Raw genomic sequence first — 56,116 nt, 5'->3', positions numbered from 1 at the left:
ACGACAGCGTGGAAGTGTACGACATCGCGGTGGACAGCGATGTCAAGCGGGAAGGTGCCACGGATGCCGTGGTGCTGACCTGTGGAAAGAATGTGACCGTGATCACGTCCGATGTGACCGACCCGGATGCCCCGGATGCGCCAGAATGGAACAACGACCTGACCGGCGCAAGCGAACTGGTCATCACGCCCACCCTGAAGCCCGTGGACCCCGGCGAAGCAGCGGACGGTGACGGTTCGGCCGTCGTGGCCGTGGTTGCCGGTACGGCCCTCGCGGGGGCCGCCGTGTGGGGCGGCTATGAGGTGACGACCCGCGTCATGCTGAAAAACCTGCTGCCGGAAGGCACCGCCATCCCCGCCACCCGCGGCGAACTGGCCCAGCTGCTGTGGAACGCCGCAGGCCGCCCGGAAGCCGGTGCCGTCGTGACCGTGTACCCGGACATCACGGACGCCGACCAGCAGGCTGCGGCCCGCTGGTGCACCGAGCAGGGCCTGCTCACCGCCCGCAGCGACGGCACCTTTGCCCCCGACGGCCGGGTGCCCAAGTGGCGGGTCATCGAGGTGTGGAACCACGCCTTTGCAAAATAACGCCCCCTCATCAAAGGCCAGCGCTTCTGCGCTGGCCTTTTTGCTGCACTGCACCGCCCTTCTCTCCCCTTTTTCCCCCCGCAGCCCCGCCTTTTTTATTGACAAACCCCCTGCTTGCTATTATAATAATGTAGTCAAAATGGCATCATTGCGCGGCTTTGCACCTGCGCGAAACAAATAGAGACAAGGAGAGATTCTCAAATGGCACAAGAGATCAAGATGTCCGCTGCTGGCCTGAAGGCGATGCAGGAGGAGCTGGAATACCTCAAGACCGTCCGCCGCAAGGAGCTGGCCGAGGAGATCAAGGAAGCCCGCAGCCACGGCGACCTGTCCGAGAACAGCGAGTACGACGAGGCCAAGAACACCCAGGGCCTGGTGGAGAACCGCATCACCGAGCTGGAGCAGATGATCAAGAACGCCGTCGTCATCGACGAGAGCGAGCTGAGCGTGGAGAGCGTGTCCGTGGGCACCCACGTCACCATCCAGATGACCGGCGAGGACGAGACCGAAGAATACGACATCGTGGGCCGCACCGAGGCCGACCCCCTGAACGGCAAGATCAGCGACGAGAGCCCCGTGGGCCACGCCCTGCTGAACAAGGCTGTGGGCGACAAGACCGAAGTGCTGCTGCCCACCGGCCACACCGTGGAGTACACCGTGCTGGCCATCACCCACTCCCAGGGCTGATATAGGATATAATAGGAGAAACCATGGAAGAACAAAAGAGAAACCCCGCACAGGGCCTGTCCGAGAGCGAGCAGGTGCAGGTGCGCCGCCAGAAGCTGGCAGACCTGCAGGCCGCCGGTCATGACCCCTTTACCCTGACCAAGTACCCGCAGGACGCCTACTCGGCCGACCTGAAGGAAGAATTCAAGGACCTGCCCAACGAGACCGACAGCGGCAAGCAGGTTGCCCTGGCTGGCCGCATGATGTCCAAGCGCGTGATGGGCAAGGCCAGCTTTGCCCACCTGCGCGACGACAAGGGCGACATCCAGCTGTATGTCCGCCGCGATGAGCTGGGCGAGGAGGCTTATGCCGCCTTCAAGAAGCTGGACGTGGGCGATATCATCGGCGTGAAGGGCGAGGTGTTCCGCACCAAGACCGGCGAGCTGAGCGTCCGCGCCACCGAGCTGGTGCTGCTGGCCAAGAGCCTGCGCCCCCTGCCCGAGAAGTTCCACGGCCTGACCGACACCGAGATGCGGTATCGCCAGCGCTATGTGGACCTGATCGCAAACCCGGAGGTCAAGGACACCTTCGTCAAGCGCAGCCAGATCCTGAAGGAGATCCGCGCTTATCTGGACGAGAAGGGCTTCCTGGAAGTGGACACCCCCATCCTGACCCCCTTCGAGATCGGCGCATCGGCACGCCCCTTCTACACCCATCACAACAGCCTGAACATGGACATGGTGCTGCGCATCGAGACCGAGCTGTACCTCAAGCGCCTGATCGTGGGCGGCATGGACCGCGTATATGAAGTGGGCCGCATCTTCCGCAACGAGGGCATGGACCCCAAGCACAACCCGGAGTTCACCAGCATCGAGCTGTATCAGGCCTTCACCGATTTCCACGGCATGATGGATCTGGTGGAGGAGCTGTACAAGCGTCTGGCTCAGAAGATCTGCGGCAGCATGGTCATCCCCTATCAGGGCAAGCAGATCGACATGGGCCACTGGGAGCGCCTGACCATGATCGAGGCCGTGAAGAAGTACTCCGGCGTGGACTTCAACGACTGGGCCACCGACGAGGACGCCATTGCCGCCGCCAAGGCCCACAACGTGGAGCTGCCCGAGGTGCCCACCAAGGGTGCCATCCTGGCCGAGTTCTTCGATGCCTTCGTGGAGGACAAACTCATCCAGCCCACCTTCATCTACGACTACCCCGTGGAGATCAGCCCCCTTGCCAAGCGCAAGCCGGACGACCCCGCCTTCACCGAGCGCTTTGAGTATTTCATCGACTGCACCGAGTACGGCAACGCCTTCAGCGAGCTGAACGACCCCATTGACCAGAAGGGCCGCTTCGAGCGTCAGGTGGCCGAGCGCAAGGCCATCGAGCCGGACTGCAAGGCCCAGGTGGACTACGACTACGTCAACGCTCTGGAGTACGGCCTGCCCCCCACGGGCGGCCTGGGCTTCGGCGTGGACCGTCTGGTCATGCTGCTGACGGACAGCGCTTCTATCCGTGACGTGCTGCTGTTCCCCACGATGAAGCCGATTGAGCAGTGAAATGCAAAATTCAGACGAAGATACGATGAAATTTTGAACGGATTTCAAGCGGCATCTGCGGTACTACACCACAACTACACCAATTTTGGGACGTTTTCCCGAAAAGGAGCCTTACAAAGCGGTGTGGTGTAAGAATTGAATAGGCGGATTGGTGTAGTGGCTACACCGAACTCCCAAAACGAAGATACGGCAGCTATGTTGCGAAAAACAACGTAGCTGCCGCTTTTTGTTTCATATAAGGATTTTATGCTACCAATCGGCGTTCCATGCGGTTAAATCAGCTCGTCGCTGGTGATTATAAAATGCACCTTGATTCAGCATACGCCAAAATTTACGCCAATTTAGCGCAGTTCCTCAAGCAATGCCGTGCAGCCTTCCAGCACATCCTGCCATGTGGCTTCAAAGTCTCCTGTGAACCATGGGTCTGCCACTTCACGGGGATGATCCGTATGCGCCATCAGCAGCGAGACTTTATGCTGTGGGTCTCCGCCGACAAGCCGCAGGATGTCGCACAGATTACTTTCGTCCATGCCAATCAGATGATCATACCGTGCATAATCCAGCCGGGTCATCTGCCGGGCGGTCTTGCCGTTGCAGTCGATGCCATGTTCTGCCAGCTTCTGCCGTGCAGGAGGATAGACCGGATTTCCGATTTCCCATGCACTGGTGGCGGCTGATGCGATTTCAAATTGCTCGGATAGTCCGGCCTTGGACGTAAGGTCTTTCATCACATACTCCGCCATCGGACTTCGGCAGATATTTCCGAGACAAATAAATAAGATTCTGGTCATGCCGGGTCGTTCTCCTTTTGGCTTACAAAAGTATAGCCGCCGTGGGTAGTGCGGATAAAGCTGCCGCAGCCGGCCAGCTTCTTTCGCAGATTGGAAACGGTATTTGCCACGACCTTTAAGGTGTCGTCACAGTTTTGTCCCCACACAGCACGGAAAAGCTCTTCTTTTGAGAAGATTTGTCCTTCGTGGGAGGCAAGCATCAGCAGCAAATCGAACTCCAGTCGTGTAAGGGAGACTTTTCTGCCGTTGCACGACACTTCGTGGGTCATTCCGTCCAGTGTAAGCCCCGGAAGAACCAACTTCTCCCATGAATCAATGGATATTTGCTCTGCCTCGATGTGCTCTCGTTCCAGAAGCATCCGGATCTTCTGCTCCAATTCCGGGTCAGGCTGTCGGGTCTTTATAACGATCATGGCAAACTCCTGCGTGTATTTTACTCTGCGGCGGTATCCATTTCCCGGAGCAGGTTTACCATCTCGATGGCACTGACTGCACAGTCATAGCCTTTATTACCTGCTTTGGTGCCTGCCCGCTCGATGGCCTGTTCGATGTTTTCGGTGGTCAGAACACCAAAGAGGACGGGAACCCCGCTTTCCAGCGAGACCGTGGCAATGCCTTTGGAAACCTCATTGCACACATAGTCGTAATGGCTGGTAGAACCGCGAATCACGGCACCAAGGCAGATCACAGCATCATACTTTCCGCTTTTTGCCATTTTAGAGGCAACCAGTGGGATCTCAAAAGCACCTGGAACCCATGCAACATGAATATCAGCGTCCTGCACATCGTGCCGGAACAGACCATCCATTGCTCCGCTCAGAAGTTTGGACGTGATAAATTCGTTGAAGCGGGCAGCTACGATGCCGACCTTGATGTTCTGAGAAACCAGCTTACCTTCAAATGTTTTCATTTTTAAATACCTCTTTCGTTGTTAATATTCCAGAAGATGCCCCATCCGTGCCTGCTTCGTTTTCAGGTAAAACAGGTCATACGGGGTCGCCGTCATCTGAATGGGTACGCGCTCGGAGATCTCCAGCCCAAACTCGGAGAGCTGATATACTTTGTCCGGGTTATTGGTAAGCAGGCGCAGGCTTTTTACGCCAAGTTCCCGGAGAATCTGTGCGCCGAGATAATACTCCCGTTCATCTCCATGGAACCCCAGAGCGAGATTGGCTTCCAGCGTATCCATGCCCTGCTCCTGAAGTTCATAGGCACGCAGTTTGTTGATCAGACCGATGCCCCGGCCTTCCTGCCGCATATAGAGCAGGATACCCCGGTCTTCTTTTTCGATCTGCGTCATGGCAGCGGCCAGCTGCTGGCCGCAGTCACAACGCAAAGAGCCAAATGTATCTCCTGTCAGGCATTCCGAGTGGACGCGGCACAGAATATCCTTTCCATCGCCAATCTCACCTTTTACCAGTGCAATGTGATGCTCTCCGTTCAGGCGGCTCACAAAACCATAAGCTCTGAAGGTGCCATACTTGGTGGGCAGGTTCACTGCTGTCACCTGATCGACCAGTTTATCGTGACACTTGCGGTACTCCTGTAAATCACGGATGGTGATGAATTTGATCTGGAAACGCTCTGCCAGCTTTGCCAGTTCAGCGGTGCGCATCATCGTGCCATCCTCCCGCATGATCTCGCAGCACAGGCCGCATTCTTTCAGCCCTGCCAGACGGCACAGGTCAACGGTTGCTTCCGTGTGACCGTTGCGCTCCAACACACCGTTCTTTTTTGCCAGAAGGGGGAACATATGGCCCGGTCTGCGGAAATCTTCTGCTTTTGCGTGATCGTCCACACAAGCCATCGCCGTAATGGAACGCTCTGCGGCAGAAATGCCCGTAGAAGTAGAAACGTGGTCGATGGACACCGTAAATGCCGTTTCATGGTTGTCGGTGTTATACTGCACCATCTGCGGAAATTGCAGCTTCTGGACGAAAGCCTCGGACATCGGCATACAGATCAGACCTTTGCCGTGGGTCGCCATAAAGTTGATGTTTTCGGTGGTGGCAAATTCGGCAGCACAGATGAAGTCCCCCTCGTTTTCACGGTCGGGGTCATCCGTTACCAGAATGATTTTTCCTTGCTTCAGGTCTTGCAAAGCTTCGGGAATGGTATTGAAGTTCATCGTAAACTCTCCTTAAAAGCCGCAGCGCAGCAGCATTTCTTTTGTGAGCGTGTTTTGCTTCGGTGTTTCTGATGGAAGCAGCCTCTCGATATATTTTCCAACAACATCGGTTTCCAAATTGACAAAATCCCCTTTGTGCCGTTGGTTCAGGTTCGTCTGACGGACGGTGTGCGGTATCGTGGACACGGAAAAGCCCGTAGGTTCCACCGCAGCCACGGTCAGGCTGATACCGTCTATTGTGATAGAGCCTTTTTCAACGACATAGCGAAGGATCGCAGAATCTGCATGAATGGTGTACCAGATAGCCGTATCGTCTTTTCGGATATTAGCAATGCGTCCGACGCCATCCACATGGCCTGCTACGATGTGTCCGCCAAAACGTCCGTTGGCCGGCATGGCACGTTCCAGATTGACAGCACTTCCAATGGTGAGCTGTGCAAGTGCAGAGCGGTTCAAGGTCTCGTGCATGACATCCGCAGCAAAGCTATCCGGGAAGAGCTGCCTGACGGTCAGACAGATGCCGTTGACGGCGATGCTGTCGCCGATCCTGGTTCCTTCCAGAACCGTTTTTGCACGAACAGTCAGTACGGCGGAATGCTGTCCCCGATTGATGGATTTTATTGTTCCGACTTCTTCCACGATTCCGGTAAACACGGGTACTCTACCTCACTTTCGATCAGGAAATCTTTGCCAAGCTGTTCCAATCGGCTGTTCTTCAGGCGGAATGCAGCATCCGGAAGCGGGACACCTGCACCCTCAATGGGTGCTTTGGCATCCCTTCCTCCGAACAGCTTCGGGGCAATGTAAGCCTGTACCTGCTGCACGATGCCGCTTTCCAGTGCAGACCAGTTCAAGGTTCCGCCGCCTTCCAGCAGAATGCTGTCGATCTGCTCCTGCCCCAGCTGTTCCATCAGTTGCAGAAGATTCACATGACCGCAATGCGCTTCCAGACAAAGGACCCGGCACCCGGCCTGTTGATATGCCGCCTGCTTCTCCGGGTCGCCGCAGCAGGTCGCAAGAATGGTCGGAACCTGTTTGGCGGTCATGACCACCTGTGATTGCAGCGGTGTCCGCAAATGTGTATCACAGATGATCCGGACGGGATCACGGCCACCCTCTATCCGGCAGGTCAGCAGCGGGTCATCTGCTAGGATGGTTCCGACTCCCACCATAATGCCGCGGAATCGGTGTCGCTGCCGTTGAACATGATTCCGGGCAATTTCCCCGGTGATCCATTTGGAAGCGCCTGTGTATGTGGCGATTTTTCCGTCCATCGTCATGGCGTATTTCATGGAAACGAAGGGGCGTTTTGTGGTGATATAGTGGAAGAACACCTTGTTCAGCGCATCGCATTCCTCTTGCAGAACATTTTCGGTCACATCTATGCCGTGTGTGCGCAGGATTGCAATTCCTTTTCCAGCCACCAGCGGATTCGGGTCAGCAGAACCCACGACCACCCGGTGAATGCCCGCGTCCAGAATCGCATCCACGCAGGGCGGCTGCTTTCCGTAATGGCAGCACGGTTCCAATGTCACATACAGGGTCGCTCCCTGCGGATCTTCGGTGCAGGATGCCAGCGCATTGCGCTCCGCATGAGCCTGACCGTATCTCTGGTGCCAGCCCTGTCCGATGATCCTGCCCTCTTTTACGACCACGGCACCCACCATCGGGTTGGGAGACGTCCATCCGCAACCCTTTTTTGCAAGCTGCAAAGCCAGACGCATATACTCTTTGTCGTTCATCGTGTCGCCTCCAAAAGAAAAAGCCCTGAACAAAAACGTTCAGGGCAAGCCGAAAAGACACAAGGGACCCTTGTGCAAAAAAGAAAGCTCCAGAATGCAAACGCATCCCAGAGCAGCCTCCACAAGCGCAGAACCGTGCGGGCTCTGCGCTTGGTATCTTCTTTCATCCAGACTGTACTGTCGGCTTCGGAGTTTCACCGAATCATGCCTTACGGCTCGTGGGCTGTACCACCGGTAGGGAATCGCACCCTGCCCTGAAGATTTCTGATTCAATTACAGCGGCATTATAGCACGGCTCCTTTCGGATTGCAAGGGCATTCTGCAAACCGGGACGAAACCGGGATGAAGATGGTTTGAGGGTGGGAATGAAACTTTTTGGCTGTTGTTGCCTTGTCAAGAGGGCTGGCACCGTCCAGCCCTCTCTCTTTTTGCCAAAGTTTTCCTCGCCTTCTCTTGCAAGCTGCCGAAAGTGGCGTGTTTTCAAAAGTGCGCGTTTGCGCAGCGCAGCGGAGCAATGAAAGCCCCAGTGGGGCTTTTAAGCGACAGAACGGTCTTGCGCAGCAAGATGGAGGGGCCTTGCCCCGACAAGTTCACGTTGACACGGCTCGATTTTTGTGGTAATCTATCCCAACAATTGAATATAACATATTTTTACATATTCGTTCAGACCCTGTGGGGATGAACATTTTGGCTTTCAGCCGTTACATAACCGACTAGCATGACCTTCCAGAAAAAAGCGAAGGCAGGGCTGGTCTGTTTTGTAACGGCTTTTTTGTTGCCGTTTTGCCCGTTGCACCTTGAAAACCGCATGACCATCTGCATGGGATACCCGGCGATGACCCCCAAGTGGGAGAGCCGGAAAACACCGCCGGAAGGGGGGCAGGAAAGCCATGCAGGGAGAACGGCAGGACGTTGATTTCCCAGTTGCGGAGTAAAACGATGTGATCAAAATGATCACATCGTTTCTCCGTAACGCCAAGAAAGGACGGAATGCCTATGAGTAATTTTACCCCTGCATGGTTCAAGAAAGGCTTTTTCAACGAATCCCTGTTTTGTGACGATTTTCTGAGCACCCACCAGCTGCTTTACTCGAATGGCGCATTTTTCACCCCGGACGGCAGAATGGTGGACCCCATGCCCCTGCGCTGCGAGATCTTCGAGATGATGCGTGAATACGTCGGGGCGAACCTTGCCAAGAAGGTCACCAATGTGGTGGACGTGCTGAAACTGGCGGCACAGGTAGAGGACTTTCCACCTGTCACCGACCGCATTGCGCTGGCAAACGGCACCCTGTATCTGGGCGGTACCTTTCAGGAGGGCAAGCCGGAGATCGTCCGCAACCGGCTCCCGGTCAAATATGACCCGAAAGCCCCACAGCCTGTCCATTGGCTGCGGTTCCTGTCCAACCTGCTCTACCCGGAGGATATCCCCACCGTGCAGGGGTTTATTGGCTACTGCCTGATCCCCAGCAACAAGGGACAGCGCATGATGGTCATCAAGGGCAACGGCGGCGAGGGAAAGTCGCAGATCGGTGTGGTGCTGTCCCGGCTGTTCGGCTGCAACATGAAGGATGGCAGCATCGGCAAGATCTCGGAGAACCGCTTTGCCCGTGCCGACCTCGAACACACCCTGCTCTGTGTGGACGATGATATGCGGATGGAAGCCCTGCGCCAGACCAACTATGTCAAGTCCATCGTGACCGCACAGGGGCAGATGGATTTGGAGCGCAAGGGCAAGCAGAGCTATCAGGGCTGGATGTACGCCCGCCTGCTGGCGTTCAGCAACGGTGACTTGCAGGCTCTGTATGACCGCTCGGACGGTTTCTACCGCCGTCAGCTCATCCTGACCACCAAGGACAAGCCCCTGTCCCGTGTGGATGACCCGGACATTGCAGAGAAGATGGCGGCAGAGGTCGAGGGCATCCTGCTGTGGGCATTTGAGGGCTTGCAGCGGCTGGTGAATAACGGCTTTCAGTTCACCGAGAGTGACCGTGCCAAGCGCAACCGGGAACTGGTGAAGCGGGATAACAACAATGTGTTCGATTTCCTCGAATCCGAGGGCTACATCCGCCTGAAGGCAGATTCCTGTACCAGCTCGAAAGAGCTGTATGAGGTCTACAAGATGTGGTGCGAGGAGAACAGCTTGAATGCGATCAAGGCACGAGGGTTCAGCGATGTGCTGATCGCCAACCAGCGCAGGTATAAGCTGGAATCCACCAACAACATTGTCAACTCGTCCGGGCGGCGTGTCCGGGGCTTTGTGGGCATCGAAGCCCTTGTGTAGCCCGACCTCACCCCCAATAGCTGGCGGACATGACCCCCCATAAAGGAGAATATGGGCGTTTTGCTGCGTACGTGCGTACGCGGCGGATGCCCTTTCTCTGTACGCACGTACGCAGCGATTGACCGAATACGCACCATATAGGGGGTATTGGCAAAGCGCCAGGTTGACAGTTTGCCAATAGTGATAAGTGCCGGAAAGCGGCACTTATCAGCTTCCACCCAAATTCCCAAAATGGGAATCTGGGCAAGATGGCCGTTATCAGACCGTCTATCTGCCTGTTACTATTTTGGGAACAGGCAAAATCAGTGGGTCAAAATGGCCCACTGAAAAAGCCGGACGAGCTGGCGGGCAGGGATTCGCAAATCTTTGCCTGTCAGCTTGCCCGGAGCAAGAGTGCAGAGGGGTGCGGGTCGCCAGTGGCGACCTCAAAAGGCCACCGGCCTTTTGAAGCACCGACCGAGCCGACAGGCGAGACCAGCTCTTTGCAAGGGTCAAGGGGGAACGCCTTGCCCAGTGATATGATGCTATGCGTCATATCCTACTGGGTATTATCTGGCGCAAAACGGCGGCAGATCCAGCAGCTTCGCTGCTGCGTTCTCCCCGCCAAGCTGTTGAAACGGAGGGATGTCTATCTGAAGCTGACACGACACAACGGACGAGCCGGAGCACACGGCACTTACAACCCCAAGCACAATGACCGCAGTTTCAACCTTGCCAACAGTGAGCACATCGACCCGGAACGAGCCAAGGGCAACATCTACTGGGACTGCTTCCACGGTTTCCGTTCGGCTCTTGACCCACAAGACCCGGATGATCTGGCGACAACCTTCTCAGATGTGGAACATCAATTCTACGAAACCCACTACACGGCTTTTGTGGAAAGCCAGAACGAGCGCAACGCCAAGATTCGGCACACGGAGCGCAACCGCTCCATTCCCGACCTGCTGTCCAGCCGCAAGACCTGCCCGGAAGAAACTATCTACCAGCTTGGAACGCTGGATGAACACGCTTCGGCAGAGGACTTGCTAAACATCGTCACCGAGTTCATCGAGGAGTTCAAAGCAAAGTTTGGCAATCATGTTCACGTTCTGGATTGGGCGTTGCATCTGGACGAAAGCACACCCCACATCCACGAGCGCCATGTGTTCGACTGTGAGAACAAGTACGGCGAGGTTGCTCCCCAGCAGGAAAAGGCATTGGAAACACTGGGCTTCGACCTGCCTGACCCGGACATGCCCCTCAGCCGCCGCAACAACCGCAAGATCACCTTTGATGCCGCCTGCCGGAAGATGCTGTTTGAGGTTGCAAAACGTCATGGGTTGGATTTGGAGGAAGAAGCAGAATACGGCAACCGCAAGTATCTGGAAAAGCAGGACTTCATCCTTGCCAAGCAGAAGGAGCAGCTTGCCGCCCAGCAGAGCAAGCTGGACGAACTGACCCTGAAAGTTTCGGATATGGAGACCCTGCTGGAAGATGTTTCGGCAGCAGCCTACGACAAGGCGGTGGAGGTCGTGACCGATGTGGTGCGCACCGAGACCCGGAAAGAAGATATGCGGATAATCGAGGACACGAAGAAGTGGGTGCTGTCCCCGGAGCGCAAGGCTCCGCAGACTACAAGAGAGTATGCAGCGCACCGTTTGGACACCGTGCTGGACAAGTTCCTCAAGACCATGCAATCCACCGCTACCCGCTTGCAGGAGAAGCTGCTGAAGCCAGAAGTCCGGCAGAAAGGCAAGGAACAGGTCAAGGAGAAAGCACGGGATTCTGTTCTGCAACTGCTGAGCCGCTTGCAGGCAGAACAGGCGCAAAACAAACCAGCGGCACAACCCCGCACACAGGAGGGGCACTCGGAAATCTGAACCTCATCGGGAACGTTTGGGGCAGAAAGCTGGCACTTTCTGCCCCGACACCCGGTTACAAGGAAGTGGAGGTGCAAGTGAAAGAAGTTTGCGTTTGCGAAGCAATGAAGTCCCCAGTGGGGACTTTAAGCAACGGAACGGTCTTGCGTCAGCAAGATGGAGGGACTAAGTCCCGACAAGTTCCGATTTGGCAAAAGAGTAATCTGACCTTGGAGGAAGCAGCGGCTTACTCTGGGATCGGTATCAATAAACTGCGGTCAATGACCGATAGCGATGAATGCAAGTTCGTTCTTTGGAACGGAACCAAACGGCTGATCAAACGCCGTAAGCTGGACGAATATCTGGACAAGGCATTCTCGATCTGATGCGGTTCAAAAATTGACCGTTTGATGTTGCAGGGAGTCTTGCGTCATGGTATACTCATGGCGTAAGGCTCCTTTTCAACATTCTGTGAATGAAAAGGAGAGTTTATATGCAAAGACGTAAAGACAATAAAGGCCGTGTTTTGAAGGATGGCGAGGTTTATCGCAAAAGTGACGGGCTGTATATGTACCGTTGGACTGCGAAAAACGGAAAACGCCATACCATCTATGATGCAACCTTGGAGGGGCTGCGCGAAAAGGAAGAGAAGATCCAGCACGACTTGGCAGATGGCCTCCGCATCCCGGAGTGCAGCCTGACCCTGAATGACCTGTTTGAACTGTGGCGTAAGAACAAGGTGGGCTTGAAAGAGCATACCTTCGCCAACTACGTTTATATGTACAATCGGTTCGTTCGGGATGAGATCGGCATGATGAAGCTCAAGGACATTCGCAAGTCGGATATCCGCAGCTACTACAATGGCATCGTCCGCAACGGCAAGATGGCATTGAACACGCTGGAAACCATCCAGAATGTTCTCCATCAGGTCTTTGCGGTGGCGGTGGACGATGAGTACATCCGTGTGAATCCCACGGATGGTGTCCTGACGGCCATTAAAGCCGCTCACCAGTACGAAACGCCCAAACGTCACGCTCTGACACTGCCCCAGCAGCAGGCGTTCCTGAACTTCATCAAGAAAACGCCGAAGTTCCAGCACTGGCTCCCGATGTTCACCTTCATGCTGGGTACCGGATGCCGCATCTCGGAAACGGTTGGCCTGTGCTGGGGTGACATCGACTTCGAGAGTGGGTTTATCACCATCCAGCACAATCTGGTGTACCATGACCACGAGGTGGGCGGCTGCTATTTCACCATGTCCACCCCCAAGACTGCCGCCGGTAAGCGGACAATTCCGATCTTGCCCGAAGTGCGGAAGGCACTGGAGCAGGAGCGCACCAACCAGCAGGAGCTGGAACTGGTATGCGAATACGAAATCGACGGAATCTCGGACTTCGTATTCCTGAACCGCTTCGGCCAGCTGCAGAACCCGCAGACGGTCAACCGCGCCATCAAGCGCATCAGCGTGGCATACAACGAAGCCGAACTGGAAAAGGCCGAAAAGGAAAAACGAGAGCCGCAGCTGCTGCCGCCTTTCTCCTGCCATAATCTCCGGCACACGTTCTGCACCCGGCTGTGTGAAAATGAAACCAACCTGAAGATCATTCAGGACATCATGGGACACCGGGACATCAGCACCACGATGGAGATTTACGCGGAAGCCACCAAGGAAGCCAAAGCCCATTCCTTTGCAAATCTGAACGGCAAATTGGGCATTTCGGTCTGAAATCTACTACACCAACCACTACACCACTTTTACACCAAATTGCCGGTAAGTTGTGGAGAGTTGCGTAGGGTGATGTACGGGAGCAGGAAAAAGGAAGTCGCATGGATAGGCTTATAAAGGAAAATAAAGCCATTTGTGAGCCTTCCTTGACCTGTCCCCACGATGAAGCCGATTGAGCAGTAAATTCCTGTTCCTCTGAGATAACAAATGAGATAACAAAAAATGCCAGACATCGTCTGGCATTTTTTCTTTGCCCAATTTTCCAGGCACTGTTTGGAAAATCTTCTTTTATAAACAAAACGCCTCCGAGTGTGCATACGCTGCGCGCAGAGGCCCGGGGGAGATGTTGTTTCAATTATAACAAGAGCGCGTGACGCTGTCAATTCCTTGGAAAGGGCACTTTCTCCATCAGATCTTCCACATTACAGTTCAACGTCCTCGCAAGGCGGAGCAGTGTTTCCGCCTGTGCTTTGTTGATATCTTTCTGCCGCTGTTCGTACTGCTGGATGGTACGCACCGGCACATCGGTCTGTTCTGCCAGTTCCGATTGGCTCAAACCTGCCAAGGCACGCAGGGCTTTCAGATTTGTTTCCGGTTTTGCTGCGCGGTACAACTCGTTCATCTTGTCCGCAAACTGCTTCACATCCATCTCATGGTAGGGAGTATACAGCAGCCGCACCTTCGTGATCGGCACTGCCTGCTCGATCTCCGCAAAGCGCAGACCGGTCAGCCACTGGTAATAGGCAAGGGCCCAGCCTGTCCAGTATTCCGGGCTGCGGTCGTAGGCATACGAGGGCTGCTGCATGGGCACGGCTTCGCCCGCCTGCTCCAGTACAGCGCGGGCAAACTCCACACCGGACATACCCACCAACACCGAACAGTCTCCCTGCTCGAACCGGGCAGATAACTCACTGGTCAGAAACCACTGCCACGCGGTTTCCAGCGGGTGATGCAGATCGTTGACGAGGTAATCCAGCATCCGGGCAAGGTTTTTCTGCGCGGCGGCAAGGTAGCTTTTATCGTAAGCGTGGATCATCGGGCTTCATCTCCTCATCAAGAATCGTGGTGATATAAAGGTCTCCCCTCTGGCGGCGGTTGCGCTCCACGTCAAAATACTGGCGGCGGGCTGTCTGGTCACGGAAGGCCTTTTTCTTATACCATTCTTTTGAATCTGCGGTCTCATAGCCGAGAAATTCCAGACGTTCAAAAGCTGCTCTGCTTTTCAATACGAACTGTTGCCCCAGCTTGCCCAAGCGCATGGCATTGCATAACTGACGGTAAGAGATCGCACCGTTGATAAAATCGGATGCAAAGGAAAAATAGCTGTCATCTGCCCGATAGCCAATGATGATGTCGGCAGACTTATAGTCGAGGTGAAAGTTTTTCAGAAGGTATTCTTTGGCTTCTGCGGCCAAAGGGGCGGAAGCATCGAATTCGCGGTTCTCCAACAGGATGGTCAGCCAGTGTAGCATCGTATAGCCGGGAGCATTTAAATCCAGAATGGTCAGGCCATCGCATTCAATCCTGTACTGGTTGGCATAACCGTTGTGGTCTATGCCAACGCCCCACTCTTTGGCCATATTAGGGTTTTCGGTGCAGTAAAAGCCAACACCATAGTCATTGTACGTTTTTCCATAGCCGAACTTTGGCTTTGAAAGAATATGATCCGAACCGTGGTAGATTATTTTTTCCATAGAATCACCTCTTTGCTTTGATTATACTCCCATGGGAGTAGTTGTGCAAGAGCTTTCTATGATAATTCCATTTTTCTGTCTTCTGCGTTTTTTCCGTTCTGCCCGATCAAAAGCCCTTGGTCTGCCTGCCTTTCCCTTAAATCATGGCATATTTTAAGGGAAACGGTACATCGGTAAGGGCATTGCGGGGCATGCCGCTTCCTCCGTAAACGAAAACCGGCCCTTCACCACTGTGAAGGGCCGGTTTATTGAATGGGGAAGATAGCAGTTCAAATCGTTCAGGCCGTTCAGGAGATCGTCAGCGAGGAGATCGCGATCTCCACCGTGCCTTCCACCGAGACCTTGCCGGTGCCGAAGGGAAGGATCAGGCTCTCGCCCTGCCGGATGGGCTCGCCGTTGATGGTGCCGCTGCCGGACAGGACGTTCACGATGGCAAAAGGCTCATCCATCCAGAACTCGTAGTGGTCATACACCCGGACGTGGGAGAGGGTGAAGTAGGGGCTGCGGACCAGTTCTTCCCAGTCGTAGTCTGGTGTGCAGCGGGACTTCTGGGTCAGGGTCGGGGCCTCGTAGGGGCTCTGGATCACGTCCTTGCTCTGCTGGATATGCAGGGCACGGGGTTTGCCGTTCTGCAGGCGGTCGTAGTCGTACAGGCGGTAGGTGTGATATCGCTGCTCTGCTGGACCTCCAGCAGGACGGTGCCTGCGCGGATGGCGTGCACCGTGCCCGGGGCGATGTAGAAGAAATCGCCGGGGTGGATGGGGCGCGGGTGCAGCAGCTTGTTCCACTCGCCGTGGTCGATCTCCTCGCACAGGGCCTCGTCACTGCTGGCCGAGTGGCCCACGATGATGTCGACCCCCGGCTCGCAGTCCAGAATGTACCAGCACTCAGCCTTGCCCAGGCTGCCGTTTTCGTGGCGACGGGCATAGCGGTTGTCCGGGTGCACCTGAATGCTCAGGTCCTGCTTTGCGTGGATCACCTTGACCAGCAGCGGAAAACGGTCGCCGCCGATGCTGCCGAACAGTTCCTGATGCTCGTTCCACAGCCAGCTCAGGGTCTTGCCCTGATATTCCCCTGCGGCGATCTCGCAGTCGCCGTTGGGGTGGGCGCTGGTGACCCAGGCTTCGCCCGTGTGGTCGCCGGGGATATCAAACCCCCGCTGCGCAAGAGCGGAACCGCCCCAGATCGTCTCTTTGAAAACCGGTTTCAACCGAATGAACTGTGCCATGGTAAGGGAGCCTCCTTAGTGAACTTTGTGGGTCTTCTTGCGGAAGAACAGGATCAGGGCTGCGGCCACCGCAGTGCCGACGGCAATGCAGAGCAGGAACAGCGGCATCAGCGCATTCACATCCTGCCGGAGGGTCTGCGGGGCAAGGTCCATTTCCTGACTGAGTGCAGAAAGGGCGGTGTCCGGCATTCTGCTCAGCCGCTGCAGCAGCGCGTACTGTCGGTCGGTCAGCGTCATCGCGCCTGCCCCCTTTCTTTGTCCAAGAAAAGGATAACACACCGCCCCACCGAAGAAAACGCATCTTCTTTGGAGCATTCTGCAGTTTTTTCAGAACAAGACACACACTTTTTTCCGCCGGAGAAAAAATCGTGTGTGAAACCGGAAAACGACCGTTCTCCCCCGCGTTTTGCGGAAAAGAACAGCCGTTTTGGTTCGGTTTTGGATCACAGTTTGCATTATTTTTCAGCGATATCTGTGATATCCGTATCCATCACAGTGTGTCCTTTTGCAATAGCGTATTTCACCGCAGGCAGCCGCACATTGGCAAAATACAGGCTGGTGTTGGGGTCGCACTTGATGAGCACGCCTTCGCCCGTGCCGGACACCCTTGCAGCACAGGGTGTCACAGTGGGCTTCGGCACTGTGGTTTTCCACCGTTTCGTCATAGCCCGGTGCAAAATTCGGCACCGCAAAGCCGGTGTCGTAGGCTTCACAATCAAAGGCACTGTCCACCTCGTGGTGGCGGTGGTGGCCGGTGGCAGTGGGGGTGATGGTGGTGGTCACCTCAATGCCGGGGAAGGGCGACCACCTTGTGACCACGGCCCCCTTTTCGATCTTCCAGCTTTCGGAGGCCCGGCGCACGAACACGTTGCGGTCGATGACAAAGGCCAGCATGCTGTCCGGTGCGGCCTGTTCTATCACCTCCCGGCTGCGGGAAGCGCAGAAGCCGAACCGGGTGTCGTAGGCGAACTTTGCGTACTTTTCCGGGAACTGGCCGTGGCCGGGCACCTGGTTCACACCCGCCGGATAGGCCGTCACCCGGCCCGCCCGGCGCTGCACCAGCATGTTGGCAAAGGGCATGGGCTTGAGGGCATCCAGCGCAGGCAGCGGGGCGGCTTCGGCTGCCCAGAAGGGGTGGTCGTCCGGCAGGGCCAGCAGCAAAAAGCTTTTCATGCTCCAATAGGGGCTGCCCGGGGCGTTGTAGTTTTCGGCCATGTACATCTGCGGGTAGCAGTAGCCGATGGTCAGGATGCCGTCCCGGTCAAAGATGTTCTGGAAAAGCCACCACCGGAAGTTGCGCACGATGATGCCCTTCATCACCGGCAGGGGCAGGGGTTCCAGCCCCGCCCAGATGCAGGCCGACCAGAAGCAGTTCTGAGCAAACCGATAGGTCAGGCTGCGGCCAAAGGGCAGGGCCGCACCGTTGGCGTCGAACCAGTAGACGAACTGCTGTGCAAATAATTCGGCGCGGTGGCGGTAGAGTGCGGCAAGGTGGACACCACCCGGGTCTGGTGGGTGCAGGCCGAAAGCATCCTCGGCTTTGTGAACGAATTTGCCAAGAGCGGCGATGCAAAATACCGCGATGCCGCCGCCGATATTTACCACTACATCTGCAACATGCTGGTGGACAAACGCCCCGGCAGCGAGTGGTTCTGGGATGTGGACGCAGACGGGAAGCCGTCCAGCCGCAAACCGATCCTGGAGCCGTGGAAATGCCCCTACCACAACGGCAGAATGTGTATGGAACTGATGAGGAGGGACCCCGATGTCACAGTCTAAACTCCACCCGAATACCTGCGCCAGAAGGCTTTGCAGGACGCCTACCTCGCCCGCAAAAACAAAAAGACCGATTTCTACAACGGCATCTACGACCGGTGGGAAAACCCGGTGCTGACCCGTGAGAGCATTTCCCTTTCGTGGCGATTCGATCTGAACCCGGAAAACAACCCCCACTTTATGGAGCGTTTGGGCGTGAACGCCGTGTTCAACTCCGGTGCCATCAAGCTGAACGGCAAGTATTACCTTGTGGCCCGCATCGAGGGCAACGACCGCAAGAGCTTTTTCGGCGTGGCCGAGAGCGACAGCCCCGTGGAGGGCTTCCACTTCTGGGAAAAGCCCATCCTGCTGCCGGGCACCTGCCCGGAGGAGACCAACGTCTATGATATGCGCCTGACCCAGCACGAGGACGGCTGGATCTACGGCGTGTTCTGCTCCGAGAGCAAGGACACCACCGTCAACGACCTGTCCGCCGCCGTGGCCGCGGCCGGCATCGTGCGCACCAAGGACCTCAAGACCTGGGAGCGCCTGCCGAACCTTGTCACCAAGCGCAGCCCCCAGCAGCGCAACGTGGACCTGCTGCCCGAGTTCGTGAACGGCAAGTACGCCTTCTACACCCGCCCCATGGATGACTTCATCGACACCGGTTCCGGCGGCGGCGTAGGCTTTGGCCTGTGCGACGACATCACCCATGCCGTCATCGACGAGGAGATCATCACCAGCCCCCGCCGCTACCACACCATCACCGAGGCCAAGAACGGCGAAGGTGCCACCCCCATCAAGACCGAAAAGGGCTGGCTGCACATCGCCCACGGCGTGCGCAACACCGCCGCCGGTCTGCGGTATGTCATTTATGTGTTCGTCACCGCCCTGGACGATCCCGCCAAGGTCATTGCCGAACCCGCCGGGTTCCTGATCGCACCCCGCGACTGGGAGCGCGTGGGTGATGTTTCCAACGTGGTGTTCACCAACGGTGCCATTGCCGACGAGGACGGCAGTGTGTATATTTATTATGCATCCAGCGACACCCGCCTGCATGTGGCTTCCACCACCATCGAGAAGCTGCTGGACTTCGCCTTCAACACTCCGGCCGACCCGCTGCGCAGTGTAGACTGCGTGAAGCAGCGGTGCGAGCTCATCGACAAAAATCTCGAATATCTCAAAAGCATCGGGGAGTAACGCCCCGATGTGAAAGGAACCGCCATGAAAAAGACAAACACCGATGCCCCGTTTTTCCTCCTGATGGGCAAGATCGGCGACCTTGTGTTCGCCAACGTCCTGTGGCTCGTGTGCTGCATCCCTGTGGTGACGGCAGGCGCGTCCACGCTGGGGCTGTTCACCGTGGTGAACAAGCTGGCCGCCAGGGAGGACTACACGGTGCGCACCGACTTTTTCAAGGCGTTCAAACGAGACTTCAAACAAAGCACCGCCCTCTGGCTGGTGGTCCTGCTCGGCGGTCTGGCCGGTTTCCGCGGCCTGCAGATCGCCACGGCGCAGGATACTGCGTCCAACGGCGTCCTTGCGGCCGCGTCCTTCCTGCTTTTGCTGGTGGTGGGCTGCTGCGGCAGCTGGGACTTTGCCCTGCTGGCCCGGTTCAGCTATCCGAAAGCACTCAGCGCCCTGGCCGACGGCGGGCGCATGACGCTGGCAAATCTCTTGTCCAGTGTGGGCATCCTCGCCTTTCTGGCGTGGCTGCCGCTGCTGGCAAAGGCCGCCCCGGCGTGGTTCGTGTATCTGGCCCCGCTCGCGCTGCTCATCGGCGGTTCCGGTTCGGCGCTGGGCATGGCGGCCCTGATGCGCCCCGCCTTCGCCAAGCTGGAAAAAGCAGGCCGCAAAGAAGAAGAAACTGACCCGGAGGAGTTCTGAGCATGATCGTCCGTTCTGAAACCGTTTTACCCTGCACACCGCCCACACCAGCTACCAGCTGGCCGTGGGCCCGGAGGGAGTGCTGCTGCACACCTATTACGGTCCCCGCCTGCCGGATAATGCCCCGGCGCTGGCCGACGGCCGAGTCCCCCACAGTGACCCCGGCTGCTGGCCGGACCTGCTGCCGCAGGAACTTTCCGGCAGCGGCACGGCGGACAACCGCACCCCGGCAGTGGTGCTCGAATATGCCGACGGCACCGAGGCGGCGGCGTTTGTATTCGACCGTGCAGAAGCTCATGTCGGCAAACCCCAGCTGCCCGGCCTGCCCATGTTCCGTGACGGCAATGGCGTCGAAACCCTTTCCGTTTTCCTCAAGGACGCAGGCGGCCTTTCCGCTGAGGTACGCTACACCGTATACGAAACCGAGGACCTCATCACCCGCACGGTGGTCTACACCAACACGGGCGCGGAGCCGCTCACGCTGCACAAAGCCGCTTCCCTTTCCCTCGACTTTACGCCGGACGCGCTGGAGCTTATTACCCTCAACGGCACATGGGCGGCAGAGCGTACCCCGGAGCGTGCACCTCTGCGGTGCGGCATCCAGAGCATCGGCAGCATGCGGGGCATCCCGGGCCATGCCCATAACCCCGCCGTGGCCCTGTGCCATGCCGACACCACCGAGACCACCGGCGAAGCCTGGGGCTTTGCCTTCGTCTACAGCGGCAACTACCTCATTGAGGTAGAACGTGCTGACGCCGGTGAACGGCTGGTCATGGGCATCCACCCGTATCACTTCCACTGGACACTGGCCCCCGGCGAGAGCTTCACCGCACCGGAAGCCGCTATGGTCTACTCCGATCAGGGTCTGGGCGAAATGAGCCGCCGCTTCCACAACGCCATCCGCACCCGGCTGCTGCCGCCGCGCTGGCAGGATATGACGGCCCCCCGCCCAGTGCTCATCAACAGCTGGGAAGCCTGCTACTTTGATTTTGACGAAAAGAAGCTGCTGGAGCTGGCGCAGGCCGCCAAACAGGCAGACATCGACCTGTTTGTGCTGGATGACGGCTGGTTCAAGGGCCGCAACGATACTTCGTCCAGCTTGGGCGACTGGGTGGCCGACACCCGCAAACTGCCGGACGGCCTGCCCGGCCTGTGCAAAAAGCTCAACCTGCTGGGCCTCGAGATGGGCCTGTGGGTGGAGCCGGAAGCCATCAGCCCAAACTCCGACCTCTACCGTGCCCACCCCGACTGGGCCTTTGCCATCCCGGGCCGCACACCGCTGGAGATCCGCCAGCAGTACACGCTGGACTTCAGCCGCCCGGAGGTAGTGGACGGCATCTGGCAGCAGCTGGACACCATTCTGGAAAGCTGCCCGCTCAAGTACCTCAAGTGGGACATGAACCGCTCGCTGGCGCATGTCTATAACGCAAAGCTCCCGGCCAAACGGCAGGGTGAAGTGTACCACCGCTATGTAATGGGCGTATACGAGCTGCAGCGCCGCCTGACCGAAAAGTACCCCGGCCTGCTGCTGGAAAACTGCGCGGGCGGCGGTGCCCGCTTTGACTGCGGCATGCTCTACTACAGCCCCCAAATTTGGTGCAGCGACAACACCGACGCCCGCAGCCGCCTGGTCATCCAGTACGGCACCAGCCTGTTCTACCCCGGCTGCGTGATGGGGGCCCACTTCTCCACGGTGCCGAACCACTGCACCGGCCACATCTCCACCCCGGAAGCCCGCATGGCAGCGGCCCTGACCGGCACCTTCGGCTTTGAGCTGGACCTGACAAAGTACACCGAGGAAGAACTGGCCGCCCTGCGCCCCTATGTGGCGTGGTACCGCAAGCACGGTGCCCTGCTGCGCGGCGGCGAACTGCACCGCTTGGTGGACCCGGAACCCAACGGTCTGGGCGCTGCATGGATGATCGCCGCCAAGGACGGCAGCGAAGCCGCTGTGTTTGCGGTGGGCGATGCCCTGAGCGGGGCCCACGGCATTGCCAGCCCCAACAGCCGCACCCGCACCCTCTGGAAAGCGCTGGTGTGACCGCCGGGGTACCGTTTCTCCCCCGCCAGAGTTGAACGCAGGAACACAAAGCCCCGCTGCTCTGAAAAGATTTTCGCTTTTCTTTTCCCGTATTTCATGGTATTCTATGGTATGGGAAATTTTTAGAGGGGAACATTATCATGAGCGAATTCACCTTTCACACGCTGCGGGAAAGCATCACCTCCGCCATCCGGGAAAAAATATTGACCGGCGGGCTGCAGCCCGGCTGCAAGCTCACCGAACAAAAGCTGGCCGAGGAGTTCGGCTCCAGCCGCGCGCCCATCCGGGAAGCACTGCGCCAGCTGGAACAGGAGGGCCTGATCGAGTATTCCCGCAATGTGGGCTGCTCGGTCAAAAAGATCACCATTGAGGACGCCTACGAAATTTATCTGCTGCGGGCCAATCTGGAAATGACCGCCCTGCGGCAGTTCGACTGCCAGTTCCCGGCGGAAGACCTTGCCGCCATGCGCGGCCTTCTGGACGAGATGCTGCAAGTTCCCTCCGGGGACCTTCTGGCCATCGTGGAGAACGACAACCGCTTCCACCGCATCATCGTGCAGCGGGCCGGACTGCCCCGGCTGCTGAAATTCTGGGATGACCTGAACTACGGCAGTCTCATTGCCGGGGTGAAAAGCGGCCCTTACCACGGCGATCTGGCGGTGCGGCAGAACGTGATCCACACCGAGCTTTACCATGCCCTTGCCTCCCGCGACACCGAGGCCGCCTGTCAGGCCGTCTACGACCACTACATGAAGCCGCTGGAAGCACTCCGTGAAGCGGAAAAGAGCACCGCCGCCCGCTGAGCCCGGCGCGGCACCGGCCCTGAAATTCAGACAACCGCCTAAATACTGGGCGGTTATTTTATTTAAATTGCAGATTGTCTACAATCTACAATTGTGCTATACTATACCGGTAAACGATCGAAATCTGTCGTTCTTTGGCCAGACGCATCGCTTTTGGCGGAGGACTTCCGGCCCGCTTTTGCGGCAGCCGGAAAAGAAAGAGAGGATTATCCGCATGTCAACATCTACCCAAAAAGCAGCCGAAACCACCAAGATCAGCTGGCCGGTCCTTGCGTTCATGGCCTTTTCCACCGTGTGGGGCTTTGGCAACATCACCAACGGCTTTGTCTACTTCAACGGCCCGCAGGTCATCTTCAGCTGGATCCTGATGTTCGCGCTCTACTTCATCCCCTATGCCCTGATGGTGGGTGAGCTGGGCTCTGCCTTCAAAAACGAGGGCGGCGGCGTCAGCTCCTGGCTGCACCAGACCACCAACGCAAAGCTTGCTTACTACGCCGGCTGGACCTACTGGGCCTGCCACATCACCTACATCGCCAGCAAGGGCAGCGGCTTCCTCAAGGCGCTGAGCTGGGCCGTCTTCCGCAACGCGGAGACCTACGACTCCTTCCCCACCCTGTACATCCAGCTGGCCACCTTCGGCATCCTGCTGCTGGGCTGCTACATCGCCAGCCTGGGCCTGAACCCGCTGAAAAAGCTGCTCACCGCCGCCGGCACCTGCACCTTTATCATGTCGCTGCTGTACATCGTGATGATGTTTGCCGCCCCGGCCATCAACCCCACCGCCGAATATGTGCACGCGAACCTGAGCTTCAGCAGCCTCATCCCGAACTTCAACGTCACCTACTTCACCTCGCTGTCCATTCTGGTGTTCGCTGTGGGCGGCTGCGAGAAAATTTCCCCCTACGTCAACAAGGTCGAGAACCCCAGCAAGGGCTTCCCCAAGGGCATGATCGCACTGGCCGGCATGGTGGTGGTCTGCGCCGTTCTGGGCACGCTGGCCATGAGCCGCATGTTCGACCCCGCTGTCATCAATGAAAGCACCGAGAGCTTTAACGCCTACGCCGCCAACAGTTCCTACTGGGCCTTCCAGAAGCTGGGCCAGTATTACCACGTCGGCGACCTGTTCATGATCATCTATGCCCTGTGCAATGTCATCAGCCAGTTCGCCGTGCTGATCCTCAGCATCGACGCCCCGCTGCGTATGCTGTTGGACAACGAGCACACCCAGCAGTTCATCCCGCAGGGCCTGCACAAGGTCAACGCCCACGGCGTGCACAGCAACGGCATCAAGATGGTGGCCGTGCTGTCCGGTTCCATCATTCTGGTGCAGTCCTTCGTGCCCGGCGCTGCCGCTGTGCTGCGCCAGCTGACCAAGCTGAACTCTGTCTGTATGCCCATGCGTTACCTGTGGGTGTTCGTGGCCTACGTTGCCCTGCGCAACGCCTATGACACCATCCCCGCCGAGTACCGCTTCGTGAAGAACCAGAAGGTCGCCAAGTTCTTCGGCGTCTGGTGCTTTGCCGTCACGGCCATCTGCTGCGTGATGGGCATGTACGACAAGGACCCCTTCACCTTTGCGCTGAACGTCATCACCCCCGTGGTGCTGACGGTTCTGGGCTTCATCCTGCCGGCTATTGCAAAGCGCGAGCAGCAGAAGTAAAATAAGATCAATCAAAAGTACTTGAACGGGCCGGTCAAATCTTCTGATTTCGACCGGCCTTTTCTGAGATCACCGATCGGAGGTTCACATTTATGATCGAGACCGAAGTCAGGGAGCTGCTTTCCTTCATCGACGGCAACCCCACCGCCTACCACACCACCGCATCCGTCCGGGAGATCCTGCTGAAGGCGGGCTTCTCCGAGCTGCTGGAAAGCGGCAAGTGGCAGCTGGAGCCCGGCAGGGACTATTTCGTCTGCCGCAACGGCTCCAGCATCATCGCCTTCCGCATGGGCACCCGGCTTGAGCGCTACAGCTTCAACGTGGCCGCTGCCCACACGGATTCCCCCTGCTTCCGCATCAAGGAGAACGCAGAACTTCACATGGGCCAGAAGTACACCCGCCTGAATACCGAGGGCTACGGCGGCATGATCTGCTCCACCTGGCTGGACCGCCCGCTGTCCGTGGCCGGCCGCGTGCTGGTGAAGGACGGCGACGCCATCACCTCCCGTCTGGTGGCACTGGACCGCGACCTGCTGCTCATCCCAAGCGTGGCCATCCATATGAACCGCGAGGTGAACGACAAGGCCTCCTTCAACAAGCAGATCGACATGCTGCCCCTGCTGGGCGGTGCCGCCGAGGAAGGCGTGCTGAAAAAGCTCATCGCCGCCGAGCTGAACGTGGCCGAAGACCAGATCCTGGGCAGCGACCTGTTCCTTTGCATCCGCGAGAAGGCCACCGTCTGGGGCTGCAACGAGGAGTTCATCTCCTCCGGCCGCCTGGACGACCAGCAGTGCGTGTTCGGCATCCTGAAGGGCCTGCTGCAGGGCCGCAGCGCCGAATCCGTCAACGTGGCCGCCTTCTTTGATAACGAGGAAGTGGGCTCCGGCACCAAGCAGGGTGCGGCTTCCACCTTCCTGTACGACGTGCTGCACCGCATCGCGCAGAACGTCTGCCCCAGCGACGAGGACTTCCACCGCGCGGTGGCATCCAGCTTCATGTTCAGCGCCGACAACGCCCACGCCGTGCACCCGAACCACCCGGAGCACACCGACGCCAACAACTGCACCTACATGAACGAGGGCGTTGTGGTCAAGGTCCATGCGGGCCAGAAGTACACCAGCGACGGCATGAGCATGGCCGTTGCCAAGGAGCTGGCCGCCCGCGCCGGGGTGCCCCTGCAGTACTTCGCCAACCGTTCCGATAAGGCGGGCGGCAGCACCCTGGGCAACCTGGCCATGGCGCAGGTGTCCATGAACTGCGTGGACATCGGCCTGCCGCAGCTGGCCATGCACTCCTGTTACGAGACCGCCGGTGCCAAGGACACCATCTCTCTCATCCGGCTGATGAAGGAGTTCTACAGCAGCCACTTCGAGGAGACCGGCTTCGGCACCCTGGCCGTGCACAAGGCCTGACCCCCTATCGACAGCAAAAGACCGGGCACCCTGCGGTGTCCGGTCTTTTTTGCAGTATTGGTTGCGGGAACGCTTATGCCAGCAGCGACATGATGTTTGCAGTGATCAGGCCGCCTGCCGTGCCGATGACGTAGCCCATCAGGGCCATCAGAACGCCAACGGGGACCAGTGCGCCGCTGTAGGCACCGGCCAGAATGGGAGCGGAAGCAGAGCCGCCGATGTTTGCCAGCGAAGCCACGCCGCAGGTGAACATGTCGAGGTGGAAGATCTTAGCCAGCAGCACCAGGATGATGCCGTGGATGGCCAGGATCATGAAGCCGGCCAGGATCCATGCGGGCGCGTCGGTCAGCTCCAGGAAGCTTGCGCGGGAGGCCAGCAGCGCCACGACCGAGTAGAGCAGCAGGTTGGAAAGCTCGGTGCTGCCTGCCATGCGGCCCACGGGAGTGACGGCGCCGATCAGACCGGCCAGCGTGATGAGCAGGACGGTCCAGGTGGCCTTGTCCAGGAAGGGCATTGCGCCGTTCAGCGCTGCGCCGATGTCCTGACCGAAGGCAGAGATCACCAGAGCCAGACCCAGCAGGAAGATCAGGTTGACAAAGCTGGCCTTGTCCTCGTTGGCCTTTGCGTCCTCTTCCAGACGGCGGGACACTTCATCCAGCGTGGTGGTGTCGGCCTTGGCCCACTTGTTGAACTTGGGTGCCAGATTGATGGCCCACAGCAGGAACATGACCCAGATCGAATAGTCGATGGAGTCCACGACCAGCGCGTACGCCATGTCGCCCTCGCCGATGTCCAGAGCAGCCTGCACGGCGATCATGTTGCCGGAACCGCCCATCCAGCTGCCGCACAGCGCACCCAGAGCCTTCCAGGCCTCAGAGCCCAGGAAGCCCTTCATGATGGCGAAGGTGGCAATGAAGCCCACCGCGATGGAGAAGGAAGCGGCAAAGAAGCCGCCCAGCATCTTGGGGCCCAGCTTGATGATCTTGCGGATGTCGCAGCGCAGCAGCATCAGGAAGATCATGGTGTAAAGCAGATTGTTCTTCAGCACCGAATAAGCCGGTTTGGTGGCTTCCATGTCCCATGCACCCAGCGTGCACAGGATCATGGTGATGAGGTAGAGCAGAACGATGGGCGGCGCATAGTCAAAAAACTTCGACTTTGTGTAGCGCTGCAGCCACACCAGCAGTGCGGCAATGAACACCAGCACCGCGATGTAGGTGAAACCGTTTGTGATCATGGACCCGATCCCCTTTCTTTTGTGTGAAATTGCGGACAATTGTCTTTACAAGATTGACAACTTCGTATACAATGTTACCATGGATTTCATAATTTGGCAATATTTTTTATCGAAAGGGGTAGGTTTTCTATGAAAATCACAGAAGTGCGTCTCGGCCTGATCTCGGTGCCGCTGCGTGTGCCGTTCAAAACGGCCCTGCGTTCGGTCAGCAGCGTGGAGGATGTGATCGTTGAGATCCACACCGACACCGGTGCGGTGGGCTACGGTGAGGCACCTCCCACCGGCGTTATCACCGGCGACACCACCGGTGCTATCATCGGTGCCATCCGCGACCACATCGCCAAGACCATCGTCGGCCGCGACGTGGATGAGTTCGAAGACCTGATGATCGCGCTGAACGGCTGCATCCAGAAGAACACCAGCGCCAAGGCTGCCGTGGATATGGCCCTGTGGGACCTGTATGGCCAGCTGTATAAGATCCCGGTCTACAAGCTGATGGGCGGCGCGAAGAAGTCCATCGTCACCGACATCACCATCAGCGTGAACGACCCCGAGGAGATGGTGCGCGACGCCCTGAACGCCATCGACCGCGGCTACGACTGCCTGAAGGTCAAGGTGGGCAAGGAGCCGGAAAAGGACATCGCCCGCCTGAGCGCCATCCGCGCCGCCGTGCCCAAGGAGACCTGCATCCGCATCGACGCGAATCAGGGCTGGACCCCGAAGGAAGCCGTGCGCATCCTGAACGGGATGCAGGAGAAGGGCCTGGACATCGAGTTCGTGGAGCAGCCGGTCAAGGCCCACGACTTCGACGGCCTGAAGTACGTCACCGAGCGCTCCTATGTGCCGGTGCTGGCCGACGAGAGCGTGTTCTCCCCGCAGGACGCCCTGACCATCATGCAGATGGGCGCAGCCGACCTCGTGAACATCAAGCTGATGAAGTGCGGCGGCCTGTACAACGCCCTCAAGATTGCCTCTGCCGCTGAGGTCTATGGCGTGGAATGCATGATCGGCTGCATGCTGGAAGCCAAGATCAGCGTGAACGCGGCCGTGCATCTGGCCTGTGCAAAGCAGATCATCACCCGTGTCGATCTGGACGGCCCCGTGCTGTGCAGCGAGGACCCCATCCTCGGCGGTGCCGTATTCAACGAAAAGGACATCACCGTCTCCGACGAGCCGGGTCTCGGCATCAAGGGCATTGAGCCGGGCAAGATCCGTTATATCTAAGCAACAAAAAGAAGGGCTGCTGCGGCAGCCCTTCTTTTTGTTGCTATTACTCTTTATACGCCAGAATCGCCTTCAGGTACTCCCACACCCGGGCCACCGAAGCGATGTCGGCGCGCTCGTTGGGGGTGTGGACGTTGAGCAGGTTCGGGCCAAAGGAGATGCAGTCCAGCCCGTCGATCTTGCCCGAGAGGATGCCGCACTCAAGGCCTGCGTGCAGCGCCACGATCTGCGGCTTTGCGCCGTACTGCGCTTCATAGACGGCCACGCAGCGGTCCCGCAGGGCGCTCTCGCGGGCGTAGGTCCAGGCCGGGTAGTCGCCGTGGAACCGCACGCTGCCGCCCAGCAGCTCGGTCAGGGTCTGTACCTTGCGGGCCAGCAGTTCCTTGGCCGAGGGCACCGAGCTGCGCACGGAGAAGCGCAGAATGGCTTCGGCGTCGCCCAGCTCCGCCACGCCCAGATTCAGCGAGGTCTCCACAAGGCCCGGCACGTCCATGCTCATGGCCTGCACGCCCCAGGGCATCAGCAGCAGGGCCTTGCGCAGCCGCTGGGTGGAATCGGCATCCAGCGCGCTGTACTCGCTGCAGCCCTGTTCGGTGAGCTGCAGGCGGATGGCGGGGTCTGCCGTGCCGTATTCGGCCTGCATCTGGGCCGCAAAGTCGGCCGCGGCGGCATGCACGGCTTCGGTGATGCCTGCGGGCAGCACCAGCGTGACGCTGCTCTCCTTCGGGATGACGTTCTCCTTCGCACCGCCGGAGAGGGCCAGCACAGCGTACTGCACGCCGTGGTCTTCCAGCAGGGTCAGCCAGCGGCCCAGCAGGGCGATGGCGTTGGCCCGGCCCTTGTGGATCTCGGTGCCGGAGTGGCCGCCCACAAGGCCCACGATATCCGCCTTCACAGCAGTGCCGGTCACGGCCGCCCGGGCAGCGGGCAAGTGGCACTCGATGCGGCGGCCGCCGGCGCAGCCTGCGGTCAGCACGCCCTCCTCCTCCGAGTCGATGTTGATGAGCAGGCGGCCCGCGAGGTCAGAAAAGTCCATGGCGGAAGCGCCCAGCAGGCCCACTTCCTCGCAGACGGTCAGCACCACTTCCAGCGCCGGGTGGGGGATGTCGTCGGCGTCCAGCACAGCCAGCGCATAGGCCACGGCAATGCCGTCATCGCCGCCCAGCGTGGTGCCCTCGGCGTGCACATAGCCGCCGTCCACCACGGGGCGGATGGCGTCCTTTTCGAGGTCCAGCTTGCAGTCGGCGGTCTTGTCGCCCACCATGTCCAGATGGCCCTGCAAGATCAGGGCAGGCTCGTTCTCGTAGCCCGGGGTGGCCGGGGCCTTGATGAGCAGGTTGCCCATCTCGTCCTGGCGGCAGGCAAGGCCGTGCTCCTTCGCGAAATCCGCGCAGTAGTCGCTCAGGGCCTTCTCGTGGTGGGAGGTGTGCGGGATGCCGCAGATCGCCTCAAAATAATGAAAAACCGATGCCGGTTCCAGTCCGGTCAATGCGCTCATAATGTTCCCTCTCCTTTGGTTCAGTGTAAAAATACTTTCCAGTTTCTATTTTAGCAGATGACACCGTCCGGCACAACAGAAAAATCCCTCCGGGAAAAGGCCCGAAGGGATCTTTGTGCGCTTACTGTGCCTGGCTCAGGCAGTCGTCCATGGCGGTAAAGACAGCATCGCTGGTCATGGTGGCCCCTGCCACGGCGTCCACGCCGGTGGTGGTACCAGCCTCCGTCAGCTGCTCTGCCAGCGCTGCCGCCGCGTTGCCGCCCAGCTCCGGCGTCTCGCCGGAAGCGTCGATGTCCACATCCGTCACCTTGCCGCCGGTGATGGTCACGGTGACGGCCACATCGCTCAGGCAGCCATGGGCGCTGGCAGTGTAGGTGCCGTCGGTGTAGCTGGCGGCGTTGTCCGCTGCGGGCACCGTGCCGGTGCTGGCGATATACAAACTCAGGCCGATGCCCATAATGAGGGTCACAATGGCCATCAGGATCGCATTTCTTGTCAGTCTGCGTTTCATGAACTCAACGGCTCCTTTTCAAAAAACTGCTTACTTCGCGGGCTTGAAGCTGTCGCGCAGGGTCACCACACGGTTATACACGCCCGGGTTCTTGGAGTCCGGGGTGAAGAAGCCGGTGCGCACGAACTGGAACTTCTCGCCGGGCTTTGCGTCCTTCAGGCTTTCTTCCAGCTTGCAGCCCTTGCGCACAACGACGCTCTCCGGGTTCAGGTAGTCCTTGTAGTCGCTGCCGTCCGGGATGGCGTTCATGTTGGCCTCGGTGAACAGCTTGTCGTACAGGCGCACCTCGGCGTCTACGGCATGGGCGGCGCTCACCCAGTGGATGGTGCCCTTCACCTTGCGGCCGTCGGCAGGGTTGCCGTTGCCGGTCTCAAGGTCAGCGGTGCAGTGGATGGCGGCAATGCTGCCGTCGGCGTTCTTCTCCACGCCCTCGCACTTGACGATGTAGGCACCCATCAGGCGGACTTCGCCGCCCACGGTCAGGCGCTTGAACTTCGGAGGCGGGACCTCGGCAAAGTCCTCGCTCTCGATCCAGAGCTCTTTGGTAAAGGCCACCTTGCGGGTGGTGGTGTCGTTTGCTTCGCGGTTGGGGTTGTTGGCCACATCAAAGTACTCGGTCTTGTCGGCCGGGTAGTTGTCCACGATCAGCTTCACGGGCTCCAGCACGGCGATGCGGCGCTGGGCGGTCAGGTCCAGCTCGCTGCGGATGCAGGCTTCCAGCTGGCGCATGTCGATGAGGTTATCGGACTTGGAGATACCGGCCTCCCGCACGAAGGTGAAGATGGAGGTGGGGGTGTAGCCGCGGCGGCGCAGGCCGCACAGGGTGGGCATGCGGGGATCATCCCAGCCGTCCACGATGCCCATCTCCACCAGCTCACGCAGGTAGCGCTTGCTCATGACGGTGTTGGTCATGTTCAGGCGGGCGAACTCGCGCTGCTTGGGGAAGGCGGTGCCGAAGATGTTCTCGATGACCCAGTTGTACAGCGGGCGGTGGTTCTCGAACTCCAGGCTGCACATGCTGTGGGTGATGCCCTCGATGGCGTCCTGAATGGGGTGGGCGAAGTCGTACATCGGGTAGATGCACCACTTGTTGCCCTGACGGTGATGCTCGGCGTATTTGATGCGGTAGATGGCCGGGTCGCGCATGTTCATGTTGGGGCTGGCCAGGTCGATCTTGGCGCGCAGGGTCTTTTCACCCTCCTGGAACTCACCGGCACGCATCCGGCGGAACAGGTCGAGGTTCTCCTCCGGGGTGCGGTCGCGCCACGGAGAGGGGCGGCTGGGCTTGCCGGCGTCCGCGCCGCGGTACTCGCGCATCTCGTCACGGGTCAGGTCGTCCACATAAGCCTTGCCCTCTTTGATGAGCTTCTCGGCGTACTCGTAGCACTTGTCGAAGTAGTCGCTGCCGTAGAAGATGCCGCCGTTGGGGTCGGCACCCAGCCAGTGCAGGTCTTCGATGATGCTGTTGACGTACTCCTCGCCTTCGCGGGCGGGGTTGGTGTCGTCCAGACGCAGGTTGAACTTGCCGCCGTACTGGTTGGCAATGGACCAGTTGATGTAGATGGCCTTGGCGCTGCCGATGTGCAGGTAGCCGTTGGGCTCGGGCGGGAAGCGGGTATGGATCTCGCTGATCTTGCCTTCGGCCAGATCGGCGTCGATGATGTCGGTCAGAAAGTTTTTATCTGCCATGAGTTTTCCCCCTGTCAAGGGCACAGCGTGCCCATATATTCCATAATAGTATATAATACACTAATTTTTGTTCTGCTTCAAGATGAACGATTCAAATTGTGGGGCAAATGCGCATTTTTGCGTGGAATTTTGCTGCGAATTGCCCAATTTCTACAACTTTTACCCTATCCCTTGACACAAGGGTGAAAGGAGAGTATATTTTTGCAGGGCATACGGCATGTTTTGCCGTATTTAGAATAGGAGGAAACCCATGAACGGTTTAAAAGAAGCATTCAGCAGGGAAAATCTGCTGAAGAATTTAAATTTTTTCGCCGAGCTGAACCTCGGCCTGATCCTGACGGCGGTCGGCATCGTCTACTTTAAAAATCCCAACCACTTCGCCTTCGGCGGCACCTCGGGCCTGTCCATCCTGCTGGCAGACCTGTTCCCGAAGATCAACGTGGGCGGCTTCATGTGGATCATCAACCTGGCGCTGGTGGTGCTGGGCTTCATCTTTCTGGGCGTCAAGTGCATGGGCTGGACCATCTACTCCTCCTTTGCGCTGTCCTTCTTCGTCTCTGTCTGCGAGTGGCTCTACCCCTCGAACCTGTCCATGAGCGGCGATGCCATGCTGGACCTGGTGTTCGCGGTGTTCCTGCCCGCTTTGGGTGCAGCCATCGTGTTCGACATCGGCGCATCCACCGGCGGCACCGATATTGTGGCCCTCATTCTGGCAAAATATACCTCGATGGAAATCGGCAAGGCCCTGATGGTGAGCGATATCCTCATCGTGCTGGCGGCGGCCTGGCGGTTCGGCATGGGCACCGGCCTTTACTGCATCCTGGGCCTGATGGGCAAGAGCTTCGTGGTGGACGGTGCCATTGAAAACATCCGCCTGCGCAAGGTGTGCACCATCATGACGGCCAACCCCCAGCCCATTCTGGACTTTATCATCCACGATATGAACCGCTCTGCCACCGTGGAAAAGGCCTACGGTGCCTACACCCACCACGAGCTGAGCGTGCTGGTCACGGTGCTGACCCGCCGTCAGGCGCTGCAGCTGCGCAACTTCCTGCGGGAGCACGACCCCAAGAGCTTCATCACCATCGTCAATTCCAGCGAGATCATCGGCAAGGGCTTCCGCTCCTTCAACTAACGCGTCTTCCAGCGAAAGGCAGGCCGATCAGGGCCTGCTCTTTTCTGTTTTCGTCCTGCGGACAGAAGCTCACCGCTATTGACGAACGGCCCAAAAAACGATATACTATACCTCGGCGGTGCAGCCGTGCCGCCGGATGCCGGGGTGTTGCGCAGTTGGTAGCGCGCCTGCTTTGGGAGCAGGAGGCCGCGAGTTCAAGTCTCGCCACTCCGATATTTTTGTGATCCTGTGTTCGGACCGCCGCTGCCCGGATGCAGGATTTTTTCTTGCCCGCCGGGCCGTCAGCGTGCTGTGGAATGCACGCAAAATCGGAAAATTCCTCCGTAAAACGCCATTTTCTTTCTTCCTCATACATGCAAAAGAGGCTGTGCCAATGGCACAGCCTCTTTTGTGTATAGGATTTTCCCTCGGGGGAAGGCTTATACAATGTGTTACTCCCGCACGGCGATGCACTCGATCTCGAGCTTTGCGCCCTTGGGGATAGCGGCCACCTGCACGCAGCTGCGGGCCGGGAACGGTTCCGTGAATGCCTTGGCATACACAGCGTTCACCGCAGCAAAGTCGTTGATGTCGGCCAGGAAGATGACCGTCTTGACCACATTTGCCATGGTCAGGCCCGCTTCGGCCAGAATGGCCTTGAGGTTTGCAAGGCTCTGGGCGGCCTGCTCCTCCACGGTGTCAGCCATGGTGCCGGTGGCGGGGTCCACGGGGATCTGTCCGGAGACAAACACCATGCTGCCCAGGTCCAGTGCCTGGCTGTAGGGGCCGATGGCGGCGGGTGCGTTGGACGTAGAAACGACTTTCATAACAATTCTCCTTTATCGAATGATGCACTTATCTGGGCGGCGGGCTGGAAGTTTCTCCGAGGACCGTCCGCTGGGGTGGGACCCTGTCGCCGTCAGGCGATAGGGCGGGCGATGGAATGGCCCGACTCGTGTCCGAGGGGGAAGCTTCCGGCTCACCGCCCTTGTGTTGACATTACACTCTCTCGCTCACCAGCTGGAAGCCCTCTTTGGTGAGCTCAGTGCGGATCTGCTCGATCTGGGCCGCGTCGCGGGTCTCGAGGGTGAGCTTGAGGAAGCAGCTGGAAATGGGCATGTTGGGGTCGGAGCCGTCGTGCTGCACCGACACCACGTTGCTGCCGCAGCGGGAGACGATCTCGGCCACCTTCTTCAGCTGGCCGGGCTTGTCCTCCAGTGCGATGGTCATGTTCGCCTTGCGGCCGCTCATGACCAGACCACGGGTGATGACGCGGTTCAGGATGTTCACGTCGATGTTGCCGCCGGAGACGACACACACCACCTTCTTGCCTTCGATGGGCAGCTTGTGGAACAGGGCAGCTGCCACCGGCACCGCACCGGCACCCTCGGCCACCAGCTTCTGGTTTTCCATCAGCGAGAGGATGGCGGCGGCCGTCTCGTCCTCGGTGACGGTGACGATGTCGTCCACATACTGCTCACAGATCTGGTAGGTCAGCTCACCGGGGGTCTTGACCTGGATGCCGTCCGCAAAGGTGGAAGCAGCCTTCAGGGTCTGGTATTTGTGCTCGTGCAGGCTGCGGTACATGCTGGGTGCGCCCTCGGCCTGCACGCCGTAGACCTTCACCTCCGGGCGCAGGCTCTTGATGGCAAAGGCCACGCCAGAGATCAGGCCGCCGCCGCCCACCGGCACGATGACCGCATCCAGATCGGGCAGCTGGTCCAGAATTTCCAGGCCGATGGTGCCCTGGCCTGCGATGACCAGCTCATCGTCGTAGGGATGGATGAAGGTCATGCCGGTTTCTTCCTGCAGCTCCACGGCCTTGTCGTGGGCGTCGTCGTAGGTGCCGGGCACGAGACAGACCTCCGCGCCCAGATTCTTGGTGTTCTCCACCTTCATGATGGGCGCACCGTCCGGCATGCAGACGATGCTCTTGATGCCGCGCCGGGTGGCTGCCAGCGCCACGCCCTGCGCGTGGTTGCCCGCCGAGCAGGCAATGACGCCCTTGGCGCTCTCCTCCGGGGAAAGCTGGCTGATCTTATAGTAAGCGCCGCGCACCTTGAAGCTGCCGGTGGCCTGCAGGTTCTCGGTTTTCAGGTAGAGCTGGCAGTCCTTCGAGAGCTTGGGTGCCTCGATGAGGTCAGTCTTGCGGGCAACGTCCTTCAGCACAAAGGCGGCGTGGTAGATCTTATCCAGAGTCAGCATGGTGATACATCCTTTATATTGATTCTTGGCTCTCCCTTTGGGAGAGCTCCGGGGCTGCGCCGCCGTCAGGCGGACGGCACCGGCGAGAGGGTTTCTTGGCTCTCCCTTTGGGAGAGCTCCGGGGCTGCGCCGCCGTCAGGCGGACGGCACCGGCGAGAGGGCTCCTTTCCGGCATATGCCCTCTTGCGGATCGGCTTCATTTTTCATGGCAATTGCATGGTTCTCAGTATAGATTAGCAAAGTTGTTTTGTCAAATGAATTCCTTTCACGATAAAAGGAACAAAAAAGAGGGAGAAGCCCTGTGCACCGTTGCACACAGGTTTCTCCCTCTCAGGTTTTCGGGTCGATCAGCGGCCGCGGCCACCACCGCCGCCATGGCTTCTGCCGCCGCCCATGCCGCCGAAGCCGCCGGAGCGTCCACCCATACCACCGCCGGGTCTGCCGCCCATTCCACCGGGGCGACCACCCATACCGCCGCGCGGAGGACGCGGGCCGCCCATGCCAGGGCCGCCCGGGCCGGGACCAAAGCCGCCGCCATAAGGCGGGCGGCGCGGCGGGCGCGGACGCCGGGGCCTGCCCCAGCCGCCATAAAAGCCGCCGCCGTAGGGGCCGCCGGGCCCGCCGAAGTCATCCGGGCCATGGGGCGGGCGGGGTCCGCGCGGGCCGCGGGGCATCAGAATGAGCACCAGCACCACGACCACAAGGATCACGATCAACGCTTCCATATCCGAACCCTCGCTTTCTGCTCAAGTTATAAAGGACTGCTCAGCGGCCGCGGCCACCGCCGCCGCCATGGCTTCCGCCGCCGCCCATGCCACCGAAGCCGCCGCCAAAGCTGCCGCCGCCGAAACTGCCACCACCGCGGGAACCGCCGAAGCTGCTTCCGCCGAAAGAGCCGCCGCCAAAGCTGCCGCCCTGCGGGGGACGGGGCGGGCGCCGGTTGCTGCTGCCGCCGCGGGGGCGGTCATTGCGCGGCGGGCGCGGGCCGCCCATGCCAGGGCCGGGGCCCGGAGGCGGCGGCGGGGTCGGCCGGTGATAATGCGGTGCACCCCAGGCAAAGAACCCGCGCCGGAAGCCCATTGCATAGCCGATGGGTGCCACGAAGATGCGCAGCACCGCCGTCACGATGATGAGCAGGAGCAGCAGGGTGATGAACAGCATCACGATGCCCAGCACCACATCCCCGAAGGTCGTGGGCTCATCCACAGGCTCTGCGTAACCGCCGTCATAGTAGCCATCGTTGTAGCTGCCGCCGGACAGGCTGACGCCGTAGATCTCCGCGATGGTCTCCGCCACGTTGTTGGCGCAGGTGACCACGGCGCTGTCGTAGTCCTTGCGGACAAAATCGTCCTCCATGGTCTGGGCAATGGCGCTGGCCTGGCTTTCCAGCGTGGTGTTGCGGAAGCCGTCGCCGTAGGTCACATAGTAGTCACCGTCGTCATACAGGGGCGATTCCATCACCAGCAGGATCAGCACGCCGTTGTTCTCCGACGCCGAGTCGATGCCCCAGGTGTTGAACGCCTCCGTTGCATAATCCTCAGTGGAATAATTGCCCGTATAATCTACCGTCAGGACGCCGATCTGGGCACCATTGCAGCTGGATTCCAGCTGGGCGTTCAGGTCCGTGATGGCCTGCACGGTGGAACTGCTCAGCACACCCGCGTCGTCCACGACACACTGGCCGCTGGGCAGGGCGGGCAGGCTGGCGGCAGCGGATGCCGCCGGGGCCAGCGCCGCCAGGCTCAGCACGAAAACGAGCACAAGGGCGCTGATGCGTTTTGCAAACTGTTTCATGCGAAGGGTTCGACCTCCTTCACGCCGACGAGACCGCCCAGCACACTGGCCGGGAAGCCGCCGACTTCATTCTGGTAGTCATAGACTGCCGTGTTGTACTGCAGGCTGCCGATGATGGTGCCTGCACTGTTGAACTGGCCGTACTGGCCCTGCACCGCGCCCATCTTCATGGGGTTCTCGGCCTGCTCCTGCAGCTTGGCATAGAGCTGGTCGATCATAGCCCCCAGGGCTTCGTTGGCCTGGTAGAGCGCGTGCATCGTGCTGCCCTGATAGTAGGGCAGTGAGGTAAGGTTCTGGCTCCTGCCGCCGTTCTGCACGGCTTCAAGGCAGGCGGTAAAATCGCTCAGGGCGGTCTGTGCATCCTGCACCTCGGTGCTGTCCGCACCCAGCGTGTTGCCGGCGGTCGTGATCACGTTGGCCGCCGTGTTCATGCGGGTGGTCAGTTCTTCACTCAGGTTGTAGCCGTTGTCGGCGGCCACGCCCACGGTGAACCACTGGCTTGCCGCGTTGTATTTGCTACGCAGCTTTGCGCCGCCAAAGCCCACGAAGGCCGCCAGCATCACCACCACGCTCAATGCCAGCGCCGCCGCCCGGGTGGAAAGTGCACCGGGCAGCTTTGCTTCCAGCCCGGCCAGCTTCTGCTGCAAAGGCGTCAGCTGCACGGTCTGCTCCGGCTGGGCCTGTTCGCGGTAGCTGCCGCTGTCAAAGCCGCCGGGGTTCGTCTGGTTTGTGCTGTGAGAAAAATCTGCGTTTGCCATCTCAGCTCCGGATCTCCATCATTTTTGCCTTCAGTTCGTCTTCGATGCGGTTCAGCTCCTGCTCGGCAGCAGCGCGCTTTGCGCGGCCCTCGTTCTGGATCTTGTTCAGCTCGTCCAGCGTCTCGATCAGGCTCTTGTTGGTCTGCTGCAGGGTCTCGATGTCCACCACGCCGCGCTGGCTTTCCTTGGCGGTCTCGATGGTGCCCATCTTGAGGGCCTCAGCGTTCTTCTTGAGCAGGTCGTTGGTCATGTCGGTGACGGCACGCTCGGCCTGCATGGCCTGCTGGCTGTGGGCCAGACCCAGCGCCAGCACCATCTGGTTCTTCCACAGGGGAATGGTGTTCACGATTGTGGACTGGATCTTCTCGGCCATCATGGTGTCGTTGTTCTGCAGCAGGCGGATCTGCGGGCCCATCTGCAGGCTGATGTTGCGGGTGAGCTCCAGATCGTAGAGCTTCTTTTCAAAGCGCTCGCACTGGTCGGCCAGGTCGCGGGCGGCCTGCGCGTCTTCCGGCAGGCCGGAAGCCTTGGCCTTGTCCATGGCCTGCTGCAGCTCGTTGGCACGCACATCGGCCAGCTTTTTCTTGCCGGCCAGGATGTACATGCTCAGCTCCTTGAAGTAGGCCATGTTCAGCTCGTACATCTTATCCAGCATGGCGATGTCCTTCAGCAGCTGGACCTGATGGCCTTCCAGCATGGACTGGATCTTCTCCACATTGGTCTCGGCCTTGTCGTACTTGGTCTTGAGGGCATCCAGCTGGTTCGTCTTCTTTTTGAAGAAGCCCATGATGCCCTTCTGCTGCTCCTCATTGGCATCAAAGCTTTTCAGCTCGCCGATCAGGCCGGTGATCATGTCGCCCACTTCGCCCAGGTCTTTGGTGGCCACCTTGGAAAGGGCCGCTTCGGAGAAATCGCCGATCTTCTTCTGGCAGGCCGAGCCGTACTGCAGCACCTGCTGGCTGTTGGTGATGTCGATCTTCTCGGCGAACTGGTCCACCATGGCCTGTTCCTCCGGGGTCAGGTTCACCTGCTGTTCCGGTGCGGCCTGCTGGGGGGCAGGCGCGGGCTTTGCTTCCTCTGCCGCCGGGGTCGGGTCCAGCGTCAGGGTGGGCACTGCGGGTGCGTCGAGGTCAAAGTTGAAGTTGTTGTCTGCCATAAGTGATTCCTTCCTTTCCAATGCGGTCGTTAGCGTCCCCGCCCTCGCCGCGGCCTTTCTCGGCTCTCCCTCTGGGAGAGCTGGACGCGAAGCGGCCTGAGAGGGCGCATTCTCATTTACTCAGTCCCTGCCCTTTGAGCATGTTCTGCAGCACGGTGATGTCGGCAGAAAGGTCCATGCTCTCGGCGGCATACAGGGCATCCAGCTGGTTTTCAAACGCCGTGGCGATGGAGGCCGCGTTGTGCTCCACCTCGGCGCGGATGGCGGCGGCGTTCTCACCGCGCACCCCCTGCTTTGCCAGCTTGGCGTACTGCTGCAGCACATTCACCGCGTCCGGCAGGTAGTAGTTTGCGAACCGGCGCACCTGCTTTGCCTTTTCGGGGTTTGCTTCCACCGCTTCCACGATGGAGCGGCCCGCCTTTTCCATGCGGGTCATGGCAGCGGACAGCTGCGGCTCCGGCAAAGCTTCGTTCAGCGCGTGCAGGGTGTCCAGCTGCTTTTGCATGTCGGCCAGCATCTGGTCCACATCCTCCACACCGGTGTGGAAGGGCACCTCGTGCTCCACCACCCGGGGCGGGCAGACCTTCTGCGCCGCGCCAAAGGCCACCAGGGCCCCGCCCAGCGCCACCAGCAGCGCCCACAGCTTATACACCGGCAGCACCGCGCACAATACCAGAAAGACCAGCGCCATCGCGTAGAACGGCAGGACGCTTGGCTTCCGGGTGCGGATCGTCTTGCTCATGTTTTTCTCCTTATCCGGGGAAGATACCCCTTATGCTATCCATAATACCGCCCTTTGCCAAAAACGCAAGGGCTTCACGGATAATTTACAGCTTCGCAATCATTTGGAAATCCACGGCCCCAGCGCTTCGGCCCAGACTTCCCGCAGCTTTTCCGGGCGGCAGGCCGCGTTGGCGGGGCTGGTGCTGGGCAGTTTAATGGCAGCGATGCCGGACACCGGCTGCAGATACTTTGTATAGATGCGGTATGCCGTGGCCCCGTTGCAGAACACCGCTTCGATGGGGGCTTTTGCCAGCAGGGCCGCGATGTCGTTGGGCACCACGTCCTTGATGGAAGCATCCGAAGCGCCGGTGATGGTGCAGCTTTCCAGCGTATCCCAGAGCGCCAGCCCGTGGCGCAGGATGATCAGCTTTTTCGCTTCAATGTCTTCCCGGACGGGCACCGGCTCGCCGGTCAGCGCCGCCAGCATAGGCCAGAAGCGGTTCTGCGGGTGGCCGTAGTAAAAGGCCATCTCCCGGCTTTTGGGGCTGGGCCAGGTGCCCAGGATCAGTGCCCGGCTGTGGGCGTTGTACACCGGCTCAAAACTCATTGCCGCTGCCTGCGCTTTCGATCTTGCCCCAGGCCAAGCCCAGGTCGCGGCCGGAGGGCACCGCCTTGGGGCCGCCGAACCAGAGCTCCTCGATGAGGTCTGCCAGGCCGTCCTCCCGCACATCGCCGATGATGCGGTCGGCAGCAGCCTTGGCGTCCTCGGTGCCGTTGGCCATGCAGACACTGAGCCCGGCGGCCTTCAGCATCCCGATGTCGTTGGCGGAGTCACCCGCCGCCACGGCTTCAGCCAGGGTCAGGCCCAGCTGCTCGCACAGGTCGGCAAGGCCCACGCCCTTGTCCATGCCGCCGCGCACGATGTCGTAGTAACAGTAGCCGTCGGCGTTCTGCGCACCCACCATCATCCAGTGCAGGCCCAAGTGGCCGTATTTTGCGTTGAAGTCCGCCACCCGCTCCGGCGGGATGGCCGCAAAGGCCGCGTGGGGCATGTCGATGAGGTGGCGGTCCTGGTCTTCGCCGTCCACACAGTCCAGCCCGGTGCTGTTCATCTGCCGGTAGCCCTCATGCAGGTATTCGTACTCGCAGTAGGCATAGCAGGCATCGCGGAAGTTGAACTGCAGCGGGTAGTTGTAGTCCTCGCAGAAATCCACCAGCGCGTACATCTCCTCGGCGGTGAGCGGGTGCTCGGCCACGATGCGGCCCTCGCGGTCCACCACGCAGGCACCGTTGCAGGTGATGGCGTAGTCGAACCGGATGCCGCCCAGCTGGCCCTTGAGGTTCACGCTGGGGAAGGCGCGGCCGGTGCTCAGCACGAACTTGCCGCCTGCCGCCTGCAGCTTTTTCACGGCCTTTACCACCTTCTGCCGCGGCTTGCCCTCGCCAAAAGGCACCAGCGTGTTGTCATAATCGCTTGCCAGAATCTTGTATTGCATTCTTTTCTCCTATGGAACTGGTTTTGTACCAGTATACCATACTTTTTAAAAATTGGGGTGCATTTGGACATAAAAATAAGGCCATTGCACAGAATTTTATGCAACAGCCTTGTTTGGGACCATGAAGCCGCTTTCCGCTGCGGCCCTTTCGTGTGAAAACGCAAAAACAGAGCAGACCGCAGTCTGCTCTATTTTTGCAAGAATAAAAATATTATTTCCGCTGAATATGCCCAGAGTGCAACGGCGACGACCGCCGCCTGCGGCGGGTACAGGGAGGAGCTGTTGGGGCAGCGGCCAGCAAGACGCGAGTGCCGCTCAAGGCACGAAGCGGATGCTGGGAGCCGCAACCCGTAAGCGGCGGTTCTTCCAATCGTCAGGCTGCCACTGCCACAACGATCTGCATCGCCACGCCGAGGAACGCGCCCGCACCCCAGGTCAGGCCGGTGATGAACAGGTTCTGCTTCCAGGAAGGGTTCGTGCGCCACAGCACCGCCAGACCCACGCCTGCGCCGGTGCACAGGCCTGCCACCAGACTGGAAAAGCGCAGAGCACCTTCCACATACAGCTGGGTCAGCAGCACGCTGGCGGCACAGTTGGGGATCAGGCCCACCAGCGCGGCCACCACCGGCTGGAAAAAGCCCATGCGGCCCAGCAGATCGGCGAACACATCCTCGCCCACGCCCTCGACGATCAGGCCGAACACCAGGCTGAACGCAAAGATGAACACGAAAATTTCCAGCGTGTGGCGCAGGGCGGCCTTCCAGATGGGAGCAGGCTTGCCTTCCTCGTCGCTGTGCTCCTCGTGGCAGTCCACTTCGTCGGCGTGGCCGGTGTAGCCGCCGCGCAGACTTTTGGGCAGCACGCCCCGCAGGACGAAATCCAGCACAAAGCCCACCGCAATGGCGTACACCACCTTGATGACCATCAGCAGCACCAACTTGTCCCAGTAGGCCGGCATAGACACCAGCAGCGGGATGGCCTCGTCGCTGGTAGCAAGGTAGACCGCCATCAGGGTACCCAGCGTGATGACCCGGGAGGAGTAGAAGTTGGACGCGATGGCCGAGAAGCCGCACTGCGGCACACAGCCCAGCACCGCACCCGGCACAGCACCCCAGCGCCCGCCGCCCGCCAGCAGCGCTTCAATGCGCTCACCGTGGCGGGTCTCGATGTATTCGATCAGCAGATAAGCCAGAAAGAGGAAGGGCAGCATCTTGGCGGTATCCACCAGCGATTCGCCCAGAACATCCAGAAACAGTTCCATATACGCTCCAAAAACGACTGTTTGTCGCTTCATTTCAATAAATTGCAATCAATTTGCATTTTCGAACAGGGATGATTATACACGATATTCTCTCCAATTGCAATACCAAAATGCAAATTAGTTGCAAATTTATTTAGGGCGTAAAAAAGGCCCGCCGTCCGCGGGCCTTTCTGTCCTTATTTATGCAGGCATATTGTTGCTGCGCTCGCTTCGAACGATTCCCATAAAGGGAGGCACTGCCGAACGCTGCAGGCCTTTTTCATGTGCCTTTTTCAGCTGATACTCATGCGTCGCAACCGCATCCATAAATGCACGCTGCTTCGGATCGGCGTGGTAATAATCCGTATTGAACCGCTTGCACACGCTAAACAGAACGTTCAAATATTCCATGGTCTCCTCGTCCATCCGTGCCACCTGCAGTTCCTGTTCTGCCATTGTGCTCCCTCCTGTCATTCAGAATAGATAGGCTCCAAAAATTTCCTGTGCGCCCTCGTCTGCCAGCATCAGCAGCTTCGGCCCGCCGGGAAATGGCTGAAAAATCGGCACTGCATGAAAATCATTGACATAATGTTCGTACAGTTCGTCCGTTTTTGCTGCAAAGGTCACCACGCCACCGTGCCCGCTGTCGATGGAAAGCTGGATGCCATAGGCGATCATCATTCGGCCTACACCGGCATAACGGCGTTTTTTCGTAAGCGTCGGGTTGCTCTCCGGCTGTGCCTCAATGTCTGCGATAAAAACAGAAATGCCATGGTCATCTTCCCGGTAGGCTCCCAGTGCAACGATCTCCCCAGCTTCTGTTTTGGCTGCATACTTTTCAAGCCGCGGGTCAGAGATAAAGTCGCTGGTCCAGTCCGACTGCCAGCCATTTTTCGTTGCTTCCAAATCGTTCTTCATAGCCGGTTCCATTGCAATCAGAACCTGTTCCCCGGAATCCGCTTTGGTTACAAAATACTGAAGCCGCATCCTTTATCTCCTTTTTTATTATTTTAGCACGTCTTTAAAAAATGCACAAGTACGTTTTTTACCCTTTCATCGGTACAAAGCCCACGAGGTCCTTGACCACCTCGCCGCCAATGATCAGGCCCGCCACCGAGGGCACAAAGGCGTTGGAGCCCGGCACCGAGCGGCGCAGGGTGCACTTGCGCTGGGTGCCCGGCGGGCAAATGCAGTGGTACTTGCAGCTGATGGAATCGTCCTCGATGGGAGTCATGGCAGGCTCCTTGGAGTAGACCACCTTCAGGTGCTTGATCTTACGCTTGCGGCACTCGGTGCGCATCACCTTTGCCAGCGGGCAGACTGAGGTCTTGTAGATATCGGTCACCTCAAAGCGGGTGGGGTCCATCTTGTTGCCCGCGCCCATGGCGCAGATGATGGGCACACCGGCTTCCTTGCACTTCATCACAAGGGCCAGCTTGCCGGTAACGGTGTCGATGGCGTCCACCACGTAGTCGAACTGGGTAAAGTCAAAGCTGTCCTGTGTTTCCGGCGTGAAGAAGGTCTTGTAGGTAGTCACCTTGATGTCCGGGTCGATCTCGTGGATGCGCTCCTCAGCCACATCCACCTTGAACTTGCCCACCGTCTTGTGGGTGGCAATGATCTGGCGGTTCAGGTTGGTCAGGCAGACTTTGTCGTCGTCGATGAGGTCCAGCGCACCCACACCGCTGCGTGCCAGCGCTTCGACGGTGTAGCCGCCCACGCCGCCGATGCCGAACACCGCCACGCGGGAATTGTGCAGTTTTTCCATGGCTTCCGCGCCCAGCAGCAGCTGCGTGCGGGAATACTGATTTTGCATGTTGTTCTCCTTACTTTTCCACTCTCGTAATGGTGCCGCCGCCCAGCACCACATCGCCCTGATACAGCACCACAGCCTGCCCGGGTGTGGGCGCACGTTGGGGCTGGTCGAACTCCAGCCGGAAGCCGTCCGGTGCCGGGTAAACCGTCGCGGCCTGTTCGGCCTGATGGTACCGGGTGCGGGCCGTGACCCGCAGCGGGGCTGTCAATTCCGGGATGGCGATCCAGTTTGCTTCGTCCGCATACACGATGCGGTCAAAGAGGTTTTCTTCCGGGCCCACGGTGACCGTGTTTGCCTGCATGTCCTTGCCGCAGACGTACACCGGGGCCCCCAGCGCCAGCCCAAGGCCCTTGCGCTGGCCCAGCGTGTAGCGCACGGCACCGCTGTGGGTGCCCACCACCCTGCCGCTTTCGTCCAGAAAATCGCCAGCCGGGTAGTGCTTGCCGGTAAAATCCTCCATGAAGCGGGCGTAGTCGCCGTCCGGCACAAAGCAGATGTCCTGGCTGTCGTGCTTGCGGGCGTTGACGAACTTGTGCTGTTCGGCGATGTCCCGCACCTCGGTCTTGTGCAGGCCGCCCAACGGCAGCCGGATGTGGGCCAGCTGCTCCTGGGTGAGGTTGTAGAGCACATAGCTCTGGTCCTTGCCCTCATCCAGACCCTTTTTCAGCAGGAAGCGGCCGGTGACCTCGTCCTGCTCCACCCGGGCATAGTGGCCGGTGACCACGTACTCCATGCCGTGGGCCTCGGCCCAGTCCAGCAGGTGGCGGAACTTCATATATTTATTGCAGTCGATGCAGGGGTTGGGCGTGCCGCCCGTCTCGTAGACGCGGACGAACTTTTCAATGATCTGCTCCCGGAAGTCGGCGGTGAAATCCAGCACTTCGTAGGGGATATCCAGCGCAAAGGCCACCTCGGCGGCGTCCTCGATGTCCTTCTCCGAACAGCAGGTGTGAAAGCCGGACTGGCCCAGTGTTTCGTTGCGGGTGAGCCGCATGGTGATGCCGGTGCAGTCGTAGCCCGCCTGCTGCATCAGCCACGCCGCCACCGAGCTGTCCACGCCGCCGCTCATGGCGATGAGGGCGCGGGGCTTGCAATCAGGGGTCTGTGTGGTCATAAATTCTCCTTTGGTGCATTCAACACACTAAGATAGTAGTATAATAGTAACTCTGGAAAAACCGCTTGTCAAGACGCAGAAATTTGCTGTGCCCGGGCCAGCAGGGCGTCCCGCTCGTTGGGGCATTCTTCCCGGATGACGCTGTCCAGCAGCGCTTCCAGCACCCGGCGCAGGCCCGGCCCGGCAGGGATGCCCGCCGCCATCAGGTCGCGGCCGTTCACGGCCAATTGCGAAACCCGGCAGCACACGCCGTCGGCGTCCATTCGTTCGGCCAATTTGGAAAGCCGTTCAAAATCCGCCGCCCGCTTCGGCTGCATGGCCGCCCCCAGCGCCGCCAGCCGCTGCACGGTCTTCAGGCCATATTGGCCCAGCAGGTGGCGGGTATAGATAGTAAGGTCGGGTATAGTGGTCTCTGCTGGCGCTGCCCGACGGCTCTGTGCCCCTGCCCGATACTCCCGCACAAGCACTGCCGTCTCCTCAATGCAGGCGTTGGAACAGCGCAGGCGCTTGAGGGCGCGGCGGGTGCCGTCCTCGCCAAGACTCAGCAATAGCGCCGCCAGCCGGACGGGCAGGTTGTCCGCCCCTGCCGGGCAGGCGTCCACCACCGGCTTTGCCGCAGTCAAGGCTTCCGGCGCAAGCTCCGGCAGAATAACATCGAGTATTTTTTCATCGAGATATGCCGCCGGGGCGGGCGCGGCCAGCAGCTTTGCCAGTTCTTCCTCAATGCGCTCTGCCGAAACGCAGTCCAAGTGCGCACACAATTCTTCCGCCGCCTGCGCCGTGGCCGGGTCGAGGGCAAAGCCGAACCGCGCCGCAAACCGGTACAGCCGCAGGATGCGCAAAGCGTCCTCGGTGAACCGCTGGTGCGGTGCACCCACCGCCCGCAGGATGCCGTTCTTCAAATCATCCTGCCCGCCGAAGGGGTCGATGAGCCCCTCTTTTTCGTTGTAGGCCATGGCGTTGATGGTGAAATCCCGCCGGGCAAGGTCCTCCCGCACGTCCGGCACAAAGTGTACTTCGTCCGGGTGGCGGCCGTCGCTGTAGCTGCCCTCGGTGCGGAAGGTGGTGATCTCGTAAAGGGCACCGCCCTGCTTCACGGTCACGGTGCCGTGCTGCAGGCCGGTGGGGATGCACTGCTGCGCCCCGAACAATCCGATCACCTGCTGGGGCAGGGCGCTGGTGCACAGGTCCCAGTCGTGGGGCACAAGGCCCAGCAGACTGTCCCGCACGCAGCCGCCCACCGCGTAGGCCGCATAGCCCGCTGTGTGCAGCGCGTCCAGCAGCGCCGCCGCGCCCGGATCCATGGAAATGGTCATGGCTGCACCTCCTCGTACTGCAGGGTGATGCACTTGCCGTCAAAGCCGCACTCCGCCGTCGGGAAAATGCTCTGCGCCTCGGCGGCGTATTCCTCCGGGTCGGTGATCATGGGTGAATAGTGGGTGAGCCAGAGCCGTTTTGCCCCCGCCTGTGCAGCAAGCGCCGCGCTCTGCCCGAAGGTGCTGTGGCCCCACTGCTTTGCCTGCGCTTCCTGCTCCGGCAGGGCGTAGGTAGCGTCACACACCAGCAGATCGGCGTCCTGCGCTGCCTGCATCAGCCCTTGGCAGGGTGCCGTGTCGCCGGAAAAGACGAAACTCAATCCCCGGCGCGGCGGGCCAAGCACCTCGGCGGGCTGGATCGTGCGGTCCTCCACCGTGACGGTCTGGCCTTTTTGCAGCAGCTTCCACTGCGGCACCGGTACCCCCAGCGCCCGGGCACGCTCCGGCGAGAACTTGCCCGCCCGGGGCAGCTCCAGCCGGTAGCCGATGCTCTTTACCCGGTGCTTCGTGGCAAAGGGCACGAGCCGTGCCCCGGCAGGCCAGCCTTCTCCGGTCCCGATGGCGTCCAGCGCCAGTGCCTTTCCCGGCTGCAGCACCTGCGGCCTGACTGCATAGGGCAGCGGGCCGGTCAATGCGCGCACAGCCGCCCAGATGTCCGGCAGGCCCTCCGGCCCCAACAGGGCCAGCGGCCGCGTGCGGCCCTGGGCACCCAGCGTCTGCAAAAGGCCCGGCAGGCCGAAGATATGGTCGCCGTGGTAGTGGGTCAGGCAGATGGCGTCCGCGCGCATCAGGTTGACGCCTGCTTTGTGCGCCGCCGCCTGCGTGCCCTCGCCGCAGTCCAGCAGCAGGCCGTGGCCGCCGCAGGCCGCAAAGGCGGCCGAAAGGGCCCGGTCCGGCAGCGGCATGGTGGCCGCCGTGCCCAGCAGTGTGATGGTCAGCATAAAATCGTTCTCCCTGCAGAAAGTTTTCTCTAAGATTTTATTGTACCACACCGCCGCCCGCTGCACAATCTCTGCCTTTGGGGCATAGGATGGGCAAAACGTGAAGGGGGGCGGGCCGATGCGGCGCAGAAAGGGCAGTTCGTTTTCCGGCAGGCATCGTCTGCGCGGGCAGGTGGTGCGCTGGGCCCTGCTGGCAGCGGTGGTGGTGCTGGTGCTGGCGTGCGGCTACGGCTGCGCGGTGCAGAAGCTGGTGTACTCTGCCCGCGGGACGCTGATCTTCCTGCCCAGCAGCCTGCCATAAAAAAGAGAGAACGTGTCAGCACACATTCTCTCTTTTTGCGTTATTTTCCGTCCGAGTACGGCAGCTGGCCGGAGACGGTCAGCACCTCGGTCAGTTCTTCCTCCGAGCGATAGCGCCAGGCCGCTGCCCCCACCGCCACATAGCAGGCATCGGCACGGCCCTCCGGCGTGATGGCCATGATCACGGTCTCGCCGTCGCCCACTGCCGTCACAACGCCGTCGGCGCTCACCCTGGCCACCGCCGGGTTGCTGCTCATCCAGGTCAGCACCGGCGCGGTCTGGCCCGCCGCCTTTGCGGTCAGCCGCTGGCTGGCCCCGATGGACTGCAGCAGCATCGCGCTCTTACTCACGGTCACCCGCCCGATCTCGGACGTCACCGTGACGGTGCACCGCAGCACCTGCCCAGCCGTGGTCAATGCGCTGACCACCGCCTTGCCGGAACCCACCGCTGTCACGGTGCCGCTGCTGCTCACCGTGGCCACCGCCAGGTTGCTGGTGGTCCACTGGCGCACATACACAAAGGCACCGCTCGTCTGCTGCAGGGTCAGCCGCAGGGTCGGGCTGGGCACCTTCTCGGTGATGGTCAGGGCGGCCTCGGTCTGGCTCAGCACCGGGTGACTGGCCGTGCCCTTTTTCACCGTGATGGTGCAGGCTGCCTTTTCGCCCCGCTCATTGCAGGCGGTGATGACGGCCGTGCCCTCGGCCCGGCCGGTCACCTTGCCGGTGCCGTCCACCGTCGCGGCCGCCGGGTTGCTGGAGGTCCAGATGAGGAAAAAGTATTCCTCCGGTGCCTGCACGCTCAGGTAGGCCACCGGGCGCGGGTCGTCGTCGGTCATTTCCAGCGTCAGCTCGGAGACATCCAGCGCCATGCCGCTGTCCGGCAGCGCCTGCACCTGTGCTGCCCGGGCCGCAGGGACAGGCAGAAGCCCTGCCAGCAGGACCCATGCCGCCAGCAGCACTGCACAGCCGTTTTTCCAAACCGTTCTGATCATCCCGCCTGACCTCCCCTGCGTGTTCTGCAGCTGCGTGCAAAAGTTCTTGTCTTCGTACCATTTTACACATCCGGCGGGGGAGGGTCAAGTTTTTTGCCCCGCCGGGCCGCCCCATCGGCCGGATTTTGTGGACAGTCCCAAAAAGTGTTTTTGCTTTTTGTACAAAACGCCGCCACGTCCAGCAGGCTGGCCAGACGCGGCGGCGTTCGTCATCTTGATTTAGAAATCAGTAGTTGATCTTCTTCAGCTCAAAGTAGCTCTGGGGGTGTGCGCACACGGGGCACTTGAGCGGGGCGGACTTGCCGATGTAGGTGTAGCCGCAGTTCCGGCACTGCCACACCTGCTGCTCCTCGCGGGCAAAGACCTTGCTGTTCTTCAGGTTCTCTGCCAAGGCGCGGTAGCGCTCCTCGTGCTCCTTCTCGATCTGTGCCACCATGGTGAACAGCGCTGCGATCTGGGGGAAGCCTTCTTCCTTGGCTTCCTTGGCCATGCGGGGGTACATCTCGGTCCACTCGTCGTGCTCGCCGCCTGCGGCCATATCCAGGCAGGTCAGGGTATCGGGGATGGCACCGCCGCACAGCAGCTTGAACCAGATCTTGGCGTGCTCCTTCTCGTTGCCGGCGGTCTCCTCAAAGATGGCGGCCAGCTGTTCGTAGCCTTCCTTCTTAGCCATGCTGGCAAAATAGGTGTACTTGTTGCGTGCCTGGCTCTCGCCTGCAAATGCTTCCCAGAGGTTCTTTTCGGTTTTGGTGCCCTTCAGTTCCATCATGTATCTCCTTTTCAAGTAAAAAAGTGGTGGTAAGGGGAGTGACCATTCCCCTGCGGTTCTGGTTTTGTTGCACGGTGCGTTCGATGCGTTTGCTCGGCTGCTGTGCGTTTTGTTCTGACCACAGTATACCATATTTCGGCACCATAATCAAGAATAATTCCTATTTATTTTGAAAAACTTTTTGAAAAAAGCCAGCCGGGCCCTCATGGCAGAGAACACGGCTGGCAATTTTGAATTCCTTTTTAATTATGCTGCTTCAGGGCGCACACGGCAATGCTCAAGGCGCTCCATGCGGCCTGATACATCAGTGCCGTCGCCACCGAAAGCTGCCAGATGCTGCCCGCACTGGTCAGCAGCAGGGCAATGACGATGGAGAACCACACCGACACCAGCTGCACCGTGGTGGCGCTGGTCTCGGCGTTCTGGGCCTGGTCGGCTGCCTGCAGGCCGCCGGTCAGGCTGGCAAAGTTCTGCGCATGGATCATGCAGCAGGGGTCCGCCGGGTCGATGGGGGCCGCTGCAATGGCGTTGCACTGTTCCTGATCCAGCAAGGTCACCATGCCCTCCGGCAGATGGTAGGCCTCGCTGATGTGGCGGGCCGTCAGGCTGGGGTCCCGGCAGGTGACCAGCAGACGGATATTCTCCTTCTGCAGTGCGGCCAGGCTGCGGGCGGTGTTGCGCCCGCCCACATACCGCAGCACGAACATGGCGTGCAGGCTGCCGGAAACGGCCAGATACAAAATCTGCAGCTCGCCGTTTTTGGAGTGCTCGGCCTCATATTCTTCGTCCGGCAGGGGCACGCCCTCCTGCTCCAGATATTTGCGGTTGCCGATCAGGATGCGGTTGTTGTCACACCAGCCGACGAAGCCCAGGCCGTTGTGCTCCTCCAGATCCTTCACCGGGAACAGAATGTCGGTGCGGTCCTCAACGATCTGGCGGAACAGGCCCTGCAGGGTGCCGCACCCGGCGTTCAGCACGCTGGCCGCGTACAGGATGGCGCGGTCGATACGGCCGCCCTTGAAGATGCGGATATCCTCCAGCAGTGCGCTGTCGGCGGTGAACAGGTCGTCGGCGTCCACCTGCAGGGTGTCGATGCCGCCCAGCTGCTCAATGGCCTGCCAGCCGGGCACCACAGCGCCCACAGCGGCCGCCGCCCGCTGCAGCCGCAGCGACGCCAGGCCCGCGATGAGGATGGAAGACAGCGGTGCACCCAGGCACAGCACAGCGGCCATGGCGGCCACCGCCTTGTTCCACCCGGCACCGAACAGCACGAACAGCATTCCGCTGAGCACCGCTGCACCCAGCAGGATGCGGGCTGTCTTCTGCGCCCGGCGCTCGCTGGCGCGCTCGCCCAGGCACTGCTCCACAAAGCCATCGGCCGCCTGCAGCGGGCGGCTCAGCAGTACCCAGAGGTCCTTCTGGTCCAGGTCCCGTGTCAGGGCACGCAGCAGGTCTTTATCTTTTGCGCGGTAGGCACCCCGGTGTTCGGGGTCCGCCGCGATCAGCTCATAGCCGCCCTTCACGGCCGCCAGCATCACCCGGCCGCCCAGCAGCGCAAAGAACAGCCCCAGCGCTGCCACACCGGTGAGCAGCGAGATGCCCTCGGTGTTATGATAGGTGTTTGCGTTCAGCATGGCCGTCACGGCCTGCAGCAGCGCCGCAGCCGCAGCCAGTGCGGGCATCGCCTCGGCCGAGGGCCGCTCCCGCAGGCCCTTCAGGCCATCGCGCAGCACAGGCCAGCCCACGCACAGGCTGGCGGCGAACAGCAGCAGGTTCGCGCCGTAGAACGCCGCCGGGGCCGCGTCCGGGTCCAGCACGTTCAGCGCAGGCAGCAGCCGGTCGGATACCAGCCCGAAGTGCAGCAGCACCACGGCCAGAATGCCTGCCAGCGCGCAGCGCAATGTCAGCTCTGCGCCCATGCGGCGCAGCTTTTCCGCCGGGGTCTCCGGCGGGGCGGGCTCCGCTTCCTCAGCCGGGGCGGCGGGCTCTGCGCTCTCCTCCTGCGGCTGGGCTTCCGCGCGTTCTGTATTCTGTGCTTTCTCTGTCGAAGCCGTTTCTTCCACGTTTTCTGCCCCCGCCGTTTCTTCGTCCAGCGGCAGCAGCGGCAGACTCATGGTATCTTCCTTGCCCGGGGCAGACTGCTTTTCTGCCTGGGCCGCAGGGGCCTCGGGCTTCTGCTCGTCCTCGGGCGTGCCGAACATTTCAAAGATGGAGGGTTTCTCCGCCGGTTCCTTCGGCAGGTCCTTTGCCGCCGCAAACACCACGGCGGGCATGGCCGCATCCTTGGGTTCCGCCGCCTTTTCCGGCTGCTTTGCCGGGGCAGGCTTCGGGGCTGGCGCTTTGCTGCCCAGGCCGATCATCGCCTTCAGCTCGGCCATCTCCTGCTGCTCCTGCTGTTCCTGGGGCAGAAGCACTTCCGGCGCGTTTTTGGCATTCCGGGGCTTCGGCTGCTTTGCGGCTTTTGCAGACTTTTCTGCCCGGGGCTCAGGCTGCTCCTGCGGTTCCGGCTTCTTCTCGGGCTGTGCCGGTGCTTCCGGCTCCGGCATTTTTGCAGGCTCTGCGGGCCGTTCCGGCTCCTTTTCCGGGGCAGACGGCTCGGGCTGCACCGCAGCCACAGGCTGCTGTTCGGCCAGCGGCCGCAGCGAGGTCTCCGGTTCCGGGTCTGCCGTGGGCTTCAGCACCAGCTCCAGGTCCGCTTCTTCTTCCGGCTGGGCATCCGCGCCCAGAAGCACCTCGCCGGTGGGCATTTCCAGCGGGGTGTCCGCCGGTTCCTCTGCCTCGCGCCGGGGTTTATTGTGTTCAAACAGGCCGAACCGCTTTTTCGGCTTCTGCGGCTCATCGTCCCGCCGGGTCATCTCGACCGGAACATTCACCGCCGTGGTGGTGAAAAACGAGCGGAACTTTTCCTCCCGTGCCGCGATTTCTTCCGGGGTCAGGTCCCGGTGGTCGTTGGTATTTTTCGGCATTCTTGTCCCTCCTGTTGTTGTGGTTGGAGTTCCAGTTTGCTCCTGTTACCCCTGCTGCGCCCCGCGCTGCGACTGGATCTCGTACAGGATGATGCCGGCCGCAACCGACACATTATAGCTGTCCACGCCGGTGCCGGGTGCCGCCATATCCAGCCGCACCACGCCGTCGCACAGCTTTTTCACCAGCTGCGACACGCCGCTGCCCTCGCTGCCCAGCACCAGTGCGATGGGGCCGGTGAGGTTGTTTTTGCGCAGGGAAACGCCGTCCATGTCCGCACAATAGACGAAGACGCCCTGCTCTTTCAGGCGGCGGATGGTCTCGCCGATGTTGGCCACACGGGCCACCGGCAGCCGCTCGGCCGCACCGGCGCTGGACTTGATGACGGTGGGCGTCACCGATGCGCCGCCGCGCTTGGGGATCACGATGCCGTGGGCACCGCACAACAGTGCGCTGCGCATCACCGCGCCCAGGTTGTGGGGATCCTCGATGCCGTCGCTCAGCACCAGGAAGGGCGCTTCGCCCTTGGCCTTGGCTGCCGCCATCAGGTCGTCCACCGTCACATATTCGATCTCGCTGGCAAAGGCAGCCACGCCCTGGTGGCTCTCGGTGCCGGTCATCAGGCGCAGCTTGTTGGGGTGCACCCGCTTCACGGTAGCACCGGCCTCCTTGGCCAGCGCGGTGTAATAAGCCGCCACGGCCGGGGCCATACCCTCCGCGATGAGCACCGTGTCCACGCCGGAGCCGCTCTTGAGCAGCTCGGTCACCGGGTTCTTGCCGTAGACGAGGCTCTCGCTTTTCTGCTGCGGTTCCTCCGGGCTGCGGCGCGGGCGGCGCGGCTGATTCTTTTCTTCCATGCTGTTGTTCTCCTTCCGTTGTATGCAGGCGTGTGCAGCACGCCCAAAGCGCAGGACCGTTCCGGCCCCTGCGCAGGATTCCGTTTGTTTATGATGATCCAAAGTAAAGTATAACATAAGCGCGCCCTGTTTGCCAGAGAATTGCCGTTTTTTGTCCTTTCGTGCGCAAAGTTTTCACAGCCCGTCCGCCGCCACCTGACGGTTTTGCCGGGGCAGAAAGTTTTCCACAAAAGTGTGGTATACATTCCGTAAAAGGCCGTCTATTTTTCCACATGTTGAAAACTCTGTGGAGAGTGTGAAAAATTCCAGCTTCAAAGCCCATTTTGGCTGTGGAATTCCACACTTTCCACTGCTTTTTCCACAATCGGTTTCGACGCTCCGGTCCGGCTTGCGTACAATTTGTAAATTTCAAGTCGGAAATCTGACAGTTTTTTGAAGCGGAAACAGGCACCTTTTGCAATTTTCACCAACATCATTTTGACGAATGTGGATTCGTGTTGAAAACCACTGCCCTCTGCCGGGCCGTGTCGAAAGTGCTCATGTTGCCAGCATCATGGATTTTTGTCGCATCACGTCCGTTTTTGGGGTCCCACTGCCGGACCGCTTCGGCCGGTTCGGTAACATATCAGCATTCCTCGCCGCCTGCAGGGCAGAAAATGCGCTTGTTTGGATTGATTTTAGGCGCTGTTTGGGGTATACTAACCCTGTAGGTTCGTTAAGCCATGCACAATGTGGGCGTGGCGCGGCCAAAACCCCAATGATTTTGTGGAGGTAATGAATAATGTTGGTAAATGCAACCGAAATGCTGCTCAAAGCGCGTGATGGCCACTACGGTGTGCCTCAGTTCAACATCAATAACCTGGAGTGGACCAAGTCCGTTCTGACCGCCTGCGAGGAGACCAAGAGCCCCGTCATCCTGGGCGTATCCGAGGGTGCCGGCAAGTACATGACCGGCTTCAAGACCGTCGCTGCCATGGTCAGCGCCATGGTCGATTCCATGGGCATCACCGTCCCCGTTGCCCTGCACCTGGACCACGGCACCTATGAAGGCTGCAAGGCCTGCATTGAGGCCGGCTTCTCCTCCATCATGTTCGATGGCAGCCACTACTCCATCGAGGAGAACGTGGAGAAGACCAAGGAGCTGGTCGCCCTGGCACACGCCAAGGGCCTGAGCATTGAGGCCGAGGTCGGTTCCATCGGCGGCGTCGAGGACGGCGTTGTGGGCGCTGGCGAGATCGCAGACCCCGAGGAGTGCGCAAAGATCACCGCTCTGGGCATCGACTTCCTGGCTGCCGGCATCGGCAACATCCACGGCGTGTACCCGGCAAACTGGAAGGGCCTGGACTTCGAGGCTCTGGACCGCATCCACAAGGCCACCAACAACATTCCTCTGGTCCTGCACGGCGGCACCGGCATCCCCGACGAGATGATCGCAAAGGCCATCAGCCTGGGCGTCTCCAAGATCAACATCAACACTGAGTGCCAGCTGGTCTTTGCTGAGGCCACCCGCAAGTACATTGAGGAAGGCAAGGATCAGCAGGGCAAGGGCTTCGACCCCCGCAAGCTGCTGGCTCCCGGCGCAAAGGCCATCGAGGCCAAGTGCAAGGAGAAGATCGAGCTGTTCGGCTGCGCAGGCAAGGGCTAAGCTGAGGCTTGTATCGTAACCGGTACACCACCCAATAAAGTATGCGGCCCCGCCGCACTGTTATGCACAGTGCAGCGGGGCCGCTTTTTATTTTGAAATCCGGTAATGACCCACGATATCGGTTCGTTTTTCCAGAATGTCCTGCTCGTAAGCCGTCTGCCATGGGTCATTGTGGTGAATGATATAAGGCACTCCGTTTTTGTTTCGCCGGTCGGACACGATGCCGATATGTCTTTCAAAGATCACAATATCGCCGCCCTGCCATTCTTCAATTTTAGATACATCTGTGGTCAGGGCAATTGCTGTGTGCGCAAAAAACACCTTCAGATTGCGTACACGGCGAAAATCTATATTTGCATCCGGCTCTGTCACCGTGTAATCTTCCGGATGTTCCAGAATATCCTGTTGCACCAGCTTTTGCAGATCGTAACCAGCATTTTTCATTGCATAGGCCACCACATCGGTACATACGCCATACCCGTCGTCTGGATACCCCGTCTGATAATAGCGGCTCTTATATTTCGGATTCGTGTTTACGTACTCCAGCGCACCCTGCAGAATGTCGGTCTGATCGTCCATCCCGTCCCCATCTGCATCCACCGTACTGTGAAATTGCTGCATCTGCACGGCATAGCAGTCCTTTGGGCGAGATGAAGAAGTATGCTGGTAATGTGATAAGATCAAGCATATAAAGATGCTCAGCACCGCAATTCCAGCGACTCCCGCCACATATTTTTGTTTCATCGTGTGCACCCCCTCTTTTCTGCATACGTTTCACCGTACCGTTTTCGCGCACATATATAGCAAAAAATCCCTGAGAAAACTCTCAGGGATTTCTGTTCAAGTCGGCGACTACCTATTTTCACGCGCCGTTTCCAGCGAACTATCTTCGGCACAAGTGAGCTTAACTTCTGTGTTCGGAATGGGAACAGGTGGAACCTCACCGTCATCGACACCGAC

Annotated in this window: 55 protein-coding genes, 1 tRNA gene, 1 rRNA gene, 1 pseudogene and 1 riboswitch (1 of these 59 cut by a window edge); of the genes and pseudogenes, 21 read left to right on the top strand and 37 right to left on the bottom strand. The window is 59.8% G+C overall.

Going from position 1 to position 56,116, the window contains the following annotated elements:
* From CGS49_RS07720 to lysS, 3 genes are all read left to right on the top strand, one after another.
* On the top strand, positions 1 to 587 hold the end of the coding sequence (locus tag CGS49_RS07720; RefSeq protein WP_097801281.1) for a hypothetical protein. The gene continues 1,837 nt to the left of window position 1, outside the view; 587 of the gene's 2,424 nt are visible here — the last part of the coding sequence; its start codon lies beyond the left edge, outside the window; the stop codon is at positions 585 to 587.
* Between the two features lie 201 nt (positions 588 to 788).
* The gene (greA, locus tag CGS49_RS07710) at positions 789 to 1,274 is read left to right on the top strand and encodes a transcription elongation factor GreA (RefSeq protein WP_097801279.1); all 486 of its coding nucleotides are present in this window, start codon (positions 789 to 791) and stop codon (positions 1,272 to 1,274) included.
* 23 nt (positions 1,275 to 1,297) lie between these two features.
* On the top strand, positions 1,298 to 2,809 hold the full coding sequence (gene lysS, locus CGS49_RS07705) for a lysine--tRNA ligase (RefSeq protein ID WP_097801278.1): 1,512 nt from the start codon (positions 1,298 to 1,300) through the stop codon (positions 2,807 to 2,809).
* A 341-nt stretch (positions 2,810 to 3,150) separates the two neighbouring features.
* Here lysS and CGS49_RS07700 read toward each other — a convergent pair whose 3' ends face one another.
* Genes CGS49_RS07700 through ribD form a run of 6 tightly spaced genes read right to left on the bottom strand, consistent with a single transcriptional unit; the run spans position 3,151 to position 7,470 of the window.
* On the bottom strand, positions 3,151 to 3,600 hold the full coding sequence (locus CGS49_RS07700) for a low molecular weight protein-tyrosine-phosphatase (protein WP_097801277.1): 450 nt from the start codon (positions 3,598 to 3,600) through the stop codon (positions 3,151 to 3,153).
* Positions 3,597 to 4,013, bottom strand: a complete 417-nt coding sequence (locus CGS49_RS07695) for a winged helix-turn-helix domain-containing protein (RefSeq protein WP_097801276.1) — start codon at positions 4,011 to 4,013, stop codon at positions 3,597 to 3,599. Before CGS49_RS07695 ends, CGS49_RS07700 begins: the two co-directional genes overlap by 4 nt.
* A 20-nt stretch (positions 4,014 to 4,033) precedes the next feature.
* Positions 4,034 to 4,510: a 6,7-dimethyl-8-ribityllumazine synthase gene (gene ribH, locus CGS49_RS07690; protein WP_097801275.1), complete on the bottom strand. Its 477-nt coding sequence runs from the start codon at positions 4,508 to 4,510 to the stop codon at positions 4,034 to 4,036.
* Between the two features lie 21 nt (positions 4,511 to 4,531).
* Positions 4,532 to 5,728, bottom strand: coding sequence for a bifunctional 3,4-dihydroxy-2-butanone-4-phosphate synthase/GTP cyclohydrolase II (locus tag CGS49_RS07685; protein WP_097783204.1), 1,197 nt, complete (start codon positions 5,726 to 5,728; stop codon positions 4,532 to 4,534).
* A 12-nt stretch (positions 5,729 to 5,740) separates the two neighbouring features.
* On the bottom strand, positions 5,741 to 6,382 hold the full coding sequence (locus CGS49_RS07680; RefSeq protein WP_179859053.1) for a riboflavin synthase: 642 nt from the start codon (positions 6,380 to 6,382) through the stop codon (positions 5,741 to 5,743).
* Positions 6,346 to 7,470, bottom strand: a complete 1,125-nt coding sequence (gene ribD / locus CGS49_RS07675) for a bifunctional diaminohydroxyphosphoribosylaminopyrimidine deaminase/5-amino-6-(5-phosphoribosylamino)uracil reductase RibD (RefSeq protein WP_097801274.1) — start codon at positions 7,468 to 7,470, stop codon at positions 6,346 to 6,348. Before ribD ends, CGS49_RS07680 begins: the two co-directional genes overlap by 37 nt.
* A gap of 151 nt (positions 7,471 to 7,621) precedes the next feature.
* Positions 7,622 to 7,736: riboswitch (FMN riboswitch) on the bottom strand.
* A gap of 452 nt (positions 7,737 to 8,188) precedes the next feature.
* Between ribD and CGS49_RS14010 the strand changes: the two genes are divergently transcribed.
* The 6 genes and pseudogenes from CGS49_RS14010 to CGS49_RS07650 all read left to right on the top strand — a co-directional run bounded on the left by CGS49_RS14010 (position 8,189) and on the right by CGS49_RS07650 (position 13,317).
* The gene (locus CGS49_RS14010) at positions 8,189 to 8,386 is read left to right on the top strand and encodes a hypothetical protein (RefSeq protein WP_143405835.1); all 198 of its coding nucleotides are present in this window, start codon (positions 8,189 to 8,191) and stop codon (positions 8,384 to 8,386) included.
* An 80-nt stretch (positions 8,387 to 8,466) separates the two neighbouring features.
* Positions 8,467 to 9,753: a DNA primase family protein gene (locus tag CGS49_RS07665; RefSeq protein WP_097801273.1), complete on the top strand. Its 1,287-nt coding sequence runs from the start codon at positions 8,467 to 8,469 to the stop codon at positions 9,751 to 9,753.
* Positions 9,754 to 10,271: 518 nt separating this feature from the next.
* Entirely contained in the window at positions 10,272 to 11,612 is a 1,341-nt protein-coding gene (locus tag CGS49_RS07660; RefSeq protein ID WP_097801272.1) for a plasmid recombination protein, read from the top strand.
* A 77-nt stretch (positions 11,613 to 11,689) separates the two neighbouring features.
* Positions 11,690 to 11,977 carry an excisionase gene (locus CGS49_RS07655; RefSeq protein ID WP_430407823.1) on the top strand — a complete coding sequence of 96 codons (288 nt, stop codon included), beginning with the start codon at positions 11,690 to 11,692 and terminating at the stop codon, positions 11,975 to 11,977.
* A gap of 89 nt (positions 11,978 to 12,066) precedes the next feature.
* Positions 12,067 to 12,246 (top strand): annotated as a pseudogene (locus CGS49_RS14675) (integrase DNA-binding domain-containing protein); the annotation flags it as partial.
* 9 nt (positions 12,247 to 12,255) lie between these two features.
* On the top strand, positions 12,256 to 13,317 hold the full coding sequence (locus CGS49_RS07650) for a tyrosine-type recombinase/integrase (RefSeq protein ID WP_489752632.1): 1,062 nt from the start codon (positions 12,256 to 12,258) through the stop codon (positions 13,315 to 13,317).
* A gap of 379 nt (positions 13,318 to 13,696) precedes the next feature.
* Here the strand turns inward: CGS49_RS07650 and CGS49_RS07645 are convergent, their stop codons facing one another.
* The 6 genes from CGS49_RS07645 to CGS49_RS07625 all read right to left on the bottom strand — a co-directional run bounded on the left by CGS49_RS07645 (position 13,697) and on the right by CGS49_RS07625 (position 17,844).
* Positions 13,697 to 14,353 (bottom strand): helix-turn-helix domain-containing protein, encoded by a 657-nt coding sequence (locus tag CGS49_RS07645; protein ID WP_097801270.1) that lies wholly within the window; start codon positions 14,351 to 14,353, stop codon positions 13,697 to 13,699.
* A complete protein-coding gene (locus CGS49_RS07640) occupies positions 14,334 to 15,011 on the bottom strand; it encodes a DUF3990 domain-containing protein (RefSeq protein WP_097801269.1) in 678 nt (225 codons plus the stop codon). The genes CGS49_RS07645 and CGS49_RS07640 overlap by 20 nt, the downstream gene beginning before the upstream one ends.
* 287 nt (positions 15,012 to 15,298) lie before the next feature.
* Positions 15,299 to 15,598 carry a hypothetical protein gene (locus CGS49_RS14460; protein WP_242975412.1) on the bottom strand — a complete coding sequence of 100 codons (300 nt, stop codon included), beginning with the start codon at positions 15,596 to 15,598 and terminating at the stop codon, positions 15,299 to 15,301.
* A complete protein-coding gene (locus CGS49_RS07635; RefSeq protein ID WP_242975411.1) occupies positions 15,595 to 16,239 on the bottom strand; it encodes a type I phosphomannose isomerase catalytic subunit in 645 nt (214 codons plus the stop codon). The genes CGS49_RS14460 and CGS49_RS07635 overlap by 4 nt, the downstream gene beginning before the upstream one ends.
* A gap of 15 nt (positions 16,240 to 16,254) precedes the next feature.
* On the bottom strand, positions 16,255 to 16,476 hold the full coding sequence (locus CGS49_RS07630; RefSeq protein WP_097801268.1) for a hypothetical protein: 222 nt from the start codon (positions 16,474 to 16,476) through the stop codon (positions 16,255 to 16,257).
* A gap of 225 nt (positions 16,477 to 16,701) precedes the next feature.
* Positions 16,702 to 17,844 (bottom strand): DUF2264 domain-containing protein, encoded by a 1,143-nt coding sequence (locus CGS49_RS07625; RefSeq protein ID WP_242975410.1) that lies wholly within the window; start codon positions 17,842 to 17,844, stop codon positions 16,702 to 16,704.
* On the opposite strand from CGS49_RS07625, the gene CGS49_RS07620 reads away from it, so the two are divergent.
* From CGS49_RS07620 to CGS49_RS07590, 7 genes are all read left to right on the top strand, one after another.
* A complete protein-coding gene (locus CGS49_RS07620; protein ID WP_242975409.1) occupies positions 17,782 to 18,018 on the top strand; it encodes a hypothetical protein in 237 nt (78 codons plus the stop codon). The genes CGS49_RS07625 and CGS49_RS07620 overlap by 63 nt on opposite strands.
* Positions 18,019 to 18,033: 15 nt before the next feature.
* Positions 18,034 to 19,194, top strand: coding sequence for a glycoside hydrolase family 130 protein (locus CGS49_RS07615; RefSeq protein ID WP_097801267.1), 1,161 nt, complete (start codon positions 18,034 to 18,036; stop codon positions 19,192 to 19,194).
* A 24-nt stretch (positions 19,195 to 19,218) separates the two neighbouring features.
* Positions 19,219 to 19,881 carry a DUF624 domain-containing protein gene (locus CGS49_RS07610; RefSeq protein WP_097801266.1) on the top strand — a complete coding sequence of 221 codons (663 nt, stop codon included), beginning with the start codon at positions 19,219 to 19,221 and terminating at the stop codon, positions 19,879 to 19,881.
* A gap of 79 nt (positions 19,882 to 19,960) precedes the next feature.
* Positions 19,961 to 21,922, top strand: a complete 1,962-nt coding sequence (locus CGS49_RS07605) for an alpha-galactosidase (protein WP_143405834.1) — start codon at positions 19,961 to 19,963, stop codon at positions 21,920 to 21,922.
* Between the two features lie 140 nt (positions 21,923 to 22,062).
* On the top strand, positions 22,063 to 22,725 hold the full coding sequence (locus CGS49_RS07600; protein WP_097801264.1) for a GntR family transcriptional regulator: 663 nt from the start codon (positions 22,063 to 22,065) through the stop codon (positions 22,723 to 22,725).
* A gap of 214 nt (positions 22,726 to 22,939) precedes the next feature.
* Positions 22,940 to 24,385 (top strand): APC family permease, encoded by a 1,446-nt coding sequence (locus tag CGS49_RS07595; protein WP_097801263.1) that lies wholly within the window; start codon positions 22,940 to 22,942, stop codon positions 24,383 to 24,385.
* A gap of 92 nt (positions 24,386 to 24,477) precedes the next feature.
* Positions 24,478 to 25,797: a M18 family aminopeptidase gene (locus CGS49_RS07590; RefSeq protein ID WP_097801262.1), complete on the top strand. Its 1,320-nt coding sequence runs from the start codon at positions 24,478 to 24,480 to the stop codon at positions 25,795 to 25,797.
* 73 nt (positions 25,798 to 25,870) lie between these two features.
* Here CGS49_RS07590 and CGS49_RS07585 read toward each other — a convergent pair whose 3' ends face one another.
* On the bottom strand, positions 25,871 to 27,034 hold the full coding sequence (locus tag CGS49_RS07585; RefSeq protein WP_097801261.1) for a DUF819 family protein: 1,164 nt from the start codon (positions 27,032 to 27,034) through the stop codon (positions 25,871 to 25,873).
* A gap of 129 nt (positions 27,035 to 27,163) precedes the next feature.
* Between CGS49_RS07585 and CGS49_RS07580 the strand changes: the two genes are divergently transcribed.
* Positions 27,164 to 28,258: a dipeptide epimerase gene (locus CGS49_RS07580; RefSeq protein WP_097801260.1), complete on the top strand. Its 1,095-nt coding sequence runs from the start codon at positions 27,164 to 27,166 to the stop codon at positions 28,256 to 28,258.
* Positions 28,259 to 28,304: 46 nt separating this feature from the next.
* On the opposite strand, the gene CGS49_RS07575 is transcribed toward CGS49_RS07580, so the two are convergent.
* From CGS49_RS07575 to CGS49_RS07565, 3 genes are all read right to left on the bottom strand, one after another.
* On the bottom strand, positions 28,305 to 29,756 hold the full coding sequence (locus tag CGS49_RS07575; protein WP_097801259.1) for an aminoacyl-histidine dipeptidase: 1,452 nt from the start codon (positions 29,754 to 29,756) through the stop codon (positions 28,305 to 28,307).
* Between the two features lie 121 nt (positions 29,757 to 29,877).
* Entirely contained in the window at positions 29,878 to 30,267 is a 390-nt protein-coding gene (locus CGS49_RS07570; protein WP_097801258.1) for an FMN-binding protein, read from the bottom strand.
* A gap of 30 nt (positions 30,268 to 30,297) precedes the next feature.
* Positions 30,298 to 31,956 (bottom strand): glutamine--tRNA ligase/YqeY domain fusion protein, encoded by a 1,659-nt coding sequence (locus CGS49_RS07565; RefSeq protein WP_097801257.1) that lies wholly within the window; start codon positions 31,954 to 31,956, stop codon positions 30,298 to 30,300.
* Between the two features lie 250 nt (positions 31,957 to 32,206).
* Here CGS49_RS07565 and CGS49_RS07560 point away from each other — a divergent pair, with 250 nt between their 5' ends.
* A complete protein-coding gene (locus CGS49_RS07560) occupies positions 32,207 to 33,091 on the top strand; it encodes a YitT family protein (protein WP_097801256.1) in 885 nt (294 codons plus the stop codon).
* Positions 33,092 to 33,231: 140 nt separating this feature from the next.
* Positions 33,232 to 33,304 (top strand) — tRNA-Pro (locus CGS49_RS07555).
* 218 nt (positions 33,305 to 33,522) lie between these two features.
* Here CGS49_RS07555 and CGS49_RS07550 read toward each other — a convergent pair.
* The 15 genes from CGS49_RS07550 to CGS49_RS07475 form a co-directional block, all read right to left on the bottom strand.
* Positions 33,523 to 33,897, bottom strand: a complete 375-nt coding sequence (locus CGS49_RS07550; RefSeq protein ID WP_097801255.1) for a RidA family protein — start codon at positions 33,895 to 33,897, stop codon at positions 33,523 to 33,525.
* Positions 33,898 to 34,069: 172 nt separating this feature from the next.
* Positions 34,070 to 35,275, bottom strand: a complete 1,206-nt coding sequence (ilvA, locus tag CGS49_RS07545) for a threonine ammonia-lyase (protein ID WP_097801254.1) — start codon at positions 35,273 to 35,275, stop codon at positions 34,070 to 34,072.
* Positions 35,276 to 36,040: 765 nt separating this feature from the next.
* Positions 36,041 to 37,069 (bottom strand): TPM domain-containing protein, encoded by a 1,029-nt coding sequence (locus tag CGS49_RS07535; RefSeq protein ID WP_097801252.1) that lies wholly within the window; start codon positions 37,067 to 37,069, stop codon positions 36,041 to 36,043.
* Positions 37,066 to 37,827 carry a LemA gene (locus tag CGS49_RS07530; protein WP_097801251.1) on the bottom strand — a complete coding sequence of 254 codons (762 nt, stop codon included), beginning with the start codon at positions 37,825 to 37,827 and terminating at the stop codon, positions 37,066 to 37,068. Before CGS49_RS07530 ends, CGS49_RS07535 begins: the two co-directional genes overlap by 4 nt.
* A 1-nt stretch (position 37,828) precedes the next feature.
* A complete protein-coding gene (locus tag CGS49_RS07525) occupies positions 37,829 to 38,983 on the bottom strand; it encodes a toxic anion resistance protein (protein WP_097801250.1) in 1,155 nt (384 codons plus the stop codon).
* A gap of 112 nt (positions 38,984 to 39,095) precedes the next feature.
* A complete protein-coding gene (locus CGS49_RS07520) occupies positions 39,096 to 39,725 on the bottom strand; it encodes a 5-bromo-4-chloroindolyl phosphate hydrolysis family protein (RefSeq protein ID WP_097801249.1) in 630 nt (209 codons plus the stop codon).
* A 99-nt stretch (positions 39,726 to 39,824) separates the two neighbouring features.
* Entirely contained in the window at positions 39,825 to 40,313 is a 489-nt protein-coding gene (locus CGS49_RS07515) for a DNA-deoxyinosine glycosylase (RefSeq protein WP_097801248.1), read from the bottom strand.
* Positions 40,303 to 41,202, bottom strand: a complete 900-nt coding sequence (locus CGS49_RS07510; protein WP_097801247.1) for an HAD hydrolase family protein — start codon at positions 41,200 to 41,202, stop codon at positions 40,303 to 40,305. Before CGS49_RS07510 ends, CGS49_RS07515 begins: the two co-directional genes overlap by 11 nt.
* 373 nt (positions 41,203 to 41,575) lie before the next feature.
* Positions 41,576 to 42,463: a putative manganese transporter gene (locus CGS49_RS07505; RefSeq protein ID WP_097801246.1), complete on the bottom strand. Its 888-nt coding sequence runs from the start codon at positions 42,461 to 42,463 to the stop codon at positions 41,576 to 41,578.
* A gap of 180 nt (positions 42,464 to 42,643) precedes the next feature.
* Positions 42,644 to 42,898 (bottom strand): hypothetical protein, encoded by a 255-nt coding sequence (locus CGS49_RS07500; RefSeq protein ID WP_097801245.1) that lies wholly within the window; start codon positions 42,896 to 42,898, stop codon positions 42,644 to 42,646.
* A gap of 18 nt (positions 42,899 to 42,916) precedes the next feature.
* Positions 42,917 to 43,429: a hypothetical protein gene (locus CGS49_RS07495; RefSeq protein WP_097801244.1), complete on the bottom strand. Its 513-nt coding sequence runs from the start codon at positions 43,427 to 43,429 to the stop codon at positions 42,917 to 42,919.
* A gap of 58 nt (positions 43,430 to 43,487) precedes the next feature.
* Entirely contained in the window at positions 43,488 to 44,258 is a 771-nt protein-coding gene (locus CGS49_RS07490) for a tRNA threonylcarbamoyladenosine dehydratase (RefSeq protein WP_097801243.1), read from the bottom strand.
* A 10-nt stretch (positions 44,259 to 44,268) separates the two neighbouring features.
* Positions 44,269 to 45,372, bottom strand: coding sequence for a tRNA 2-thiouridine(34) synthase MnmA (gene mnmA, locus CGS49_RS07485; RefSeq protein ID WP_097801242.1), 1,104 nt, complete (start codon positions 45,370 to 45,372; stop codon positions 44,269 to 44,271).
* Between the two features lie 68 nt (positions 45,373 to 45,440).
* Positions 45,441 to 46,688: a CCA tRNA nucleotidyltransferase gene (locus tag CGS49_RS07480; protein ID WP_097801241.1), complete on the bottom strand. Its 1,248-nt coding sequence runs from the start codon at positions 46,686 to 46,688 to the stop codon at positions 45,441 to 45,443.
* Entirely contained in the window at positions 46,685 to 47,629 is a 945-nt protein-coding gene (locus tag CGS49_RS07475) for a ribonuclease Z (RefSeq protein WP_097801240.1), read from the bottom strand. The genes CGS49_RS07480 and CGS49_RS07475 overlap by 4 nt, the downstream gene beginning before the upstream one ends.
* Before the next feature lie 118 nt (positions 47,630 to 47,747).
* Here CGS49_RS07475 and CGS49_RS07470 point away from each other — a divergent pair, with 118 nt between their 5' ends.
* Complete coding sequence (locus CGS49_RS07470; protein ID WP_097801239.1) at positions 47,748 to 47,930, top strand: hypothetical protein; 183 nt, start codon at positions 47,748 to 47,750, stop codon at positions 47,928 to 47,930.
* Between the two features lie 40 nt (positions 47,931 to 47,970).
* Here the strand turns inward: CGS49_RS07470 and CGS49_RS07465 are convergent, their stop codons facing one another.
* The 4 genes from CGS49_RS07465 to rlmB all read right to left on the bottom strand — a co-directional run bounded on the left by CGS49_RS07465 (position 47,971) and on the right by rlmB (position 53,628).
* Complete coding sequence (locus tag CGS49_RS07465; protein WP_097801238.1) at positions 47,971 to 48,921, bottom strand: Ig-like domain-containing protein; 951 nt, start codon at positions 48,919 to 48,921, stop codon at positions 47,971 to 47,973.
* A gap of 226 nt (positions 48,922 to 49,147) precedes the next feature.
* On the bottom strand, positions 49,148 to 49,687 hold the full coding sequence (gene rbr / locus CGS49_RS07460; protein ID WP_179859055.1) for a rubrerythrin: 540 nt from the start codon (positions 49,685 to 49,687) through the stop codon (positions 49,148 to 49,150).
* A 245-nt stretch (positions 49,688 to 49,932) separates the two neighbouring features.
* Entirely contained in the window at positions 49,933 to 52,656 is a 2,724-nt protein-coding gene (locus tag CGS49_RS07455) for a cell envelope biogenesis protein OmpA (protein ID WP_097801236.1), read from the bottom strand.
* Positions 52,657 to 52,701: 45 nt separating this feature from the next.
* Positions 52,702 to 53,628, bottom strand: a complete 927-nt coding sequence (gene rlmB, locus CGS49_RS07450; RefSeq protein WP_097801235.1) for a 23S rRNA (guanosine(2251)-2'-O)-methyltransferase RlmB — start codon at positions 53,626 to 53,628, stop codon at positions 52,702 to 52,704.
* 664 nt (positions 53,629 to 54,292) lie between these two features.
* Here rlmB and fba point away from each other — a divergent pair.
* Complete coding sequence (gene fba, locus CGS49_RS07445; RefSeq protein WP_097801234.1) at positions 54,293 to 55,156, top strand: class II fructose-1,6-bisphosphate aldolase; 864 nt, start codon at positions 54,293 to 54,295, stop codon at positions 55,154 to 55,156.
* A gap of 87 nt (positions 55,157 to 55,243) precedes the next feature.
* On the opposite strand, the gene CGS49_RS07440 is transcribed toward fba, so the two are convergent.
* Positions 55,244 to 55,900 carry a DUF1287 domain-containing protein gene (locus tag CGS49_RS07440; RefSeq protein WP_097801233.1) on the bottom strand — a complete coding sequence of 219 codons (657 nt, stop codon included), beginning with the start codon at positions 55,898 to 55,900 and terminating at the stop codon, positions 55,244 to 55,246.
* A gap of 99 nt (positions 55,901 to 55,999) precedes the next feature.
* A 5S ribosomal RNA gene (gene rrf, locus CGS49_RS07435) occupies positions 56,000 to 56,116 on the bottom strand.

Source organism: Faecalibacterium langellae (genome assembly GCF_002549775.1).
Lineage (GTDB): Bacteria > Bacillota > Clostridia > Oscillospirales > Ruminococcaceae > Faecalibacterium > Faecalibacterium langellae.
This window is presented reverse-complemented; position numbering and strand designations above follow the sequence as displayed.

Bases quoted from the DNA above. Each gene is read 5' to 3' on its own strand.
- greA (WP_097801279.1), top strand. From the start codon at position 789: ATGGCACAAGAGATCAAGATGTCCGCTGCTGGCCTGAAGGCGATGCAG.
- lysS (WP_097801278.1), top strand. From the start codon at position 1,298: ATGGAAGAACAAAAGAGAAACCCCGCACAGGGCCTGTCCGAGAGCGAG.
- CGS49_RS07700 (WP_097801277.1), bottom strand. From the start codon at position 3,600: ATGACCAGAATCTTATTTATTTGTCTCGGAAATATCTGCCGAAGTCCG.
- CGS49_RS07695 (WP_097801276.1), bottom strand. From the start codon at position 4,013: ATGATCGTTATAAAGACCCGACAGCCTGACCCGGAATTGGAGCAGAAG.
- ribH (WP_097801275.1), bottom strand. From the start codon at position 4,510: ATGAAAACATTTGAAGGTAAGCTGGTTTCTCAGAACATCAAGGTCGGC.
- CGS49_RS07685 (WP_097783204.1), bottom strand. From the start codon at position 5,728: ATGAACTTCAATACCATTCCCGAAGCTTTGCAAGACCTGAAGCAAGGA.
- ribD (WP_097801274.1), bottom strand. From the start codon at position 7,470: ATGAACGACAAAGAGTATATGCGTCTGGCTTTGCAGCTTGCAAAAAAG.
- CGS49_RS14010 (WP_143405835.1), top strand. From the start codon at position 8,189: ATGACCTTCCAGAAAAAAGCGAAGGCAGGGCTGGTCTGTTTTGTAACG.
- CGS49_RS07665 (WP_097801273.1), top strand. From the start codon at position 8,467: ATGAGTAATTTTACCCCTGCATGGTTCAAGAAAGGCTTTTTCAACGAA.
- CGS49_RS07660 (WP_097801272.1), top strand. From the start codon at position 10,272: ATGATGCTATGCGTCATATCCTACTGGGTATTATCTGGCGCAAAACGG.
- CGS49_RS07645 (WP_097801270.1), bottom strand. From the start codon at position 14,353: ATGATCCACGCTTACGATAAAAGCTACCTTGCCGCCGCGCAGAAAAAC.
- CGS49_RS07640 (WP_097801269.1), bottom strand. From the start codon at position 15,011: ATGGAAAAAATAATCTACCACGGTTCGGATCATATTCTTTCAAAGCCA.
- CGS49_RS07635 (WP_242975411.1), bottom strand. From the start codon at position 16,239: ATGGCACAGTTCATTCGGTTGAAACCGGTTTTCAAAGAGACGATCTGG.
- CGS49_RS07630 (WP_097801268.1), bottom strand. From the start codon at position 16,476: ATGACGCTGACCGACCGACAGTACGCGCTGCTGCAGCGGCTGAGCAGA.
- CGS49_RS07610 (WP_097801266.1), top strand. From the start codon at position 19,219: ATGAAAAAGACAAACACCGATGCCCCGTTTTTCCTCCTGATGGGCAAG.
- CGS49_RS07600 (WP_097801264.1), top strand. From the start codon at position 22,063: ATGAGCGAATTCACCTTTCACACGCTGCGGGAAAGCATCACCTCCGCC.
- CGS49_RS07595 (WP_097801263.1), top strand. From the start codon at position 22,940: ATGTCAACATCTACCCAAAAAGCAGCCGAAACCACCAAGATCAGCTGG.
- CGS49_RS07590 (WP_097801262.1), top strand. From the start codon at position 24,478: ATGATCGAGACCGAAGTCAGGGAGCTGCTTTCCTTCATCGACGGCAAC.
- CGS49_RS07585 (WP_097801261.1), bottom strand. From the start codon at position 27,034: ATGATCACAAACGGTTTCACCTACATCGCGGTGCTGGTGTTCATTGCC.
- CGS49_RS07580 (WP_097801260.1), top strand. From the start codon at position 27,164: ATGAAAATCACAGAAGTGCGTCTCGGCCTGATCTCGGTGCCGCTGCGT.
- CGS49_RS07575 (WP_097801259.1), bottom strand. From the start codon at position 29,756: ATGAGCGCATTGACCGGACTGGAACCGGCATCGGTTTTTCATTATTTT.
- CGS49_RS07570 (WP_097801258.1), bottom strand. From the start codon at position 30,267: ATGAAACGCAGACTGACAAGAAATGCGATCCTGATGGCCATTGTGACC.
- CGS49_RS07565 (WP_097801257.1), bottom strand. From the start codon at position 31,956: ATGGCAGATAAAAACTTTCTGACCGACATCATCGACGCCGATCTGGCC.
- CGS49_RS07560 (WP_097801256.1), top strand. From the start codon at position 32,207: ATGAACGGTTTAAAAGAAGCATTCAGCAGGGAAAATCTGCTGAAGAAT.
- CGS49_RS07550 (WP_097801255.1), bottom strand. From the start codon at position 33,897: ATGAAAGTCGTTTCTACGTCCAACGCACCCGCCGCCATCGGCCCCTAC.
- ilvA (WP_097801254.1), bottom strand. From the start codon at position 35,275: ATGCTGACTCTGGATAAGATCTACCACGCCGCCTTTGTGCTGAAGGAC.
- CGS49_RS07535 (WP_097801252.1), bottom strand. From the start codon at position 37,069: ATGAAACAGTTTGCAAAACGCATCAGCGCCCTTGTGCTCGTTTTCGTG.
- CGS49_RS07530 (WP_097801251.1), bottom strand. From the start codon at position 37,827: ATGGCAAACGCAGATTTTTCTCACAGCACAAACCAGACGAACCCCGGC.
- CGS49_RS07525 (WP_097801250.1), bottom strand. From the start codon at position 38,983: ATGGCAGACAACAACTTCAACTTTGACCTCGACGCACCCGCAGTGCCC.
- CGS49_RS07520 (WP_097801249.1), bottom strand. From the start codon at position 39,725: ATGAGCAAGACGATCCGCACCCGGAAGCCAAGCGTCCTGCCGTTCTAC.
- CGS49_RS07515 (WP_097801248.1), bottom strand. From the start codon at position 40,313: ATGAGTTTTGAGCCGGTGTACAACGCCCACAGCCGGGCACTGATCCTG.
- CGS49_RS07510 (WP_097801247.1), bottom strand. From the start codon at position 41,202: ATGCAATACAAGATTCTGGCAAGCGATTATGACAACACGCTGGTGCCT.
- CGS49_RS07505 (WP_097801246.1), bottom strand. From the start codon at position 42,463: ATGGAACTGTTTCTGGATGTTCTGGGCGAATCGCTGGTGGATACCGCC.
- CGS49_RS07500 (WP_097801245.1), bottom strand. From the start codon at position 42,898: ATGGCAGAACAGGAACTGCAGGTGGCACGGATGGACGAGGAGACCATG.
- CGS49_RS07495 (WP_097801244.1), bottom strand. From the start codon at position 43,429: ATGCGGCTTCAGTATTTTGTAACCAAAGCGGATTCCGGGGAACAGGTT.
- CGS49_RS07490 (WP_097801243.1), bottom strand. From the start codon at position 44,258: ATGCAAAATCAGTATTCCCGCACGCAGCTGCTGCTGGGCGCGGAAGCC.
- mnmA (WP_097801242.1), bottom strand. From the start codon at position 45,372: ATGACCACACAGACCCCTGATTGCAAGCCCCGCGCCCTCATCGCCATG.
- CGS49_RS07480 (WP_097801241.1), bottom strand. From the start codon at position 46,688: ATGACCATTTCCATGGATCCGGGCGCGGCGGCGCTGCTGGACGCGCTG.
- CGS49_RS07475 (WP_097801240.1), bottom strand. From the start codon at position 47,629: ATGCTGACCATCACACTGCTGGGCACGGCGGCCACCATGCCGCTGCCG.
- CGS49_RS07470 (WP_097801239.1), top strand. From the start codon at position 47,748: ATGCGGCGCAGAAAGGGCAGTTCGTTTTCCGGCAGGCATCGTCTGCGC.
- CGS49_RS07465 (WP_097801238.1), bottom strand. From the start codon at position 48,921: ATGATCAGAACGGTTTGGAAAAACGGCTGTGCAGTGCTGCTGGCGGCA.
- rbr (WP_179859055.1), bottom strand. From the start codon at position 49,687: ATGGAACTGAAGGGCACCAAAACCGAAAAGAACCTCTGGGAAGCATTT.
- CGS49_RS07455 (WP_097801236.1), bottom strand. From the start codon at position 52,656: ATGCCGAAAAATACCAACGACCACCGGGACCTGACCCCGGAAGAAATC.
- rlmB (WP_097801235.1), bottom strand. From the start codon at position 53,628: ATGTTATACTTTACTTTGGATCATCATAAACAAACGGAATCCTGCGCA.
- fba (WP_097801234.1), top strand. From the start codon at position 54,293: ATGTTGGTAAATGCAACCGAAATGCTGCTCAAAGCGCGTGATGGCCAC.
- CGS49_RS07440 (WP_097801233.1), bottom strand. From the start codon at position 55,900: ATGAAACAAAAATATGTGGCGGGAGTCGCTGGAATTGCGGTGCTGAGC.